The 57,671-nt window shown below is 36.1% G+C and carries 52 protein-coding genes, 2 pseudogenes and 1 riboswitch (1 of these 55 running past the window's edge); of the genes and pseudogenes, 26 read left to right on the top strand and 28 right to left on the bottom strand.

The genetic code is table 11. From position 1 onward, the window contains the following. From nrdD to ilvG, 8 genes are all read right to left on the bottom strand, one after another. A protein-coding gene (gene nrdD, locus ACE1OF_RS09685) for an anaerobic ribonucleoside-triphosphate reductase (protein ID WP_448894140.1) crosses the window boundary here: on the bottom strand, positions 1–940 show its 5' portion. The gene continues 869 nt to the left of window position 1, outside the view; only the first 940 of its 1,809 coding nucleotides appear in the window; it begins with the start codon at positions 938–940; its stop codon lies beyond the left edge, outside the window. Continuing rightward, positions 927–1,439, bottom strand: coding sequence for an anaerobic ribonucleoside-triphosphate reductase activating protein (gene nrdG, locus ACE1OF_RS09680; protein WP_448894139.1), 513 nt, complete (start codon positions 1,437–1,439; stop codon positions 927–929). Before nrdG ends, nrdD begins: the two co-directional genes overlap by 14 nt. A gap of 241 nt (positions 1,440–1,680) precedes the next feature. Continuing rightward, positions 1,681–2,448: a hypothetical protein gene (locus ACE1OF_RS09675; RefSeq protein WP_448894138.1), complete on the bottom strand. Its 768-nt coding sequence runs from the start codon at positions 2,446–2,448 to the stop codon at positions 1,681–1,683. Positions 2,449–2,577: 129 nt separating this feature from the next. Then, the gene (locus tag ACE1OF_RS09670; RefSeq protein ID WP_448894136.1) at positions 2,578–4,803 is read right to left on the bottom strand and encodes an adenosylcobalamin-dependent ribonucleoside-diphosphate reductase; all 2,226 of its coding nucleotides are present in this window, start codon (positions 4,801–4,803) and stop codon (positions 2,578–2,580) included. Positions 4,804–5,137: 334 nt separating this feature from the next. Continuing rightward, positions 5,138–6,694 (bottom strand): threonine ammonia-lyase, biosynthetic, encoded by a 1,557-nt coding sequence (ilvA, locus tag ACE1OF_RS09665; RefSeq protein WP_448894135.1) that lies wholly within the window; start codon positions 6,692–6,694, stop codon positions 5,138–5,140. Continuing rightward, entirely contained in the window at positions 6,694–8,556 is a 1,863-nt protein-coding gene (gene ilvD / locus ACE1OF_RS09660) for a dihydroxy-acid dehydratase (RefSeq protein ID WP_448894134.1), read from the bottom strand. Before ilvD ends, ilvA begins: the two co-directional genes overlap by 1 nt. 241 nt (positions 8,557–8,797) lie before the next feature. Further along, on the bottom strand, positions 8,798–9,085 hold the full coding sequence (gene ilvM, locus ACE1OF_RS09655; protein ID WP_448894132.1) for an acetolactate synthase 2 small subunit: 288 nt from the start codon (positions 9,083–9,085) through the stop codon (positions 8,798–8,800). 1 nt (position 9,086) lies between these two features. Then, positions 9,087–10,751, bottom strand: a complete 1,665-nt coding sequence (ilvG, locus tag ACE1OF_RS09650) for an acetolactate synthase 2 catalytic subunit (RefSeq protein ID WP_448894131.1) — start codon at positions 10,749–10,751, stop codon at positions 9,087–9,089. 482 nt (positions 10,752–11,233) lie between these two features. Between ilvG and ACE1OF_RS09645 the strand changes: the two genes are divergently transcribed. After that, positions 11,234–12,757, top strand: a complete 1,524-nt coding sequence (locus ACE1OF_RS09645) for a YifB family Mg chelatase-like AAA ATPase (protein ID WP_448894130.1) — start codon at positions 11,234–11,236, stop codon at positions 12,755–12,757. 24 nt (positions 12,758–12,781) lie between these two features. On the opposite strand, the gene ilvY is transcribed toward ACE1OF_RS09645, so the two are convergent. Beyond that, positions 12,782–13,675, bottom strand: coding sequence for an HTH-type transcriptional activator IlvY (gene ilvY, locus ACE1OF_RS09640; protein WP_448894129.1), 894 nt, complete (start codon positions 13,673–13,675; stop codon positions 12,782–12,784). Positions 13,676–13,864: 189 nt separating this feature from the next. Here ilvY and ilvC point away from each other — a divergent pair, with 189 nt between their 5' ends. From ilvC to ACE1OF_RS09625, 3 genes are all read left to right on the top strand, one after another. Further along, on the top strand, positions 13,865–15,346 hold the full coding sequence (gene ilvC / locus ACE1OF_RS09635) for a ketol-acid reductoisomerase (protein WP_448894128.1): 1,482 nt from the start codon (positions 13,865–13,867) through the stop codon (positions 15,344–15,346). Between the two features lie 104 nt (positions 15,347–15,450). Further along, positions 15,451–15,768, top strand: a complete 318-nt coding sequence (gene ppnP / locus ACE1OF_RS09630) for a pyrimidine/purine nucleoside phosphorylase (RefSeq protein WP_448894127.1) — start codon at positions 15,451–15,453, stop codon at positions 15,766–15,768. Positions 15,769–15,791: 23 nt separating this feature from the next. Continuing rightward, positions 15,792–16,559: a sulfite exporter TauE/SafE family protein gene (locus ACE1OF_RS09625; protein WP_448894126.1), complete on the top strand. Its 768-nt coding sequence runs from the start codon at positions 15,792–15,794 to the stop codon at positions 16,557–16,559. Between the two features lie 65 nt (positions 16,560–16,624). Here the strand turns inward: ACE1OF_RS09625 and ACE1OF_RS09620 are convergent, their stop codons facing one another. Both ACE1OF_RS09620 and yegD read right to left on the bottom strand, forming a co-directional pair. After that, positions 16,625–17,026 (bottom strand): CBS domain-containing protein, encoded by a 402-nt coding sequence (locus ACE1OF_RS09620; protein WP_448894124.1) that lies wholly within the window; start codon positions 17,024–17,026, stop codon positions 16,625–16,627. 248 nt (positions 17,027–17,274) lie between these two features. Continuing rightward, entirely contained in the window at positions 17,275–18,630 is a 1,356-nt protein-coding gene (yegD, locus tag ACE1OF_RS09615) for a molecular chaperone (protein ID WP_448894123.1), read from the bottom strand. 298 nt (positions 18,631–18,928) lie between these two features. Between yegD and ACE1OF_RS09610 the strand changes: the two genes are divergently transcribed. The 4 genes from ACE1OF_RS09610 (at position 18,929) to ACE1OF_RS09595 (ending at position 22,880) form a co-directional block, all read left to right on the top strand. After that, positions 18,929–20,350, top strand: coding sequence for a sigma-54 interaction domain-containing protein (locus ACE1OF_RS09610; protein WP_448894122.1), 1,422 nt, complete (start codon positions 18,929–18,931; stop codon positions 20,348–20,350). Between the two features lie 160 nt (positions 20,351–20,510). Continuing rightward, the gene (gene ccoG / locus ACE1OF_RS09605) at positions 20,511–21,899 is read left to right on the top strand and encodes a cytochrome c oxidase accessory protein CcoG (RefSeq protein WP_448894121.1); all 1,389 of its coding nucleotides are present in this window, start codon (positions 20,511–20,513) and stop codon (positions 21,897–21,899) included. A 63-nt stretch (positions 21,900–21,962) separates the two neighbouring features. Beyond that, positions 21,963–22,586: a cytochrome c oxidase subunit 3 family protein gene (locus tag ACE1OF_RS09600; protein ID WP_448894120.1), complete on the top strand. Its 624-nt coding sequence runs from the start codon at positions 21,963–21,965 to the stop codon at positions 22,584–22,586. A gap of 9 nt (positions 22,587–22,595) precedes the next feature. Continuing rightward, entirely contained in the window at positions 22,596–22,880 is a 285-nt protein-coding gene (locus ACE1OF_RS09595; protein ID WP_448894119.1) for a cytochrome C oxidase subunit IV family protein, read from the top strand. Positions 22,881–22,986: 106 nt separating this feature from the next. Here the strand turns inward: ACE1OF_RS09595 and ACE1OF_RS09590 are convergent, their stop codons facing one another. Both ACE1OF_RS09590 and proB read right to left on the bottom strand, forming a co-directional pair. Continuing rightward, positions 22,987–24,243 carry a glutamate-5-semialdehyde dehydrogenase gene (locus ACE1OF_RS09590; RefSeq protein WP_448894118.1) on the bottom strand — a complete coding sequence of 419 codons (1,257 nt, stop codon included), beginning with the start codon at positions 24,241–24,243 and terminating at the stop codon, positions 22,987–22,989. Position 24,244: 1 nt separating this feature from the next. Next, on the bottom strand, positions 24,245–25,408 hold the full coding sequence (gene proB, locus ACE1OF_RS09585; protein WP_448894117.1) for a glutamate 5-kinase: 1,164 nt from the start codon (positions 25,406–25,408) through the stop codon (positions 24,245–24,247). A 279-nt stretch (positions 25,409–25,687) separates the two neighbouring features. On the opposite strand from proB, the gene ACE1OF_RS09580 reads away from it, so the two are divergent. Then, positions 25,688–26,596 carry an acyltransferase gene (locus ACE1OF_RS09580; protein WP_448894116.1) on the top strand — a complete coding sequence of 303 codons (909 nt, stop codon included), beginning with the start codon at positions 25,688–25,690 and terminating at the stop codon, positions 26,594–26,596. A 12-nt stretch (positions 26,597–26,608) separates the two neighbouring features. Beyond that, on the top strand, positions 26,609–27,868 hold the full coding sequence (locus tag ACE1OF_RS09575; protein ID WP_448894115.1) for a mechanosensitive ion channel family protein: 1,260 nt from the start codon (positions 26,609–26,611) through the stop codon (positions 27,866–27,868). 162 nt (positions 27,869–28,030) lie between these two features. On the opposite strand, the gene tesB is transcribed toward ACE1OF_RS09575, so the two are convergent. Beyond that, entirely contained in the window at positions 28,031–28,888 is an 858-nt protein-coding gene (gene tesB / locus ACE1OF_RS09570) for an acyl-CoA thioesterase II (RefSeq protein ID WP_448894114.1), read from the bottom strand. 177 nt (positions 28,889–29,065) lie between these two features. Between tesB and ACE1OF_RS09565 the strand changes: the two genes are divergently transcribed. Then, positions 29,066–29,323, top strand: coding sequence for a hypothetical protein (locus ACE1OF_RS09565; protein WP_448894113.1), 258 nt, complete (start codon positions 29,066–29,068; stop codon positions 29,321–29,323). 194 nt (positions 29,324–29,517) lie between these two features. Here the strand turns inward: ACE1OF_RS09565 and ACE1OF_RS09560 are convergent, their stop codons facing one another. Together ACE1OF_RS09560 and ACE1OF_RS09555 are read right to left on the bottom strand one after the other, a co-directional pair. Next, complete coding sequence (locus ACE1OF_RS09560) at positions 29,518–31,401, bottom strand: tetratricopeptide repeat protein (protein ID WP_448894111.1); 1,884 nt, start codon at positions 31,399–31,401, stop codon at positions 29,518–29,520. A gap of 126 nt (positions 31,402–31,527) precedes the next feature. Continuing rightward, positions 31,528–31,610: riboswitch (cyclic di-GMP riboswitch) on the top strand. 82 nt (positions 31,611–31,692) lie between these two features. Continuing rightward, on the bottom strand, positions 31,693–33,477 hold the full coding sequence (locus ACE1OF_RS09555) for a DUF885 domain-containing protein (protein ID WP_448894110.1): 1,785 nt from the start codon (positions 33,475–33,477) through the stop codon (positions 31,693–31,695). A gap of 153 nt (positions 33,478–33,630) precedes the next feature. Between ACE1OF_RS09555 and ACE1OF_RS09550 the strand changes: the two genes are divergently transcribed. Further along, the gene (locus ACE1OF_RS09550; RefSeq protein ID WP_448894109.1) at positions 33,631–34,599 is read left to right on the top strand and encodes a GGDEF domain-containing protein; all 969 of its coding nucleotides are present in this window, start codon (positions 33,631–33,633) and stop codon (positions 34,597–34,599) included. Between the two features lie 18 nt (positions 34,600–34,617). Here the strand turns inward: ACE1OF_RS09550 and ACE1OF_RS09545 are convergent, their stop codons facing one another. Further along, complete coding sequence (locus tag ACE1OF_RS09545; RefSeq protein ID WP_448894107.1) at positions 34,618–35,085, bottom strand: DUF523 domain-containing protein; 468 nt, start codon at positions 35,083–35,085, stop codon at positions 34,618–34,620. Further along, on the bottom strand, positions 35,082–35,384 hold the full coding sequence (locus ACE1OF_RS09540) for a DUF3630 family protein (RefSeq protein WP_448894106.1): 303 nt from the start codon (positions 35,382–35,384) through the stop codon (positions 35,082–35,084). The genes ACE1OF_RS09545 and ACE1OF_RS09540 overlap by 4 nt, the downstream gene beginning before the upstream one ends. A gap of 211 nt (positions 35,385–35,595) precedes the next feature. Between ACE1OF_RS09540 and ACE1OF_RS09535 the strand changes: the two genes are divergently transcribed. Next, entirely contained in the window at positions 35,596–35,895 is a 300-nt protein-coding gene (locus ACE1OF_RS09535; protein WP_448894105.1) for a c-type cytochrome, read from the top strand. A 91-nt stretch (positions 35,896–35,986) separates the two neighbouring features. Here the strand turns inward: ACE1OF_RS09535 and recQ are convergent, their stop codons facing one another. Next, on the bottom strand, positions 35,987–37,807 hold the full coding sequence (gene recQ / locus ACE1OF_RS09530; RefSeq protein ID WP_448894163.1) for a DNA helicase RecQ: 1,821 nt from the start codon (positions 37,805–37,807) through the stop codon (positions 35,987–35,989). 136 nt (positions 37,808–37,943) lie between these two features. On the opposite strand from recQ, the gene ACE1OF_RS09525 reads away from it, so the two are divergent. The 4 genes from ACE1OF_RS09525 to ACE1OF_RS09510 all read left to right on the top strand — a co-directional run bounded on the left by ACE1OF_RS09525 (position 37,944) and on the right by ACE1OF_RS09510 (position 42,646). Further along, complete coding sequence (locus ACE1OF_RS09525) at positions 37,944–38,399, top strand: thioesterase family protein (protein ID WP_448894104.1); 456 nt, start codon at positions 37,944–37,946, stop codon at positions 38,397–38,399. A 123-nt stretch (positions 38,400–38,522) separates the two neighbouring features. Beyond that, entirely contained in the window at positions 38,523–39,443 is a 921-nt protein-coding gene (gene rarD, locus ACE1OF_RS09520; protein ID WP_448894102.1) for an EamA family transporter RarD, read from the top strand. Positions 39,444–39,642: 199 nt separating this feature from the next. Continuing rightward, the gene (locus tag ACE1OF_RS09515; protein WP_448894101.1) at positions 39,643–40,302 is read left to right on the top strand and encodes a single-stranded DNA-binding protein; all 660 of its coding nucleotides are present in this window, start codon (positions 39,643–39,645) and stop codon (positions 40,300–40,302) included. Positions 40,303–40,540: 238 nt separating this feature from the next. Next, positions 40,541–42,646, top strand: a complete 2,106-nt coding sequence (locus tag ACE1OF_RS09510) for a hypothetical protein (RefSeq protein ID WP_448894100.1) — start codon at positions 40,541–40,543, stop codon at positions 42,644–42,646. A 55-nt stretch (positions 42,647–42,701) separates the two neighbouring features. Here ACE1OF_RS09510 and ACE1OF_RS09505 read toward each other — a convergent pair whose 3' ends face one another. The 3 genes from ACE1OF_RS09505 to ccoG (ACE1OF_RS09495) all read right to left on the bottom strand — a co-directional run bounded on the left by ACE1OF_RS09505 (position 42,702) and on the right by ccoG (ACE1OF_RS09495) (position 45,888). Further along, a complete protein-coding gene (locus ACE1OF_RS09505; RefSeq protein WP_448894099.1) occupies positions 42,702–43,349 on the bottom strand; it encodes a thiol:disulfide interchange protein DsbA/DsbL in 648 nt (215 codons plus the stop codon). An 83-nt stretch (positions 43,350–43,432) separates the two neighbouring features. Continuing rightward, the gene (locus tag ACE1OF_RS09500) at positions 43,433–44,410 is read right to left on the bottom strand and encodes a serine/threonine protein kinase (RefSeq protein ID WP_448894098.1); all 978 of its coding nucleotides are present in this window, start codon (positions 44,408–44,410) and stop codon (positions 43,433–43,435) included. Positions 44,411–44,451: 41 nt separating this feature from the next. Next, positions 44,452–45,888: a cytochrome c oxidase accessory protein CcoG gene (gene ccoG / locus ACE1OF_RS09495; protein WP_448894097.1), complete on the bottom strand. Its 1,437-nt coding sequence runs from the start codon at positions 45,886–45,888 to the stop codon at positions 44,452–44,454. Between the two features lie 101 nt (positions 45,889–45,989). Between ccoG (ACE1OF_RS09495) and ACE1OF_RS09490 the strand changes: the two genes are divergently transcribed. Further along, positions 45,990–46,346, top strand: a complete 357-nt coding sequence (locus ACE1OF_RS09490; RefSeq protein WP_448894096.1) for a hypothetical protein — start codon at positions 45,990–45,992, stop codon at positions 46,344–46,346. Between the two features lie 13 nt (positions 46,347–46,359). Here the strand turns inward: ACE1OF_RS09490 and ACE1OF_RS09485 are convergent, their stop codons facing one another. Both ACE1OF_RS09485 and hutG read right to left on the bottom strand, forming a co-directional pair. Then, entirely contained in the window at positions 46,360–47,769 is a 1,410-nt protein-coding gene (locus ACE1OF_RS09485; protein WP_448894095.1) for a formimidoylglutamate deiminase, read from the bottom strand. Positions 47,770–47,878: 109 nt separating this feature from the next. Further along, the gene (hutG, locus tag ACE1OF_RS09480) at positions 47,879–48,664 is read right to left on the bottom strand and encodes an N-formylglutamate deformylase (RefSeq protein ID WP_448894094.1); all 786 of its coding nucleotides are present in this window, start codon (positions 48,662–48,664) and stop codon (positions 47,879–47,881) included. Positions 48,665–48,930: 266 nt separating this feature from the next. On the opposite strand from hutG, the gene ACE1OF_RS09475 reads away from it, so the two are divergent. From ACE1OF_RS09475 to hemN, 8 genes are all read left to right on the top strand, one after another. Next, on the top strand, positions 48,931–49,677 hold the full coding sequence (locus tag ACE1OF_RS09475) for a glutathione peroxidase (RefSeq protein ID WP_448894093.1): 747 nt from the start codon (positions 48,931–48,933) through the stop codon (positions 49,675–49,677). 151 nt (positions 49,678–49,828) lie between these two features. Continuing rightward, positions 49,829–50,059 (top strand): VF530 family protein, encoded by a 231-nt coding sequence (locus ACE1OF_RS09470; protein ID WP_448894092.1) that lies wholly within the window; start codon positions 49,829–49,831, stop codon positions 50,057–50,059. Between the two features lie 102 nt (positions 50,060–50,161). After that, positions 50,162–51,022: a formyltetrahydrofolate deformylase gene (gene purU, locus ACE1OF_RS09465; protein ID WP_448894091.1), complete on the top strand. Its 861-nt coding sequence runs from the start codon at positions 50,162–50,164 to the stop codon at positions 51,020–51,022. A 157-nt stretch (positions 51,023–51,179) separates the two neighbouring features. Next, positions 51,180–51,710, top strand: a complete 531-nt coding sequence (locus ACE1OF_RS09460; RefSeq protein ID WP_448894090.1) for a VOC family protein — start codon at positions 51,180–51,182, stop codon at positions 51,708–51,710. A 143-nt stretch (positions 51,711–51,853) separates the two neighbouring features. Further along, positions 51,854–52,450, top strand: coding sequence for a Der GTPase-activating protein YihI (yihI, locus tag ACE1OF_RS09455; RefSeq protein ID WP_448894089.1), 597 nt, complete (start codon positions 51,854–51,856; stop codon positions 52,448–52,450). A gap of 11 nt (positions 52,451–52,461) precedes the next feature. Next, positions 52,462–52,950 carry a DUF2489 domain-containing protein gene (locus ACE1OF_RS09450; protein WP_448894088.1) on the top strand — a complete coding sequence of 163 codons (489 nt, stop codon included), beginning with the start codon at positions 52,462–52,464 and terminating at the stop codon, positions 52,948–52,950. Between the two features lie 44 nt (positions 52,951–52,994). Beyond that, positions 52,995–53,306: a TraR/DksA family transcriptional regulator gene (locus ACE1OF_RS09445; RefSeq protein WP_448894087.1), complete on the top strand. Its 312-nt coding sequence runs from the start codon at positions 52,995–52,997 to the stop codon at positions 53,304–53,306. 219 nt (positions 53,307–53,525) lie between these two features. Beyond that, positions 53,526–54,896 (top strand): oxygen-independent coproporphyrinogen III oxidase, encoded by a 1,371-nt coding sequence (hemN, locus tag ACE1OF_RS09440; protein ID WP_448894086.1) that lies wholly within the window; start codon positions 53,526–53,528, stop codon positions 54,894–54,896. Between the two features lie 58 nt (positions 54,897–54,954). Here hemN and ACE1OF_RS09435 read toward each other — a convergent pair whose 3' ends face one another. The 4 genes and pseudogenes from ACE1OF_RS09435 to ACE1OF_RS09420 all read right to left on the bottom strand — a co-directional run bounded on the left by ACE1OF_RS09435 (position 54,955) and on the right by ACE1OF_RS09420 (position 57,319). Next, on the bottom strand, positions 54,955–55,485 hold the full coding sequence (locus tag ACE1OF_RS09435; protein WP_448894085.1) for a DUF1285 domain-containing protein: 531 nt from the start codon (positions 55,483–55,485) through the stop codon (positions 54,955–54,957). Between the two features lie 519 nt (positions 55,486–56,004). Next, a pseudogene (locus tag ACE1OF_RS09430) lies at positions 56,005–56,397 on the bottom strand (IS982 family transposase); the annotation flags it as partial. Positions 56,398–56,578: 181 nt separating this feature from the next. Next, positions 56,579–57,055: pseudogene (locus ACE1OF_RS09425) on the bottom strand (IS982 family transposase); the annotation flags it as partial. A 12-nt stretch (positions 57,056–57,067) separates the two neighbouring features. Continuing rightward, on the bottom strand, positions 57,068–57,319 hold the full coding sequence (locus tag ACE1OF_RS09420) for a hypothetical protein (RefSeq protein ID WP_448894084.1): 252 nt from the start codon (positions 57,317–57,319) through the stop codon (positions 57,068–57,070). Positions 57,320–57,671 lie beyond the last annotated feature (352 nt).

Genomic DNA, 57,671 nt, shown 5'->3' with positions numbered 1-57,671 from the left:
AGGAAAACGTATTGTCGGAAATTTCATTGCGTAACCGGCAGCAAGAGGCAAGAGAATCAGGACTGTCTGATAAGTAAATGAAAAAAGAATTCCCTTGTGCTTTTTGTTCAGCTAATTGGCGAGCAAAATCTAAGTCTTTACACTGCCCATTTTCAGTTAACATGGCGGCAGTCACAACGGGAAATGTTAATACTGATTTTTCGCGTTCCTTATTTAACCAACCAAGAAAGAATTGTTGTAGGCTTTCTACTGTTTGCCAGTTTGGTTTACTGAAATCAGGAAAAACAAAATCGTCAAACATGGCAGCGAAGTAATGTTGATCAAATAATGAAATATTCCAAAAAACACTTTGATAACCACGTGCTGCCGCTGGTTGGTTAATAGCATAAATCACATGCTGCAGGTGATTTTCAATGGCTTTAGTATGTGTGGTTAAATAATCATTACCGTATTCAATGCGAGCAAAATAATCAAAATAAGTAAGGAATTCAACGGTAGCCACAGCACCAGCAAATTGTGCTGAAATAGCAAAAATAAGATTAACAAAAGAGCCACAAAATGACTCTAAGTGTTTAGGCGCTTTTGACTCACCGCCTAGTTTTGTTAAACCGTCAAGTAAGAATGGATACATGCTTACTGAGGTACAGTAGGGTTTTAAACTGGTTTCATCATGTACGTATATTTCATGATTTTCAATTTGTCGTAAGTATTCGTTGGCTAGTTCGTCGTTGAAGGTTTCACGAATTTTGTCTTGCACTAAAGCACGGTTTATTTGCACAAAACAGTCTTTCAATAATTCTGCTTCTAACGTAGCAATATTTTTATGGCTAACATTAGCATTGGCATCCATTTTTGAACCATCAGCAGCATTTTTTGCTAAAAAGTAATGGAGGATGAAATCTTTTTTATTGTTTATTTGTTCTTCATTAAGCCGCAACATTGTTGGTTCCTTCTTTTGTTGAGTGATTGTTTGACTTGTTTAAATGATTCTTTATAAATAAATGATTAAGCGTTTCGCCAGTGTTGACGTTACGAAAAATTTGATTAGTAGTGCTGCTTTCTAAGCCACCAAGTTCGGCTTGCCACGGCCCTGTTTTTAAAAAATTTAAATGTTGAGAAATACTAATATCGATATATTTTTCACCTGAATAGAGGCATGTTTTCAACCCCAAATTTTTGGCAATAAGTAGTTTTTCTATTAATGCATGTCGCTGCCATTCCCCGCCAAAAAATACCACACAGCTGATTAAGCCTTGGTATTTTTTTAGCCATGTAATAAACGCTTTGTTGGTTAGCGCACTGCCATAATTTTCGTTCCATAATTCTGTGCTATGACAGCCCTTACAGCCAACTTTACAACCAGTAATGCTAAAGCATAAGCTGATTTCGTTAGGGACTTCTTGAAAAACGACAGAGGGAGGGAGGCAATTAAACTCCATATAAAAACCTATATATTGTGTTTTGTTTTATTGGTGTGCACAATATATAGTGTTTCTAGGATGTTCGTAGTTGATCCAGATCAAATTTTTTGTTAATGATTTTCTGTATGTTGTGTTTTTGTCCTGTATTTGACACAACATATAGTGTTTTAGTGATAAAGGTGATGCTCGTGTTTTATGTTAGTGTGGTATAAATGTATCATTATCGGTATCATTTAAATTGCTAGTGATATTGGTACCATTAACCACACTTTGAATCGCCACATGAGACACAAGTTAAACAACCATCAAGTTTGATTACCGCGTTGCGTACTTTACACTTAGGGCAGTCCATCGCATTTGGCATGCCAGCGTCTTCATTGTCTACCTGAGTTGAGGTAATTGTCGAGTTATGGTTTTTTAAGTATTCAGCCTTTTTTTCTTCAATAATGGCTTTGGCTTCGTTTGATAGTTCAATAGCTTCAACGGTAACGCCGCAAGTTTTCTCTACATGATAAGCAATAGTATCGGCAATAGCTGAAACCATTGACTCAATGTATCTTGGGTTGCCTCCCCGAGTATGTTGTCCGAACCAACCGGCATTAGGTGACGAGACTTCTCGTAGCTCATCAAGTAGAAACATGTATTCACCACCTTTACGAAAGACAGCCGACATCATAAAGGTGAGGGCATGTACCCATTGAACATTTATTTTGTCTTTGGTGTTAATGAATATTTCATAGGGACGAACTTCTTCTAGTTCTGTACCTTCGTTAAGCACAACGTTTGAAATACTCACGTAGTAGGCGTGATCATACCCTGCGGATGCTTTAATTTTGTAGGTTCTAGAATCTAGCTCTTTAGGTCGTGTGGTTTTTTCAATGACCTCGATAGGCTGAGTTGATTCTTCTGGAATTGCTTGCGTGTTATTTTCTTTGTTTAAAGCAATGTCTTGCTTATTTACTACGGATACGCCGATAATTTTTTTACTGATTTCAATCGGTTTTTGTGTTGAAGATGGTTGTGTCATGATGTATCTCTGTTAAATAATTGATAATGAATCCAGTTGAATAAGTTAAGTTTGCGAGTAAGCTAAAATATATTGATGCTTACTCGCTTTTGTATAAATAGGCATCTAGTTAATGTGCTAAATCAGGTGCTAAAAGCGCCCGTATTGCCCTTCTTTTATTGCGTCAAATAGGTTTGAAGCAATGTGCTCTTGCCCCTCATAAATTACAGTTTCATTGCCTTTAACTTTGATAACTTCGCCGCCTTCAACAGTGAACTGATATTCGGTGTTGGCTAGGTCGGTTTCATTGACAAGTACTCCTGAAAAGTTTTCAGGGTTGAACCTAAATGTAGTACAGCCCTTCAGCCCTTCTGTGTAAGCTTCTAGGTAGACATTTTCAAAATTTTCAAAAGGAAACTCTGTTGGAATATTAACAGTTTTAGAGATTGAGCTGTCGATCCATTTTTGAGCTGCGGCTTGTACTGCGACATGTTCTGATGGGGTTACCGTTGAGGTATCAACAAAACTTTCTGGTAGTTGGGATAAATCTAATGATGATACTGAGCCTATTTTGCTCATGGGCAATTCCCAGTCATTACCATGCGTGCTTTTCATTAAACGTTCGTACGCTAATACTTCGGCAGAACGCACATTAACTTGTTGCTTGGTGGATTTTCCAGGGACAATCACATTACGCTTATAATCATGGGCAAAACTTGGTTCTATCCCATTACTGGCGTTGTTTCCTAATGATAAGGCAATGGTTCCTGTTGGGGCAATAGAGCTGTGATGAGTAAATCGTAGCCCTGTTGCAAGTGCATCTTTTACCCATTTTTCACCTAATTCAGCCACAATATTTTTCATATAACGACTGTAATTAACGTGTAATTCAACCCCTTTAACTTGATCACCTAACTTGTATTTTTCTGCTAATTCAGGACGTTTATGTAATAAAGCACCGGTTATGGTATACATTTCGTTTAAGAATGGTGCACCGCCTTTTTCTTTTGCCAGCTTGGTTGCTTCTCGCCATCCTTCTAATGCAAGGTGTTTAGTCACTTCTCGGGTAAATTCTACCGAATTGTTTTTACCGTATTTCATACCAAGCATGGTCATGGCTGAGCCTAAACCTAAATAACCCATGCCGTGGCGGCGTTTGTTTTCTATTTCAGCTACTTGCTCAGGCAAAGGTAAACCGTTAATTTCTACTACGTTATCTAACATACGTGTGAAAATACGAACAACTTTTTTAAAGCGCTCCCAATCAAAACTCGCTTGTGCGGTGAATGGATTACTGACAAAAGCAGTTAAGTTAATAGACCCCAATAAGCAAGACCCGTTTGGTGGTAATGGCTGCTCTCCACAGGGATTGGTTGCCCGAATTAGCTCGGCAAACCAATTGTTATTATATTCATTCACTTTATCAATCAAAATAAAACCTGGCTCCGCATAGTCATAAGTTGCATTCATGATCATGTTCCACAAATTTTTTGCGCGGATTGTTTTATATACTTTACAGGCAGTTTCACCTGCATGGTTTACTATGTAACCGTCCATTGTTAATGGCCATTCACGCCAGATTACTTCATCAGTATTATTGTCAGGCTCATAGTTAAGTCCTAACAGATTAATTTCATTTTTATTGGTAGGGAAAACTAATTGCCAATCGGCATCAGCTTTGACCGCCTCCATAAATGGGTCGGTAATTAATATGGATAAGTTAAATTGGCGTAAACGGCCATCCTCACGTTTTGCTTTGATGAATTCCATGATGTCTGGATGTTGGCAATCAATTGTGCCCATTTGCGCACCGCGGCGTCCACCAGAAGAGGAAACGGTTTTACACATGGTGTCGAAAATATCCATGAAGGGTAAGGGGCCTGATGTGGTTGCACCTGCACCCGCAACAAAACCGCCGTCTGGGCGAATGGTTGAAAAATCATAACCTATACCACAACCTGCTTTTAGCGTTAAGCTTGCTTTACTAACGGCTTCACCCACGATACCTTGCATTGAATCTTCAATAGTTGCGGATACCGTACAATTAATGGTTGATGCCGTAGGTTTTTGTTCGTCAGCACCTGCATTTGAAATAATACGCCCTGCGGGTATTGCGCCATTCATTAATGCCCATAAAAATTCTTCACGGTATTTTTTTTGTTTTGCTGGAGTTGTTTCTACGTTTGCAATTGCCTCTGCAACACGCTCAAATGTATCGATAACGCTATGGTCAACAGGCGTACCTGATGAGGTTTTTAATTGATACTTTGAACGCCAAATATCTTGAGAAGCAAGTTGTAAATGATTGGGATCAAAAACGGCTGACGTTGTGAGAGCATCTTCCATAATATTTTCTTTAATTATCTCATTATTCATTATTTATCTTCTTATGATTTTTAGCATAGTGCGGTGAAATGACCGCTCTATAACAGACGGACACCCGTGATTTTTATAAATTGAATAGTTGATCGAAATCACATGTTTGTCAACGTAATTCTATATGTTGTGTTGTTTGTTTGATTTGGCACAATATATGGTGTTATTGTTTTTTTATTCTGAGCGTAATAATACCAAGTTGATTAAGTTCTTTCCCGCTCAGTGAGAATTAAAAGACTTAGAAGCAAGGCATTGATTTTAAGAAAGGGGCTAGAGTTAGAAAGGGGAAATAGCTCCCCTTTTAATAGAAAAATAAAGAAAAAGTTAGTTTAAGTTAGTTAAGAAAAGCCTGATAGGCAAGATTTTCTGTTGCTTCTTCGAACTGATAGCCTAAGGCATTTAAATGTTCAAAAAACTCACTTTCTTTATCCTTGCTGACTTCAAAACCAGCGAGTACTTGACCAAATGCTGCACCATGATTTCGGTAATGAAAGAGAGTGATGTTAAAAATGCCACCCATAGCATCAAGGAATTTTTCTAATGCACCTGGATGTTCAGGAAACTCAAAACTAAATAGGCGTTCATCCCTATTTGCGGTTTTGTTTTTTCCACCGATCATATATCTAACATGCAGTTTTGCTAATTCATTCTCGGTGAAATCATTAACCTGATAGTTAGCATTACTTAAAAGGTCAAGTATTTGATGACGCTCCTGCGTGTTGCCACTTAAACGAACACCCACAAAAACATTCGCATTTGCTTCGCCTGTATAGCGATAATTAAACTCGGTAATCGCTCTATTGCCAATGGTTTGGCAAAAACGTTTAAAGCTGCCTTTTTCTTCGGGGATTGTTACAGCAAGCACTGCTTCTTTTTTCTCGCCTAATTCACAACGTTCAGAAACATAACGTAAACTATGAAAGTTCATGTTAGCACCTGATAATATAGCAACTAATGACTGATCAGTTTTATCGTTTGTCGAACAGTATTTTTGTAGTCCCGCTAGTGATAATGCGCCTGCAGGTTCAGCGATAACGCGTGTTTGTTCAAAAATATCTTTAATTGAGGCACAAATTTCATCGGTGCTTACGGTAATTACATCATCACAGTAACGTTTAATTAAATTAAATGTATGCTCACCAATGCGTTTTACTGCAACACCGTCAGCAAATAATCCTACTTGAGGTAAATTTACAGGTTCACCAGCAGCTAAGGCGGCTTTCAAACATGCAGAATCTTCGGCTTCTACACCAATAATTTTAGTGTTTGGACTTAATTGCTTTAAATAAACAGCGATGCCAGCAAGTAAGCCACCACCACCCACAGGAACAAAAACGACATCAGTTTTAGCATGTTGCTGTAATAGTTCTTTGGCTACTGTGCCTTGACCCACAATAACGTCTACATCGTCAAAAGGGTGGATCAAGGTTTTGTTTTCCGCTTTTGCATATTCAATGGAAGCTTCTTGTGCTTCATTAAAACTATTACCCACTAAGCGAACTTCACCACCAAAACGCTTTACATTGTCAACTTTGATGTCTGGGGTTGTTTTAGGCATAACAATGGTTGCTTTTATGCCTAATTTACTAGCAGCAAGCGCTAAACCTTGAGCATGATTACCTGCCGAAGCAGCAATAACGCCATGAATACATTCAGCTTCGCTTAAATTAGAAAGCTTGTTGTAAGCACCTCGTAACTTAAATGAATGCACAGGTTGTTGATCTTCTCGTTTTAAATAAATTTGATTATTTAGACGGGTAGATAATTTTGTTAAGTGTGTCAGCTCTGTTTCAATAGCAATATCATAAACAGGTGCAAGTAATATGCGTCTTAAATAATCAAGTTGCTCGGCATGCTGTGCGAGCAACGCTTGGCTTTGCGTATTCGTCATTATTTACCTACAAGTCCGTCGAGTAAATCACGGTTTCTTACCGCGCCTTTATCAGCACTGGTTGCTAACATGGCATAGTTTTTTAACGCATAGCTAATTGGACGAACTCGGTCTTTAGGTTTCCATGCATTGCTCCCTTTAGCTTCCATTGCTGCTTTACGCTCAGCCATTATTTCACTGCTAACGTCTAAGTTAATGCTACGATTTGGAATATCAATATGAATAATATCTCCTTGTTCAACTAAGGCGATAGCGCCGCCATTAGCAGCTTCTGGAGAAACATGACCGATTGATAAGCCTGATGTACCACCCGAGAAACGCCCATCAGTAAGTAATGCACATTTTGCACCTAATCCCATTGATTTTAAGTAAGTGGTTGGGTATAACATTTCTTGCATGCCTGGGCCGCCTTTAGGGCCTTCATAGCGAATAACAACAACTTCGCCTGCAACCACTTTACCGTCAAGAATTCCTGCAACAGCATCATCTTGGCTTTCAAAAATATGAGCAGGGCCAGTGAATATTAGATTGTCGTCACTTACGCCTGCGGTTTTTACCACACAGCCGTCAATGGCTATGTTACCCGATAATACTGCTAACCCGCCTTCAGTTGAAAAAGCATTATCAATACTACGAATACAACCATTTGTTCTATCATCATCTAAGGTATCCCAACGACAATCTTGGCTAAAGGCTTTAGTAGTACGAATACCTGCAGGGCCAGCACGATAGAATTTTTTAATGTCTTCATCATCAGTTAAGGTAATATCGTATTTGGCAATGACATCAGCTAACGAGGTACCCAATATGTTATGTACATCTGTTTTTAATAAGTTAGCACGAGCTAATTCGCCTAAAATTGCAATGACACCACCCGCACGATGTACATCTTCCATATGATACTCTGGGGTAGATGGTGCGACTTTACATAGTTGCGGCACAAGACGTGATAATTTATCCATATCTTCCATGGTGTAATCTATTTCAGCTTCTTGGGCGATGGCAAGTAGATGTAAAATAGTATTTGTTGAACCGCCCATGGCAATATCTAAGCACATGGCATTGGCGAAAGCGCTTTTATTAGCGATATTACGCGGTAGGGCTGAATCATCGTTATCTTGATAATAACGTTTAGTTAACTTAACAATTTGTTTACCAGCATTCAAAAATAAATTTTCGCGATCGGCATGAGTCGCTAACATAGAGCCATTGCCTGGTAGGGCTAAACCGAGTGCTTCTGCTAAACAGTTCATTGAGTTGGCGGTAAACATACCAGAACATGAACCACAAGTAGGACAAGCTGAACGTTCTACTTGATCACTTTGATCGTTACTCACTTCAGGATCGGCACCTTGAAGCATAGCATCAACTAAATCTAGTTTAATGATTTGTTCGCTTAGTTTGGTTTTGCCTGCTTCCATGGGGCCGCCTGAAACAAAAATTACAGGAATATTAATGCGCATAGCTGCCATCATCATGCCTGGGGTAATCTTGTCACAGTTAGAAATACAAACCATGGCATCAGCACAATGAGCATTCACCATATACTCTACAGAATCGGCGATTAAATCACGAGAAGGTAAGCTATACAGCATACCGCTATGACCCATAGCAATACCGTCGTCTACAGCAATGGTATTAAATTCTTTAGCAACACCACCTGCTTCTTCAATAGCACCAGCAACAAGTTGTCCCATGTCTTTTAAATGTACATGGCCAGGCACAAATTGAGTAAAAGAGTTAACAACGGCAATGATTGGCTTACCAAAATCGCCATCAGTCATTCCTGTAGCACGCCAGAGAGCTCGAGCGCCAGCCATATTACGGCCTTGAGTTGAAGTTGCTGATCTTAATTTAGGCATGATATTGAGTCCCGTTTTGAATATAGAGTCGTAAATTTGATTTTGAATATGTGGTTGAGCTTGGTTATTAAGCAAAGTAAAAATGGCACTGGTTGAAGTTAGTGCCTTATTCAACGATGCTTCAATGTTAAAACTTACCTATTGCTATTTAACTCATTCTTTTAATGAAAATTAAGCCTATAACGATTTAATTAATAGGCCGTATAGTAGTTAAATATTTTATAGTGCTTTTAATAAGGTATTAAGCACTACATTCTTTTTTATTAGATAGCTGTGATGTCTTATTGTCTACTTTGACACTCTTGATGTCGACCAGTTTATTAATTTGGTCAATTAAAAGCGTAATAGGACGATCACTACTGACTAATAATTCAATGGTAGCGATATTGTTGGCGTTATTAACGCTGGCTGTAATGCCATCGATTAAAAAACCTCGATAACGCGTTACTTGTAAAATTCGTTCTAGTACAACCTGTTTATCATCAGTCATGATGATTAACGTATATTTATTGAAAGACAAGGTGTTCATGTTAAGCGCTCTCCATCATTTCGTTGTTGGCACTGTTAGGTGGTACTAATGGCCAAACATTTTCACAAGCATCAATTTTCACTTGTAGTAAGTATGGGCCGTCGTGATCTAACATTTCATTTATTGCGGCAGTGACTTCATTTTTCTTTGTTATTTGTTTTGCTTTGATATCAAAAGCGCGCGCTAACATACAAAAATCAGGATTGTCTGCTAAATCAGTTTCACTTAAGCGACCGTCGAAAAATAAGTCTTGCCATTGGCGTACCATGCCAAGTTTTGCGTTATCAATCAGCACTATTTTAACAGGAATTTGGTAGCGTTTAATAGTTGCTAATTCTTGTACATTCATCATAATTGAACCATCACCTGAAACAGCTATTACCGTGTCATGTGGTCGGCTAATTTGAGCACCAATTGCCGCAGGTAAACCAAAGCCCATGGTTCCCATGCTACCGCTGGTTAAAAAGTTACAAGGATCATCAAAAGTCATGTGTTGTGCTGCCCACATTTGATGTTGACCAACATCGGTAGTGACACAGGTATTTTTTGGCATTAAATCACTAACTTCTTTTAACACAGCAGGTGCAAAAATACTCTCACCAGGATGGTCGTAACGCCATGCACAGTTAGCTTTCATTTCTTGTACTTTTGTTTGCCAAACTTCAATATTTAAAGGCATGGTAAGCAAGGGTAAGTTGGCCTTTAAATCACCTAAAATTGGCGCGTCAGTTTTTCTACGCTTATTAATTTCGGCCGTGTCTATATCAAAATGTATTACTTTGGCATCTGGGGCAAATTGGTCTAGTTTACCTGTTACTCTGTCATCAAAGCGAGCGCCCACAGCAATCAATAAGTCACAGTCGTGCACAGCCAAATTAGCAGCTTTAGTACCATGCATACCTAACATGCCAATATAGTTTGCATTGGTATTATCTAAGGCACCTAAACCTTTTAATGTAGAAACAGATGGAATGCCTGTTGTTTTAGCAAATGCTCTTACTTCATCAATAGCGTTTGCCATACCAACGCCACCACCAACATAAAGAATGGGTTGTTTAGCATGAGTTAATAAATCAAGCGCTTTGGTAATGTCTGCCAATGGTAATTTAACTTTGTTTTTAAGTGGTGCTGCTGATTTGAAGTTTTGCACTACAGTGGCCATTTGTACGTCTTTGGGAATATCTACAAGTACAGGGCCTTGTCTACCTTCAAGCGCTATTTCAAAGGCTTGGTGTAAAACATCTTCTAATTCATCTACGTGGTGCACTTGAAAAGAATGTTTAGTACAAGCAAGCGATAAGCCAAAGATATCAGTTTCTTGAAAAGCATCACTACCCATAGCAGCAGTGGGCACTTGGCCTGTGATAGCAATAAGAGGAATAGAGTCAGCAAGGGCATCTGCAAGACCAGTAATTAAGTTAGTTGCACCGGGGCCTGATGTAGCCATACAAACACCAATTTTACCTGACGCTCGGGCATAACCGACTGCGGAAAATGCAGCGCCTTGCTCGTGTCGACAAAGAAAATGTTTTACATTACTGTCATACAATGCATCGTAGATAGGCATGATGGCGCCGCCAGGATAGCCAAAAATATGGTGTACGCCGTGTTGTTCGAGTACGTTAAATAGTAATCCGCCGCCAGTTAACGGTTTGCTGTCAGTCATGATAGTTCCAAAGTTGCTTAGTGTTTTAAATTATGCTCCAAAAAAACAAAACCCTCGGTTCTTTCGAAGCGAGGGTTAGTATTTCTGTTTTGCTTTTTTTAGCTCAATGAAATCCCTCGAGATGATTTTACCACCACGACGAGGACGTTAATAATAATTACGTTAATAATTGAGTTAAAGTTTTGCATTGTTATATGATTCGTCTTTTCTATGTTAAATACAAAGTTAAAATGAGTAAAACTGAAAATTTATAGTTATTTAATGAATTTTTATGCACAGTTCAATCTCTTTTTAAATTAGTACCATAGCTCTAATGTTTTGAGCAAGCTTTTTTTTTCAATTTTTCGCTCTATCTAAATAAGTAAACGTTATATGAGACGGTGGTTGTTAAATGCACTGTTATGAAAAGTTTAAGAAAAAGTTAGAATTATAAAGAATAGTTTCCTACACTAAACAAAAGGAATTAACTAAATGGAATTATTATGTCTCTCGCTTGTGTTTATAGCCGTGCTCGTGTTGGTTTAGAATCCCCTCTTGTGACAGTTGAAGTGCATTTAGCGAATGGCTTACCTGCTTTTCATATTGTTGGTTTACCTGAAACTTCTGTTAAAGAGTCTAAAGACCGTGTCCGCAGTGCTATTATCAATTGTGGTTATGAGTTTCCTGCAAAAAGAATAACCATTAATTTAGCGCCAGCCGACTTACCCAAGGAAGGTGGGCGTTTTGACTTACCTATTGCGGTTGGTATTTTGGCTGCGTCTGGGCAAATTCCTCAAGTTGATTTAGCCCAGTATGAATTTGCAGGTGAGCTGGCGCTATCAGGTGAATTAAGAGCGATTATAGGTGAGATTCCTATGGCAATGTCTTGTTGTGAAAATAATCGAACTTTAGTATTGCCTATGCAAAATAGTGAACAAGCAAGTTGGGTGAAAGAGGCTAAGATTCACGCTATTGATCATCTTAGTCAACTTTATCCGCATTTTTCAAGGCAAACATTGTTACCTTTCGTACAAGAAAAATCGTTAGAAGAATTTAGCGATATTAATACGTTAGATATTAGTGATGTAATTGGGCAGCCGTTAGCAAAACGTGCTTTAGAAATTGCAGCCAGTGGTAATCATAATTTACTCTTTATTGGTCCTCCAGGCACTGGGAAAACCATGCTCGCAAGTAGGTTAGCAGGTATTTTACCCAAAATGACGGAACAAGAGGCACTAGAAGTTGCGGCTATTCAATCTATAAGTAATCAAAGTATTAGTGAAAAATCGTGGTTAACTCGACCGTTTAGAGCACCACATCATACGGCTTCGTCAGCAGCATTAGTGGGGGGAGGTAGTCAACCAAAGCCGGGTGAAATTTCGTTAGCACACAATGGGGTGTTATTTTTAGATGAGTTGCCAGAATTTGAACGTAAGGTGTTAGATGTATTACGCGAACCGATGGAATCAGGCGAAGTGACTATTTCTCGAGCTATGCATAAGCAAAGTTTTCCTGCGCGTTTTCAACTGATTGCGGCGATGAACCCTAGTCCAACAGGGTTTTACAATGATAATCGTAGTACGCCTGAGCAGGTATTACGTTATTTGAACCGTTTATCTGGCCCCTTTTTAGATAGAATTGATATCCAAGTTGAAGTTGCTCGGTTACCTCGGGGTACTTGGGCTGGTGATACTGACGCAAATGAAACCAGTGAGGTTGTACAAGAACGAGTACAGGCGTGTCGATTAAAACAATTAGCGCGTCAAGGTAAAGCCAATGCTCATTTAGGAACGAGTGAATTAAAAAGTTTTTGCCATTTATCGTTTGATGACAATGAGTTCCTTGAACTTGCCGTTGAAAAATTAGGTCTTTCTACTCGGGCTCATCATAAAATTTTAAAAATAGCCCGAACGTTGGCTGATATGAATGGCTGTGATGAGATACTTCATGAGCACCTCGTTGAAGCATTGTCTTATCGAGCGATGGATCGCTTATTACGTCACTTAACTAGTTCAGTTGCGGTGTAGTTATTTTAAATGAGTCTTTTAAAATTAACTGATTGAGGAAAAAAATGCTTTGATAAGCGGTTGCGCTCTAGACTGATTTAAACAACAGATACCTAACTCAAACGGTTCTATTTCACCAACATCTGCCAAGTATTGCACTCGATCTTTCACCGGACTATTTTCAACAACTACTTGTGGCACTATACCCACACCACAGCCTAAAGCGACCATGCTCACTAAGGCCTCATGACCTGAAACGGTTGCGTAAATATTGGCTTTTCCTTGTTGTTTCTTGCGATACCAATATTCAAACCGTTTACGTGCAGTTCCGTGTTCTGGCAATATAATGGGTAACTCTGACCAAGGGATAGCTTTATTTTGTAGTTTATCAAGTTGCAAAAGGTGTAGCACTCGGCACTGCATGGTGGGAGCAATCACAGCTAAAGGAATGGTGGCAAGGTGATGAAAATAAACACTGCGAGGTAAATTTTCTGGGTAAGCAGAAATAGCCATATCAACTGATTTATTTTGCACTAGCTCTAAACCATCAGCAGCATCACCTGTGGTTAACATAATTTCAACCAAGGGATGTTGACTACGAAAGCGCTCAAGCAAAGGAGGCAGGTGACTATAGGCAGCAGTAACAGAACAATAAATATGAAGTTTACCCGTTAATAATTCTGTTTTTTCATCTAACGAATTTTTAAAGGATTGCCATTGTTCTAATTGTTGTTCTGCATACAGTTTAAATTTTTTACCTACGTCAGTTAACACCACACTACGATTATCTCGATGCAGTAAATCGCTGCAAACCTCTTGCTCTAAGCGTTGAATTACACGGCTTAAGGTAGAAGGACTGACATGAAAAGCTACTGCTGTTTTACCAAAATGTAGTGTTTGGCTTAAATGCACAAACATGGCTAGTGCTTTTTTATCCATAATTTACTCCGTTAGAATAATTATTTTACTAACATCATATGTATTATTGCATAATATGAAACATATAGATGCAAATATATCATTTTGTGCAATGTTTGTTTTGCGTTATGCTCTGTTCAACTTAAAAACTATTAGTTAGCATGCTAACGTTAGTTAACCATTATTTTAGAATACTGAATAGGAACTACCATGAGCAATTATTTTAATACCTTAAGCTTACGTGAAAAGCTTGGCCAATTAGGCAAATGTCGTTTTATGAAGCGTGAAGAGTTCAGCGATGGCTGTAACTTCATTAAAGATTGGAATATTGTTATTGTGGGTTGTGGTGCACAAGGTTTAAACCAAGGTTTAAACATGCGCGATTCTGGCTTAAATATTTCTTACGCTCTACGTGAAGCGGCGATCACGTCAAAACGTCAATCTTGGCAGTGGGCTACTGAAAACGGTTTTACTGTAGGTACTTATGCAGAATTAATTCCACAAGCAGATTTAGTTTTAAACTTAACGCCTGATAAACAACATACTTCAGCAGTAACGGCGGTTATGCCACACATGAAGCAAGGTTCAACTTTAGCTTACTCACATGGTTTCAATATTGTTGAAGAAGGCATGCAAATTCGCGATGATATTACCGTGGTAATGGTTGCGCCTAAGTGTCCAGGTACTGAAGTACGTGAAGAATATAAACGTGGTTTTGGTGTACCAACACTTATCGCTGTTCATCCTGAAAATGATCCACAAGGTAATGGTTTAGCGATTGCTAAAGCTTATGCAAGCGCAACGGGTGGTGACAGAGCAGGTGTTCTTGAGTCTTCGTTTATTGCTGAAGTTAAGTCTGACTTAATGGGTGAGCAAACAATTCTATGTGGTATGTTACAAACAGCAGCTGTATTAGGGCACAAGCAATTAGTTGAACAAGGTGTTGATGCGGGTTACGCTCGTAAATTGCTACAATATGGTTTAGAAACTACCACTGAAGGTTTAAAGCACGGCGGTATCACTAACATGATGGATCGTTTATCAAACCCAGCGAAAATTAAAGCGTTTGATATGTCTGAAGAACTAAAAGTTATTTTACGTCCGTTATTTGAAAAACATATGGATGACATCATTGAAGGTCGTTTTTCTGCAACTATGATGGAAGACTGGGCAAACGATGATGTTAATTTATTAACATGGCGTGCAGAAACTGCTGAAACTTCTTTTGAGTTAGCTCCTGATTGTGATACAGAGATCACCGAACAAGAATATTACGATAAAGGAATTTTTGTTGTTGCTATGATTAAAGCGGGTGTTGAGTTAGCGTTTGAAGCAATGGTTGCGGCAGGTATTATTGATGAGTCTGCATACTACGAGTCATTACATGAAACACCATTAATCGCTAACTGTATAGCGCGCAATAAATTATATGAAATGAATGTTGTTATTTCTGATACAGCAGAGTACGGTAACTATTTATTTACGCATGCAGCTGTACCTTTATTATCAGAATTTACTAGCAAATTAACGCTAGAAGAATTAGGTGGTGGTATTACCAATCCATCAAATGGCGTTGATAATGTGCGTTTAATTGAAGTGAATGAAGCTATTCGCAGCCATGGCGTTGAGTTAATTGGTAAAAAACTTCGTGGTTATATGACAGACATGAAAAGAATTGTTGAAGCTAACTAGTCCATACTAGCTTAGAAAAATAAACGTAAAACGGCATTAAATTTTCGTAAGTTAGTGCCGTTTTTTATTGTTAAAAATAGTTTGAAAATTGATAGGAAAATAAAATGACTGAATTTACTAACATAACAATCACTAAAGCAGCTAATGTTTATTTTGATGGCAAAGTAACTAGCCGTAAAATTACATTCACAGATGGCAGTTTTAAAACGTTAGGTATTATGATGCCTGGTGATTATAAATTTGGCACAGCAGAAAAGGAATTAATGGAAATAACAGCTGGCGAATGTGAGATATTATTGCCAGAAAGTAATGAATGGCAAACAATTAAAGGTGGTGAATCTTTTTATGTACCAGCTAATAGCGAATTTGAAATTAAAGCAAAAACTATTGTTGATTATTGTTGTAATTACATCAGCGAATAACTATATCAGTGAGTAATTAAGACGTGACTATTTTTGATAGTATTGATATATACCAAGCCCTGATTCTTATGGTGATAGGATTAATGGCGGGTGTTATTAATACGCTTGCTGGAGGTGGATCAAATTTATCATTGCCTGCGTTGATGATGTATGGTTTGCCTGCTGATGTTGCTAATGCAACCAATAGAGTGAGCGTATTTATGCAGTCGTTGACTGCTGCTCGTGGTTTTTATCAGCATGATAAACTTGATACAACGTCAATTAAAGACAGTTTTTTTCCTCTTTTCATTGGCGGATTAGTTGGGGCAATAATAGCCTCTTATCTTAATGTAGAATTACTCAAACCTTTACTCCTTGGCACTATGATAGTGGTGTCTTTATGGGTAATTTTCAAAAGTGATACTAATACAGTAGATATTGGTAAGAGAAAAAGCTGTTATGACAGTAAACTTGGGCTTTTAGCAACCTTTGCTGCTGGCTTTTATGGTGGTTTTATTCAAGCAGGTGTTGGTTTTGTGTTGATAGCGACTTTTGTTGGCATGTTAAATTATGATTTACTACGTGCTAATGCAATGAAAGTAGTTGCGACAGTAGTGTTTACTAGCATTGCGTTAGTGGTTTTTATTGTTAGAGATCAAATTGCTTGGTTACCTGGAATATTGTTAGGTGTTGGTAGTATTGTAGGTGCTCAAATTGCTGTTAAGTTTGCCGTTGAAGTCAAAGCAAAAACCTTGAAAATTATGGTACTAGTGATGACCCTTTTTGCAAGTGCTGCTGCTTACTTTCAATAGACAACAGTGTTAAATAAGGCAAAAATCACTTGTTTTAATGGGTATTCGTCAAAATAGAATAATTATTACTTATTAAATTTATTAACAGCAGTCAGTAATTGTCGACAAGAAACTTGACCCACTAGTTCGCCATTTTCAACGACAGGTCTACGACGATGCTTTTTGAGTAACATATCTTGAGCAACATCAATGATGTCATCATTAGGGTGGGCAACCACGATATTTTCTTTGGTCATATACTCACTAACTGTGCCAACACCAACATTATTATAAGTTGCTTGAAGTACAGCCGCTAAACAATCCATTTCTGAAAGCACTCCCACGAGGGCTTTATCTTTATTGATGACACAAACCCCTGATACTTTATTGTCTATGATGGCTTTCATTGCATCGAATAGATTAGCATCTTCTTTAACCTTGATTGGACTAGTAACCATATAATCACGTAGGTCAACTGACTGAAGCATAGTAAAATTCCTTATAACGTAACCAAAATTATCATCATGAAAATGACAAGCTGTATATTTTATTTGAGTCTGAGATACTAATACAAAACTAAATAACCTGAGCTCAGGTTAAATAGAATAAAAAATCACATCTAAAATAAGTTAAAGCCCTCTATCATTATCTATTAAAACCCTCTGTCTATTAAGTTATAGCACATGAATTTACAGATGAGTTAATTCAATTGATATTATTCAGTATAAAGAGTGCTTTATTGGTATATTTTTTCAGCCCAACGCGCTAAACCTGATGTAACACTACCAAAGTGATCACCAACAACAATAGGGATGTTAGGCATCTGTTGTTGTAAAAAATCACTTAACACGGGTGATTTAGCTGTGCCACCAGTAACAAAAATAACTTCTGGTTGGCATTGCGCCTGATTTACCGCTGATTGCATTAAATTTCCGATGCTTGAGAGTGTACGTGCATTGGCTGTACACAGTGTTTCTTTAGTTACGTCAGCACTGAGTTGTTCGCTAATGTTATCTAAATTAATGGTGTGCTTATCATGTTCTGATAAGGCTATTTTAGCTTGCTCAGCAGCGTTAACTAATTGATAACTAAGTTTGTGATCATGTACCGTTAATAATCGTTCGACCATTTCGGTGTTTTGGGCATCTCGAGACAGTTGTACTAGATCTCGTCTGTTCTTTGCGCTATAAAATGCTGTTTGCTCATTAATATTATTGATAGCTAAGGCTTGGTAAAAACTACTGGTAGGCATGGGTTTGCCAGTTTTCAATAAACTATTCATCCCTAAGCTTGGCATAATGCCTTGTAAGGCGAGTTGAATATCAAAATCGTTGCCTGCAATACGTACACCGCTATGGGCTAATAAATGTTGTGTACGGTCTTCACAACTACTTAACTTGGGCCCCATTAATAAGAGAGAACAATCACTTGTGCCACCGCCAATATCAACAACTAATACACGAGTTTCCTTTGTTAAACTTGCTTCAAACTCAAAACCAGCCGCGACAGGTTCAAATTGAAATTCAACGTTTTTAAAGCCAATGCGTTTAGCTGCGTTAGTCAATACCTCTATGGCTTGTCTGTTACTCTCTTCACCGTGTAACCCTTGAAAGTTTATTGGTCGTCCGATAACAGTTTGGGTTATTTCATAGCCTAGCGTTGTTTCAGTGAGTTTTTTAACATTACTCATCATTGCTGCGACAATATCTTCAAATAATTGAATTTGTAGTGGTGCTAAACCGCTAGCGCCAAGAAAAGATTTAGGCGATTTGATATAGTAGCCTTCTTCTGGATCTTCCAAATACTTATTCAAAGCTGATTTACCAAAGACCAACTCACTATCAATGCCATCTAAAGCAAGCTCACGTTGCGCTCTTTGTCCTTTTAAAAGTTGTATTTTACGTTCAGTTGCAAAATCAGCTTGTTGCTCACCTTTTAATTGTTGATGTAACCAGTGCGTGATGATGTCGCGATCAGGAGCATATAAGTTTGACGCAATTGTATTGTTATTTAATAGCGAGACTATTTTAGGTTGACCATTGTTCATCACTGCAACACTACAATTGGATGTACCATAATCAAAACCTATCATCTTTTACCTACTTAATATCGACTAAAAACGGCCGCATAGAATACTTAGTTAACGCCTCAGGTACAAGTACCATATGACAGTAAATATATTTTATGGTGAACAAAGCAGTAACAGGCTGCCGATTTAGATGAAGTTAAATAAAGCGTACTAAAACGTGGTAATCATCTTTGTATAAAATTGATTATCACTTGTGAAAGGATATTGTTTTAAATTAGTTTAATATTTTCAATTCTATCTAAAATCTATCATAATCCGTTTAAAGAAGGCACGGTATTTCGTGTTTATGCAAGAGGTGGTTATGTCTCATACAATCAAACAGTTTTTATCTGATCCAGAATTGCTATTAAATGCTGTAGGCGAGGGGGTTTATGGTTTTGATGCTCAAGGAAATGCTGTTTTTGTTAACCCAGCTGCGGAACATATGACTGGTTGGCCTGCACATGAATTATTAGGTAAAAATATTCACGAGTATCATCATCATAGTCATGAGAACGGTGATGAATATCCTGTAGAGCAATGTGAAATTTATAACACCATGCGTGATGGTGTAAAACGACGAGTAACGAATGAAGTATTTTGGCGAAAAGATGGTAGTTTTTTTCCCGTAGAATATACGTCAACACCTGTGTACAAAGCGGGAGAGCTTATTGGAGCCGTTGCTGTTTTTCGTGATGTAAGCCAACAAAAGTTGACCGATTTTAATTTGCGTGAGGCTTTAAAGAAAGTAAATGAACTAAGCGAAAAACTTCAAGAAGAAAATACTTATTTGCAAGATGAAATAAATAAAAGTTGGACAGGATCAGGGTTAGAAGGCATTAGTCCTCTATTCAAAGGATTATTAGATCAAATAAAAATTGTTAGCCAAACAGATAGTACTGTTTTAATTTTAGGTGAAAATGGAACCGGAAAGGAAGTAGTTGCTCGCAATTTGCATCAATTAAGCCATCGATGTAATTCTCCATTAGTTAAAGTTAACTGTTCGGCATTTAGTGCTAATTTATTAGAATCCGAATTGTTTGGTCATGAAAAAGGGGCTTTTACAGGGGCGAATGAAAGACGTAAAGGGCGTTTTGAGTTAGCAGATAAAGGCACGTTATTTTTAGATGAAATTGGTGAGCTGTCAGCAGAAGCTCAAACAAAATTATTGAGAGTACTACAAGAGCGTGAATTTGAACGAGTGGGTGGCAGTAAAACAATAAAAGTTGATATTAGGGTCATTGCTGCTACCAACAGAAATTTATTATCTATGGTTGAACAAGGTTTATTTAGAATGGACTTATACTACAGGTTAAATGTATTTCCAATAGAAGTGCCTGCATTAAGAGATAGAATTGATGATATTCCATTGCTGTGCAACAGTATTTTACATAAGTTAAATCAGAAGCTTAATAAGAATATAACAGGAATAAATAATCGTAGTTTAATTAAGTTATCTCACTATGATTGGCCAGGAAACATTAGAGAATTACAAAATATTCTTGAGCGCGAAGTTATTTTATCGAATTCAAAAATTCTAAATATTAAACAAAATTTTAATCATCATCCAAAGAATAGCATCTCAACTAAAAGCACTTTAGCTGAGGTTGAAAAGAATTATATTATTGAGGTATTAACTGCTTGTCAGTGGCGTATAGGCGGTAATGCTGGCGCGGCGAAAATTCTGGGCATGCCTGATAGCACGTTGAGATCAAAAATGAAAAAACTCAATATAGTTCGCTAATATTGAAAACTACACGATATATCGCTTATTCGCGATATATCGTGTAAATAATATATGTATAGATTTATTTAATATATTAAAATCAATGTGTTATTGTTTTTTATTGTTGGCCTGTTTTTTGTTATAGCTTGGTAAATTAATTATTAAGCTGTTGTTAGCAATGAACTTTGATCTTCAAGAAGAAAACCTAATTATTAAACCCTATAAATCTAATCAGTCAATTTATGTTCGAGAGCAGAAAGGGGATTATCAAAAAATTCGACGACTACTAAGCTGGATATTAATTTTTATATTCATTTTACTCCCATTTATTCAATACAACGGCCAGCAAGCTGTATTGCTTGATATTGCCAAGCAACAGTTTAGATTTTTTTCTGTAACCTTTTGGCCACAAGATTTTATTTTGTTAGCCAGTATTTTCATGGTTGGAGCTTTTTCGTTATTTTTTGTGACATCTTGGTTAGGGCGTGTGTGGTGTGGTTTCGTTTGTCCACAAACTGTATGGACATTAGCTTATGTGTGGGTAGAGCATCGAGTTGAAGGAACGAGAAATCAAAGAATTGCACTTGATAAACAGCCAATGACATTCAATAAATTTCATAAAAAAAGTATAAAACATTTTCTATGGTTATTAATGTCTTTTATTAGTGCTAGTACCTTTATTTCTTATTTTATTCCTGTTACCCAGTTATATAGTAATATTATCCAATTGGATTGCTCTGCTATAGTGACGTTTTGGTTATGTTTTTTTACGTTATGTACCTATGGTAATGCGGGTTGGTTAAGAGAAAAAGTTTGTACTGACATGTGTCCCTATGCAAGGTTTCAAGCGGCAATGTTTGATAAAAGTACCTTGCTTGTGGCCTATAATAAATCTCGTGGTGAAAAAAGATCACCACGTAAATTGAAAGATGACCCCAAGGCGCTTGGCTTGGGTGATTGTGTTGATTGTAATCTTTGTGTAGACGTTTGTCCTACAGGTATAGATATACGAAATGGCTTACAATATGAATGTATTAATTGTGCTTTGTGTATTGATGCGTGCGATGAAACTATGGCTCGATTCAATTACTCAAAAGGTTTAATTTCATTCACCAGTGAGCAAGCATTATCGAATGAAAAATCAAAAAGAACTAATTATAAAGTGATTGCCTATGGGCTTTTTACTATGATTATTTTTACATTAACAACCTATTGGATAAGCACTCGGATTCCATTAGAAGCCTCTATTTTACGAGATAGAAATATGCTTTACCGTACTAATTATTTAGGTATTGTAGAGAATACCTATACGCTGAAAATACTTAACAAAACCCAGCAAGACTCACATTATAAAATTTCAGTTGCGGGTCTTGAAAACGCTAATCTAACCTTACCTAAAAATTTAATGGTTAAAGCTGGCGTAATGAGAGAATTTCCTCTGACCTTATCTGTTGATAGTGAAAAAATGAATCAAGCAATAATTGATATTAGTTTTACCATTCAATCTATAGAACAACCACAGGTTTCTTTAGATAAATCAATGATTTTTTACAGTGGTATGAAATAATCTAATAATACCATAGATGGTATAACAACATACATTCGTGTAGTAATCTCTAATAGGTGATTTATGAATATTGTTACGGAAAATACTTTTTATTTAAACGGCTGTGGTGCAGTGAAAAATGAACCTGAAACGGTTAATAAAATACCAGGCAACAAAGCGGTTTGGGTGGGGATTTTTGCAGAATTAACTGAATTTGCTTTGTTTTTTATTATTTATTTTATTGCTAAGGCGCATTACCCCGAGCAGTTTAATCAAGGTCCATTACAGCTTAATACCTTAGCGGGAACGCTGAATACAGTTGCTTTAATTTCAAGCAGTTATTTTGTTGCTAAGGCTTTAGCTTCTATTCGTGTTAATAAACCAGATGAAAGTATTAAGTGGTTATGGCGTGCAATTTTATGTGGAGGCATCTATTTAGTTATAAAAGTGTGGGAATATCATTGGAATGTTGATCAAGGTATTCAAACTAATACAAATAAGTTTTACACCTTGTATTATTATATGACGTTTAACCATTTGCTTCATGTTGGTTGGGCTAGTGGTAGTTTAATTTGGGCTATTTTTCAGCTTAAATCTGGTCGTTATACACAGAGTAATCACCTTGGCTTAACGGCAATAGCGTCCTATTGGCATATGGTAGATCTTGCCTGGGTTATTATTTTTCCACTGTTATATGTACTTAGATAAGGAGCGATAATGTTTAAGTTAAATGTGTTAGATATATCTTGGATTATGCTAATGCTAGTTACATTGGCGAATGCGTTAGTAGCAGAAACCGCAGACAAAAGTTTAGTCATTACAGCCGTAATTTGTTTTTCTATTGCCTTTAAGGGGAGAAGAATAATGGATTATTTTATGGAGCTAAATCATGCAAATAGAACAATTCAGCTGTTTATGAGAGGGTATTTTTATGTTTTTCCACTTTTGATTTTTTTTGCTGATTTATTTTCTGAAGAATTAGCGATACTCACCACGCTTTGATGGAATTGCTCTGAGTTTTATAACGCCCTAATACTCATCTCCTGCTTCGCAGGGAATAAGTATTAGGGTTATTGTTTTAAATAGTGAAGTCGATCAGCTTGGCTTGCTACTCCCTGATTTGACCATCACCAAAAACAACAAATTTTTCTGTGGTTAATGACTCTAGCCCCATCGGACCATATGCATGCAGTTTGCTAGTTGATATACCAATTTCAGAACCGAGTCCTAATTGGTTACCATCAGAAAACCTAGATGAAGCATTTACCATCACAACGGATGAGTTGATCTGACGTATAAATTGTTGGGCGCGAGAAGTGTCTTGTGTGACAATAACTTCAGTGTGATCTGAAGTGTATGCATTAATATGAGCAACGGCATCATCATAGCTAGTGACAACTTTAACGGCAATTTCTTGAGCTAAATATTCCGCATGATAATCATCGTCCGTTGCCTGTTCAGCATTGTTAAAATACGGCAGACTTTTTTCACAGGCATGAATTTTAACATTTGCGGCATCCGCTAATGCTTTAGCTGCTAAGGGTAAAAATTCAGCTGCAATATCCTTGTGCACTAACAAGGTTTCGAGTGAGTTACATGCACTGGGTCGTTGGGTTTTTCCATTAACTAAAATATTAATGGCCTTGCTTAACTCAGCATATTTATCAATAAACAAGTGGCAAACACCTTTAAAATGCTGAATAACAGGAATACGACTATTCTCACTGACATAACGAATTAAGCCTTCTCCACCACGCGGGATCACTAAATCGATAGTATCACTTTGTTTTAGTAATTGCTCAATAACACTACGGCTAGTATCAGGAATAACACTGACAATATTTTTATCAATACCATGCTCAGTGAGTACTTGATGTAAACAATTAGCTAAGGCTAAATTAGAATGAATAGCTTCAGAGCCTCCGCGAAGAATAACGGCATTTCCCGATTTTATACAAAGTGCAGCTGCTTCCGCAGTAACATTAGGGCGTGCTTCATAAATCATGGCAATGACACCTAAAGGTATGCGCATTTTTCCTACCTGCATACCGTTAGGACGTAATGATAAATTTGCAATATCGCCAACAGGATCAGTTAAAGCAACTATTTCACGAATAGCGCCACTTATGTCTTTAATGCCTTGTTCAGTTAATAAAAGCCTATCAAGCATAGCTTCAGCTAAGCCTTTTTCTCTACCCGCTGCAATATCTTTACTGTTTTCTTTAATAATTTGATCACTACTGACCTCAATGGCATCAGCAATACTGTTTAATAGTGTATTTTTTTCAATTGTTGTTAGTTGGGCTGCAACCCTACTTGCTACTTTTGCATTCGTTGCCATTGTTGCCATATTAAATTGTTGCATCTTATTGTGCTCCTTTGATTTCAGTTTCTTTCGGCGCTACTTTGGCAGGTTTAACTTCAATATTTTGTTCAAGAACGACCATGTCATCACGATGGATGACTTCGTCACCAGCGTCATGCCCTAAAATGAGCTTGATTTCGTCGCTGTGTTTACCCTTTATACGTTTTAATTCTTTATTACTATATTGGGTAATACCCTTTGCTATGATGGTTTTAGTTTGCTGATCAATTATATCAACACAGTCACCGACATCGAATATTCTAGCAACAGACTTAATACCTACGGGTAATAGTGAAGCACCTTTGTTTAAAAGAGCATTTACAGCACCTTTATCTAAGGTTATTCTGCCGTGACTTTTTACCGTATGTTTTAGCCAGTGTTTTTTAGCTTTAATGGTGTTTTGCTCAGCCGAGAAAAGCGTTCCTGGATTCACTCCACGTATTAATGACTCAAATACTTCGCTTTTGGTGCCGTTGAGAATAAAAGTGTTAATACCATGTTCTGTGGCTTTTTCTGCCGCTTCTATTTTGGTTTTCATTCCCCCAGTAGATAAATGGTTACGGCTGGTGCCTGCCATGGCATATATTTCATCGGTAATTTCATCAATTTTAGGAATCAATACCGCATCATCATGAATGTTAGGATCTTTAGTAAATACACCGTCTATATCACTCAAAATAAATAGACAATCAGCTTCACAGGCTTGTGCAACTAGGGCTGAAAGGTTGTCATTATCCCCTACTTTTAGATCTTCAGTTGTTACCGTATCATTTTCATTAACGATGGGAAGAATGCCATTTTCTAATTGAATTTGGATGGTGTCTTTTATAGAGATATAGCGCTCACGATCTTCAAGATCGTCTTGAGTGATTAATATTTGACTGCAAGGTATATCAAAAAATCGTTGCCAGTTTGCCATCATTTTCATTTGGCCAACACTTGACATAGCTTTTTTCATTGAGACTGATAATTCTGGGCTACCATGACGGATAACACTACGGCCAGCAGCAACACCACCTGAAGAGACTAGAATAACTTCCTTATCTTGTTGATGACATTTAGTTATAAATTGAGCTATTGCTAAAATATACTTTCCGCTACAACCATTTTTGGCAGGAGCGACTAAAGCGCTACCCACTTTGATTACAGCTCTATTAAAATTCATTTTTCCTCCTGTTATTATTTGCTTGTTTTAGTATGCTAAAAACTGGGTAGTCATTCAACTTATATAGGTAAAAATTCACAGTTAAAGTTAGACATTATTGTGCGCCTAAATACTGATAAAGCATATCTCTTTTTTTATACCCAAACCACCTCAAGATGCTGAAACGAGCATCTTGAGGTGGTTTGGGTATATAAATTAATTAAAAATACAAATTCTTGACAAAGCGTGATTAAATATAGTTAATTTATTTTTTTGTAACTGACTTAAACGTTTTTAATCATGCTTAATTTTCTGCCTGCGCCACTTATTGCTATTTTGTCTTTTTGTTTTTACACCCTTAATACCGTGTTTTGGGTTATTCCTATTGTTGTTTTTTCTTTACTTAAAGCGATAATCCCTTTAAGTTTTTTTCAGAAGGTTTTAAGTTATTTGTTAGATTTAATGGCGAGTAATTGGGTTGCAATCAATACACTTAATCAAAAGCTCTTTACTAAAATGAATCTTCAAATCACAGGTTTGGAAGGGTTAAATAAAAGAGATTGGTATTTGGTGTTAGCGAATCACCAGAGTTGGGTGGATATTCTGGTGCTCCAAAGAATTTTGCATGGTGAAATTCCTTTTTTAAAATTCTTTTTAAAAAAGGAATTAATTTATGTTCCCATTTTAGGGTTAGCTTGGTGGGCGTTAGATTTTCCTTTTATGAAACGTTACTCTCAAGCTTTCTTAAAAAAGAATCCTCATTTGCGTGGTAAAGATTTAGAAACCACGCGTAAGGCTTGTGAAAAATTTAAACATAAGCCTGTAAGTGTTATGAGCTTTATCGAAGGCACTCGTTTTACACAAGTTAAACATGGTAAACAAAATTCACCTTATAATCATTTGTTAAAGCCTAAGGCTGGTGGCGTTGCTTTTGTACTTGATGCGATGGGCGAATATTTAACTACTATTGTCGATGTTACGATTTATTATCCTGACGGCATTCCAAGTTTTGGCGATTTTCTTTGTGGTCGTGTTAAAAATGTTCATATTGAAATACATACACAGAAAATTTCTCATGAATTAAGTGGTGATTATGCCAATGACCGCGCACATAAAATAGCCTTTCAAAAATGGTTAATGCAATTTTGGCATGATAAAGATGTTAGACTTGATAAAATGCAACAAACGGCTAAGTCAATTGAACGCTAGTAAGGGATTTATATGAATGATTTAATAACAACTTGGGTACTAAAGCTAGGGATTGGTGATGAATACCTTGAAATAAGTGTGTTGCTGATGAGCCTATTTGTTATTTTATTTATAGCAGTAATTAGTTACTACATTGCTAAAAATCAAATTCTTAAAATAACTTATAAATTGATTATTAAAACCAAAAACCAATGGGATGATACCTTAATTGAATATGGTGTATTAACGCGCCTTACATTGTTACTGCCTTTCATTTTTATTTTATTGATGACCCCCCTTATTTTTACTGAAGAGTCACTGGCCGCTAATTTACTTATATTATTTGCAAAGATATTTTTAACCTTTCAAGTTGCTCACAGTATAAGTGCAATGCTTAATGTAGGTAAAAGTTTATATGGTGAAACAGCCAAGCAAAAATATTTACCACTTAATGCTATCATTCAAGTAATTAAGTTAGTTGTTTATCTTGTTGCTGTCATTGTCATTATTGCGCTTATTCTAAATAGATCTCCAATATATTTACTGAGTGGTTTAGGCGCGTTAACTGCGGTGCTTATCTTGGTTTTTCAAGATACCATTAAGGGATTGGTTGCTAGTATTCAAATTTCGGCCAATAAAATGGTTGTAGCAGGAGATTGGATTGAGCTACCTAAATATGGTGCTGATGGTGATGTGATTGAAATTGGTTTAAACACGGTTAAAGTGCAAAATTTTGATAAAACAATCACGACAATACCGACATATGCTTTGATTAGTGATTCGTTTAAAAATTGGCGTAATATGTATCACACAGGGGCTAGACGTATTAAACGTAGCTTACTGATAGATATTGGTAGTATTAACTTTTACTCGTTGGAAAAAGTTGATTTTTTAGCAAGTACCAGCTTGTTGAAAACTTATTTAACAGATAAAAAAAATAAACTTGAAATTGAAAATAAAATGTTAAACCAAGGCGGACATTCGAGTGTTATTGATACGAGACAGTTAACGAATATCGGGACGTTTCGAGCTTATATAGAAATGTATCTACATGAGAATGTTAATATTCGTAATGACTTAACTTTAATGGTGCGGCAGTTACCTGCAACAGCAAGTGGTTTACCATTAGAGCTATATTGTTTTGCCAACACAACAGATTGGGTTCAATATGAAGCAATTCAAGCTGATGTTTTTGATCACTTATTAGCCATTGCTCCACATTTTGATTTGCGTGTCTTTCAAAATCCTACAGGGTTTGATTGGAAAAGTTCAGCAGTAAATAGCAAACTGTGATTAAGGAATTGCTATTCATCCGTGCTCATCTAAACTCGGTTGAGTTTTATACCATATATGGTATTACTAATAGAAATAGAAAATCGCTCAAGCTAGCGTATTAGTTGAAATAATATTGTTAAATATTTCAACTAATTAAAATTTCGGGTGCGCTAGATTAGGCTATCGTTGCCTAATAACACCTTCTTGCATCGTTGAAGCGACAAGCTCGCCTCGACGATTAAAAATTTGTCCACGAACTAAGCCTCGTCCGTTGCTAGCAGAAGGACTATCTATACAATACAACAGCCAGTCATCAAAGCGAAATGGACGATGAAACCACATGGCATGGTCGACCGTTGCTATTTGGAAGTTTGGCAGCAAATGGCTAACACCATGGGGTAATAATGACGCAGGTAAAAAATGAAAATCAGATGCATAGGCAAGCATACAACTATGGCTGCGTAGGTCATCAGATAAACTTCCATTGGTTTTAAACCAAATTTGGTATGTAGAGTCTGCCTTTTCTGGCTTTAGCCAATTATATTGTTGGATTGGGCGAATCTCTATTGGCTTTTCAGCTAAAAATTTATCGCGCATTGCTTTAGGTAGAGCATCTTGATTTTCTACAATAAAATCGCTGTACGAAGGAATACCATCAGGCCCCTGGACTGTGGGCATATTGTCTTGGTGATTAAAACCATCTTCGGGTTTTTGAAAAGAAGCGGTCATGTAAAAGATTGCTTTGCCATTCTGTATTGCTTGCACTCTTCTCGTGCTGAAACTCGCACCGTTTCGAATATCTTCCACTTCGTAAACTACAGGCTTGGACGCATCACCAGCACGTAAAAAGTAAGAGTGAAGAGAATGCACAAAACGGTCTGAACTAATGGTTTCTTGTGCGGCTGATAATGCTTGTCCCATTACTTGTCCGCCAAACAAAGCTCTAAAGCCTAAATCTTGGCTTTGTCCTCGGTATATTCCCTGTTCTATTATTTCTAATTTTAGTAAAGAAAGTAACTCATCTAAAACAATGCTCATTTAAATACTCTATATTTTATTTATATTTTCAGACATAATAACAGGTATTATTCATTTAATAAGTGTTGATGTCTAAAACAAATTAGGATATTTTAGCTCGATATTTTATTTAATTTTGTATATTTAACATATTTTTATTACCGTTGTTGGTATGATTTGTTAAATTTTGAGATTTATATGCAAGCTAACATTCAAAGAGAAGCCTTACTAGAAAGACGAGAGCAAAATAGTGATGTAACAAGCACATTATGGGCTAGGCTTTCGTTAGCTCAAAAATTTGCAGCAAGTAGTTTATCTCAATTTGGTTATGATCTTGCTTATATTCGCCATAGCCATCATGGTAATATTGCGATATTGCAATGTAATGGGAATACCGCCACTATTTCTATAGAAGGCGAAATTGATACTGCAGCCAATATTAAAATGAGAAGTTAACCTGAACGGTTTAATATATTCTAACTTGATAGTTTTTCTTAATTTAAGGCAAATTTCGCGTCAATAGGGAACTATTGCAAGTAAATTTAACGATGAAGTAAAGAAAATAGCTGCTAGAGAAACATTTATTAAGCTGAGCTCAGGTAAGTTAGCCTTTCAATTCCAACTCAATATAGCACTTTTAATGCGTTTAGTTACTGATTTATTTTTATTGAATTACTTAATTGTGAGAGATAAATATAAGGGTCTATATCTTGAAAATTCGGGCTTTCAGTTGAGTAGGCAATAACAACTGAAAAATCACCTAAATTAGCAAAGAATCTAAGCTTTAAGTCTAACACTAATTTTTCTATCACCATGGCTACTTCTTTTTTATGTTGGTGAGGAAAAATGAGTAAATATTCTCCTTCATGAACTAACCCTGCGCTTTCAAATTCATTGATGTGCTTGTTGATTACACTGGCTATTTCTCGCGCAACTTCCGCCACTATTTTTTTATTAAATTGAAAGGTCAATTCTTGCCAATTACTAATTGAAATATAGCTTAGTGTCAGAGGGTATGAGTATCTTCTGGCCATATTAAAGCTTTTTTCATAAAGCTCTTTGGTTTGTATTGGTGTGGCAATCATATGGCTTGGTTTTTCTATTGCCTCATGTGCATTTTTGAGTTTTTTAGCTCTATCTTGTAACCAACAAAATATAATAAAGCACAGTAATAAAAATATTAGACTTGATAATATTACAATGACGATTTGTTGCTGTTTATATTTGGTTGAATAAGAGGCGGCTGATGCACTTTGCTCAGCAAGTTTTACAGAAAGGTCGCGTGCTTTTGTACTAGCCACTATGTTTGCTGATTTAGCTGAACTGATTGTGTGTTTAGTTGCTAGTGGATTATTTGATATGGATGTTCTTTTCAATGTTAGTAGGGCTGAGCTATATTTTTTTTGCCAAAAATAGGCTTTGCTTATATGATTGTTATGTGCGTGCAAGTCAGCAAGTAATTGATATATAATTATATAATCATTGGTTAAGTCTATGTTTATTGCCAATTCCTCTGCTTCTTCTAGTAAAGCGAAAGAAGCCTGTTTCTCTTTAGTTAAATTATTGAGCTGAATTAATGAAATAATTGTTTCTAGATAAGGGGTTGTTAAATTGTGTTGATAGAATAATATTTTTGCTTGTTTAAGCTCTGCTTTTGCTTCAGTAAATTGTTTTTGCTGTAAGAGAGTTAATCCCAACCCTTGGCTAGCATATGCCATATGTATTTTGGCTGATTTTTTTTGAGCATATTTTTTAGATTCCCAGTAGGCATTATATGCATCATCTAATCGATTTAAACGGTAAAAAGTATTACCTAAATGGTAATAGGTTTTTTCAACATTCTCTAACCTTTTTAATTTAAATCGTAATTGTAATATTTTTAGATTCATTGTTAGGGCTGTTTGATAATCGGTTAAGTGGTAGTAAGCATTGGCTAAAATACTTAATAAGGCGATGTGTTCTGCAAAAGATGGATTTTCTTCGATGATAGATTCTATTTTTTGTAAATCATTTAATGCTGATTCATACTGGTTTAACATGGCATAGGCAACACTTCGATAACTTAATGCAAATAAAGAATAGGAAACCTTATTTTTATCTTGAGGCATATCGATAGCCTCTTGAGCAGTGATCAGCAGTTGTTTATATAATTTTTTGGCTGAAAGAATATCAGCTAACTTGATTTGTAAACATAGCTTTATTGGATCTTGTCCTGGAAGTGCAGTTAAACCATCTTGAATAAATTGATATGCGGTTTCTAGTTCACCCTTATTGCTTGTTACATAGGCAAGTAATAAATACGTTTTGGCGATGATTGCGTTTGGGTACTTTTCTCTTTGAATAATGATTTGATTACTTAATGTTAATACTTCGTTGTAATCGAGCTTTTCGTTGTTTTGAGTAATCAAAAACTCTACTTTTTTAATTAGTTGATCTTTTGGTGATTGTGTTTGTTCTGCAGGAAAAACACTGAAACTTATTGTTAATAGCAGGTATATTGGCATAAGTTTAAATAGAGTAAAAATTTTTTTCATTATTAACCTGAGTAAAAACACAACGTTAGAAGAGTAACAAAATCATTTTAACGTGATTAGCATTAGGATGTTAGTTATTTGTTTACAAATTAAATTGGAAGGTTATAATGAATTCGAGCTACTAAAGCTCGACAAGGGCAAATCTAGTGAAAACTAGAGACGCAAAGTAACCGGTCTAACGGGAAACCTATGACAGCGGTACTGCCAAATTTAGATGTAGTGGGGGCTCTTCTATTTTAAACAGTCTACTGTTTTTCCTCGGTTTTCTTTGCGTGGCTTCCTTGCCAATTCTTATTTCTTTATGGTTTTATTTTCCATCTTTTCAGCTATATATTGATTAATAATTTTTTCTAGCATGCTTAATGGCATAGAACCATTTTTTAATATTTGATCATGAAAATCACGTAAATCAAAATCTTCGCCTAGGGCTTTTTCTGTTTTCTTTCGTAAGCGCTTAATGGTTAATTCACCAATTTTGTATGATAATGCTTGTCCTGGCCATGAAATATATCGATCAATTTCTGTTTGCACATTATGCAGTGATAATGCGGTGTTGTTAGCTAGGTAATTTATTGCTTGTTCTCTTGACCAACCTTGATCATGTATGCCCGTGTCGACAACAAGTCGACAAGCGCGCCACATTTCATAGGTCAAGCGGCCAAAATTTTGGTATGCATTTTCATATATGCCTGCTTCTATACCAAGGTATTCGGAATATAAGCCCCATCCCTCACCAAAAGCAGAGATATAAACACGGTTTCTAAATTTTGGAACATTCAACATTTCTTTAGCAATTGACCCTTGCAGGTGATGTCCTGGCACCGCTTCATGCAAAGTTAATGCTGGAAGCACATATAATGGTCGTCTATCTAATCGGTAGGTATTCACCCAATAGTTACCTGCTTGGTCATCACGAGCAGGACCCGAATAACGACCCGTTGTATATTTGGGGGCTATGCTAGCAGGTACTTCAATTACCCCATAAGGTGTTCTCGGTAGTGTTTTGAAGAGCGAGGGCAGCTTCGCGTCCATTTTTTTGGCAATGTAAGATGCTTCTTTAAGTAATTCAATAGGCGTTTTTGCGTAAAACTGTTCATCATTGCGTAAAAAATTAATGAAGGCGGCAAAGTCACCATCAAACTGAACTGATTTTATAATATCGTTCATTTCAGCGCGGATACGTTTAACTTCTTCTAGGCCTATTTGGTGCACTTCAGCAGCGGTGATATCTATGGTGGTATAATGCTCAACGCGGTTTTGATAATAACGGTTACCGTTTGGTAATGATGTGGCAGCAATATTATTTCTTGCATTGGGTTTATATCTATTCACCATAAAATCATAATACTTTTGATAAGCAGGTATGACTTGTTCCGTAATAATTTTTTTAGCGTCTGCTTTTATTTCAGCTTGAGTTTCTTTGGGGATATAGTTTGACATTTTTTTAAAAGGACGATAGTAATCACTATCAGTGACTTCTTTATCAATAAAGGCAATGATGGATTGTTCAAAACCGTTCAATACTACTTTGGGTTGAGTAATTCCAGCTTCTATCCCCAGATTCATCCAAGCCATTTGTTGATCAAAGTAATGGGGAAGGGCACGTAATTTTGATAAGTAATCTCGATAATCTTGTATGCTTTTTAAGTTAACTTGCTGGCTAATTTTAGCAATCCAAACATGAAAGCCCGCTTCAGCAGTTAAGGGCATGTAGTGTTCTTTATTTTGATAATTATCTAATTGGTTTTTTAGTGTATAGGTTAATATTGCATGATTAATTTTATTATCAACGCTTAGTTTTTCAGTTTTAATATTCGTTAAAGCTCGATAAATTTTCTGTCGCTTTGAATTTTGTTCTGCCAGAAATTCTGGAGACAAATCAGGTAATTTAGCATTATTCCCACCCTCTTTAGGATCGTTAAAAGGACTATTGTTTTGATAAAAAACTTGATATACATTAATTAGTTGTTGTAATTTATGATCAGCTGTTGTGACAACTTCTTTTGGAGTGGAATGATTTGTGTGGCTACAGCTTGATAATAAAAGCAGATAAAAAAAGGGTAAAAAATATTTCATTAAAATTATTTCATTTAAATAAGTCGCGTCTATTTTACCAGTATTTTCAATAAAATTTACAATGAATTAGTAGATATTTAGATTCAAATACTAGAGAATCTAACTAGTAGGTGCCAAAGAGCACTAGAGTGATAATACCATAGAGGCAAAAAGGTGAAATATCACGACTCCATAACGCAAGCAAATAAAACCATGAAACTGGCAGTTACCCAACTGAATCAGTGGAATTTACCTGTTAGTCCTATAAATTATGCCGTGAGTTATGAGTATTGTAAAAATACTAAACCACTATTAACTGCTAATATTAAGCACTTATTATTGTCAGGTAAGCCCTTAGATAGCTTCTTTATGGAGCAATTGTATAAAGATTATTTACTTAAACAAAGCCAATTTAGAACAGAAATCATTTCCGACCTTTCATTGTTATTCGCAGAAATTCAAAACAATTGTCAACAATCAAGTTCAAACGCACAAGATCTTATTGAGCAGCTCGATAATAATATTCCAGCATTAATGTCGAATAATCCAAATGAAATGAAGCAGGCTATTGCTATGCTGTATAAGGCGTCAATTTCATTTAAGAAGCAACAGCAAAAATTAGTTGAAAAAATTGAGCATTCTAAAACACAGGCGCATAATTTATCTATAGAGCTTGAGGAAGCACGTAAAGAAATATATTTAGATCCTATTACGGGCTTACATAATCGAAAATCTATGTCTAAACATGTAGAGGCTTGGCTTCATGATGACGCTGATAGGGGGATTGCTACTATTGTGATCAGTGTTGATGAGTTTAGTTCTTTTAATGAACGCTTTGGCGCGTTAATTGGAGATGTTATTTTATCAAAAATAGCCAAAAAAGTAACCAGCTATGTTGATGGTAGTGGCTTACCTGTTCGCTTTGCTAGTGATGAGTTTGTTATTTTGCTTCCTGATGTTGATGGTAGTATTGCTAGTGAAATAGCTAAAAAAATAAAACAAGGAGTTGGAAAACTCCGTTTTGTTAGTGTGCAGTCAGGGGTTAGGTTGCCAAAAGTGAGTATTTCATGCGGTATTAGTGAGATGCAAAATAAAGAGCCATTAAATCAGCTGATTAATCGAAGCCGTAAAAATATTATATAGGTAAAGGGCGCTTTTATCTTACTTATCCAATAGGGCTGCCAATTCATTTAAATTGTTTTCAGAAAACACTTTAATTCCCGCTTTTGTGAGTAGTTTACTTGTAACGCCTTGACCTGCTATTTTTTTATTGGAAAATGAGCCATCATAAATTAGTGTGCTGCCACATGACGGGCTTGATTCTTTGAGAACCGCAAAGCGAATATTATGTTGTTGGCATAATGCGAGTGCTTGGTTTGCCCCCTTATTAAACTGTTTACTTACATTGCTACCAGAGACTGTTATGACTTGATCATTATGGGCTTGTTGTTCAGCTGGTTCTCTAGGTACAGCTAAACCACCTGCGACTTCAGGGCAAATAGCGATAATTCGTTTTTGCTGTTGCCATAGTTTTATTAAGGGGGAGTTAAACGTAATTATTTCACTATTGTAGCGAACATTTTCACCTAAAAAACAACGACTCAATAGAATTTTATCAAATATAATCATGATGACTTTTCAGTTAAAAGCTTGAATAAAGACTGAATTTTTGAGGTGCTTATTTCATCATGAGCACTAAACCAGCAAGATTGACTATAATAATCAAAATGTAAAGAAAACTCTGCGTTTAACCAAATAAAACGACAGCTTTCTCTGTCTGCTCCTTGTGTTATCTCTTTTATATCATAACTTTGTATTTTATTGAGTAGTTGCAGGCTGAGTTCGCGAATATCTTCTTGAAACCAATGTGTGTCAAAAATAATAGATATTTTTTCATCAATAAGGTTGATTGATTTTATGGGTGTCATTAACCGCTCCATCAGTACTTTAATTGGGTGACTTGAATAAAACTACCTATTTGTACATAATAAAATAATTCACGTGTCGTTACGTGTCGTTAATATTACAGTTAATAATGATTTGAATCACTGTATGTTTAAAAAAAGAGGGACAGAATAGGTTAATTTACTTATAATCCGTTCAGGAATTATACTTATACAATAAAGAGAGACTATTATTATGAAAAAACTTACTCTTGCACTTTCTGCAACCGTAATGATGGCATCACCTGTATTTGCTGGCGATGCGGCTGCTGGTAAAGGTAAATCAATGATGTGTAGTGCATGTCATGGTGTTGCTGGTATATCAGCTGTGCCTACTTACCCTAACCTTGCTGGTCAAAAGGAAGCTTATCTTACTAAGCAGCTTCAAGATTTCAAATCAGGCAAGCGTAATGATCCTACCATGAAAGGTATGGTTGCCTCTTTAAGCGAAACAGATATGGCTGATTTAGCTGCTTATTATGCAAGCTTAAAGTAAAAGAATAATAGTTCGGTTATTTGAAAAGTAACATAAAGAAAATAAAAAGCGCTGATTTTGGCGCTTTTTTGGTTTTAGAGTATGAGATATATTATTGATTATGTTCTTTTATTACATCCATAAATGCTTTGCCATAGCGAGATAGTTTTACATCACCAATACCTGCAATGGCTAACATTTGTGAAGAGGTTGTGGGCTGTATTTGTGCTAATTCTGATAAGGTTGCATCATTAAATACTATAAAAGGGGCAATATCTTCACTGTCAGCAATTCGCTTTCTTAGTTCGCGTAATTTACTAAATAAAGCACGGTCATATGATTTATATTGTTTTTTGTTCTGCCAGTAGCTAGCTTTTTGTAGACGAGGGCTGGCTAACATCAGCGGTTCTGTTGCCTTGAGTACGGTCCTTGATGCTTCAGTTAAACAAAGGGTGGATTGTTGCTCAATATCTTGTTGCAAGTAGCCTAAATGAATAAGTTGGCCAATAATTGCAAACCAATACCCAGGCGATTTTGTGCTACCAATACCAAAAGTTGATACATTATCGTGTTCTAAACTCGCCACTTTATTTGTATTTTCACCGCGTAAAACATCAACTACGTGACTTATATCTCCTTGTTGCTTTATACGAAAAACACAAGACAATACTTTTTGAGCAGCCTCCGTTGCATCAAACTGACTAGGTGGATCTAAGCAAATATCGCAGTTACCACACCTTTGTTGAGTATATTCGGCAAAATAATTTAATACCACTTGTCTACGACAAGTTTGTGCATCAATAAAGGCACTCATGGCCGCAAAACGATGCATTTCTACATTTACTCGTTGTGGATTGTCACCTTCACTAATGCGTTTTTTAATACGACTGATGTCTTTATCAGCAACTAAAAATAAAGCTTCTGCAGGTAAGCCATCACGACCTGCTCGGCCCACTTCTTGGTAGTAAGACTCTAAAGTACGAGGTGGCTCGAAATGAATAACATAACGAACATTGGGCTTGTTAATTCCTAGCCCAAAAGCAACCGTGGCAACGACTATTTGAATGTTGTCTTTGGTAAATCCTTCTTGCACCAGAGCGCGAATATCACTTTCTAACCCTGCATGGTAGGCTGCGCAATTAATGCCACAAGCGGCTAGGTATTTTGCTAATTTCTCCACTTGCCAGCGACTATTACAATAAATGATGCCTGAATCATCTCCTTGCTTTCGCACATAACCAAGCACTTGTTTTTCACCGTCATATTTAGGTGCTAGGGTAAAGCGGATATTTGATCTGTCGAAACTGTCTAAGTGAATATAAGGATTGTTTAACGCTAATTGCGTGAGAATATCTTTACGTGTTGTTACGTCTGCTGTGGCGGTTAAGGCCATAACTGGTACGTTTGGAAAATAACTTTTTAACGTATGTAGCTGTGTGTAGGCAGGGCGAAAGTCATGTCCCCACTGAGAGATACAGTGCGCTTCATCTATGGCGAACAAACTTAGCGGTAAGTCATTCAATCCTTGTAAAAAATATCGATTTGTTAAGCGTTCAGGAGCAACGTAGAGTAATTTTATTGCCCCTTGTGATAATTTTGAGAAAATATCATTGATCGTTTGTTGCTCTAACGAAGAATTAATAAAAGCTGCAGGAATTCCCTGATGTGTGAGGTTGTCTACTTGATCTTTCATTAACGCGATTAACGGCGATACTACAATAGTTATACCAGGTAATAGTATTGCAGGTAGCTGATAACATAGAGATTTTCCTCCACCTGTAGGCATAAGTACTAAAGAATCTCGTCCTTGCATAAGGTTGTTGATTATCTCAGCTTGACCTGAACGAAAACTATCATAACCAAAGTAATGCTTTAATGTCGTAAGCAATATTGTTTGTTTATCGGGCTGTATAGCAGGAGATAGTGTGGCAATATTCAACAGATATTCTTTTATTGGCTTTCGTGAGCTTTATTTTACCTGAGAGATGTTATCGTGACATCATTATTTTCCAATTTTATAAAAATGATGCTACTCTATTTTTACACTAGTCCGACCAGGTCAAATTAAAATGAATCGTGAAGAAATTTATCAACAACTTGCAGACTTTTGGAATAGCAATATGCCGTTTAATAAATTACTCGGACTTGAAATTACACGGTTTAGCGCACAAACGTCAGAAGTACGTTTTGTTTGGAACGATAAACTTATTGGCAATCCAACACAAAAAATTCTTCATGGGGGAGTAACTGCCTCTGCTTTAGATTTAGCAGGAGGTGCGGTAGCTGCTGCCAATATCATAGAACAATTGCCCGAAATTTCCTCTTCAACAATCGAACAAAGTTTACGAAAAATTGGCACGATAGATCTACGAACAGATTTTTTAAGACCTGGGCGAGGTGAAGAGTTTATAGTGACCGCGCATATTATTCGTAGTGGTAGTAAGGTTGCTGTGGCACGCATGGAAATGCACAATGAGCTTGGTGAGCACATTGCCTTTGGAACGGGGACTTATATGGTAGGTTAACTTTACATTCTCTATTAAAAGTTAATCTCTGCAAATGAATTGTGAGCTCAGTTCTCGCCTTCAATTGTTTTATGTTGTGTTACTATGCTGCTCTGAACAGTTCATATAACCCAAAACACATTTATGTTATTCCCAAAACAACAATTATCCGCACACAGCGGTATTTTTAATGCATTAGGTGCCTATGTAATGTGGGGCATTGCCCCGCTTTATTTTAAATTATTAATTGATATTGGTTCTGGCGAAATTTTAATGCATCGAATTATTTGGTCTAGCATATTTTTGCTGTTGTTAGTTTTGCTGACTAAAAAGTGGCCTGTGTTCGTTCAATTATGCCAACAGCCTAAGATTGTTTTAAAGTTAACTTTGTCGGCTGCAGTACTAGCGGCAAATTGGTTAATATTTATTTGGGCGATTAATAATAATCATTTGCTTGATGCAAGTTTAGGTTATTTTATTAATCCCTTATTCAATGTTGCACTTGGCATGTTGATTTTTAGTGAACGTTTACGTAGAAACCAAAAAATAGCGGTAATGTTGGCCGCTTTGGGCGTTTTTATACAGCTTTTTACCGTGGGATCCCTACCTATTGTTTCATTGGCATTAGCAAGTTCTTTTGCAGTTTATGGTGTTTTAAGAAAAAAAATGCAGATAGATTCTTTTGTTGGTTTGCTAACCGAGTCTCTAATAATGCTGCCTGTTGCACTGATCTATTGGCTATATTTTCTTGAGAGTCCTACAGCTAATTTAACTTTAAATAGTCAAACTCTTAACATTACACTGGTGATGGCAGGTATAGTTACAACGGCTCCATTATTATGTTTTACCGCCGCGGCTAAACGTTTAGCGCTATCAAGTTTAGGTTTTTTCCAGTATATAGGGCCAAGTATTATGTTTTTATTGGCAACACTATATTATAAGGAATCTATACAGGCTGCTGAATTTGTAACGTTTATTTTCATTTGGTTAGCTTTGTTGTTATATAGTCTTGATGCCTATAAAACCATGAAAAAAAACAAGTTGATTCAACCTGTAATAACATAGTTAAGAACGTTTTGTATTGTATCGTTTTTGCTTAATCTGAATATATTTAACCGTTTACTTCATGAGTGAATTTGTTATCATTTTTATGATTTATAGAAGTTTTTAATTAATTTGACTGTGCTGTGCTATAACGCACAAAATGTAAACTTATTTTACAATCACTCGTTTTATATAGAACGGCCATGAGGGCTATTTTAGTATGCATAAAATAAATACACCTGTGCAAAATCAACATTTATGCTCAGTTACATTATTAGGCAATTTAGTCGCTAAACCTGATATTCGTTATCGCGCGAACCCTGTTTCAGCTATCACTGAAATTACCGTCGCAACGAGTTCAAAGTGGTTAGATAAAAAAAGTAATACTTATAAAGAATGGACAAGTTACCATCATATTAAAGTAGAGGGTGATTTGGTTGAGCAAGCATTGTTGACTGCTGATAAAGGCGACGTTATTTTAGTACAAGGCTATTTAAGTAATATCAAAGTAAAAAATCATTTATCAATTGTTCATGCTACTTTTATTAAAAAGTTTAGTAAAAGTTATACACAATCAATAAATCAAATTATATGTAGTGGGCAACTTACATCATTAGCCCAAGTTGTTACAACACCAAATAATAAAACACTGGCACAAATGACTGTTACAATTAATCACCAAGACTATTCGGTTGATAAGCAGTGTTGGCAAAATCATAGTATAGAACGTGAATTGCATGTTTGGGGTAAACAAGCATTGTATTTGGTTGAGAAAGCACAGGTGGGCGATAATGTAATGATTGAAGGGAAATTGAGTTATTTATCCACAGCAGATAAAGCACAGTTTATTGAGGCAAAAACGGTGCAAATACTACTATAAATTAGCACAGTTTGTTAAACAGAACCTTTTTACTTCCCCCGTATTAATGAAATATGTATTTTTTAATTGTCGTGTTTTAAGCTTCATTTAACATATATCTATGCATGTAACTATTCTCTTGCTATTCTTTTATGAAAACATTAATTCTCTGTACGTATTGAAAATTATGAATAACAAGCGGAATGTCTTTAATTTAACTCAATTTATAATACGAACTATTACACTATTTGTTAGTTTTGTGAGCTTATTCTTTTTAGCTGCCGCTGTAAAAGCTAATAATCATCAAATTGATGAACTGGTGCAAATAAATAGTCCTCAAGCTGATTTTACCCAATGGCAGCAGCTAGTCGTTAATCCGCGAAATAGTCAGCAATTCTTTACCATTAAAACGACAGGGCAAATGTTTATTGTTGATGGTATGAAAAGCACTGAGCAAGTCTTGGATATGAGTGTTAATCAGCAGAAAGGTAAACTGCCTATTAAATTAACAGCCATAGCACTACATCCAAATTTTGCGTTTCGAGAGCAACCTGGTTATGGCACTTTTTACACAGCTCATCTTGAATTATTAGATAAGCGAAGTAAAACTAAACGTATTCAAGACAATACAGAATTAGTACTTAAGTTTGACACTGTCATTACTGAGTGGCAATTTAGCACAATCAACCATCAAACGGTTGATATAAATACCAAACGAGAAGTGTTACGTATAGCTGTGCCTGATGTCACGATGGCAATTCAACAAATGTCTTTTAATCCCTCTAGAAAGTCATGGAATGATGGTTTTGGATTGCTCTATATTGCGTTGAATGGTTCTGAGAATAGACAAGAGCCACTTTATTCAGGCGTTATTTTACGTATAAATCCAGCTAAGTTTGGTTTACGTAGTTTTACTGTACCTAGCAGTAATCCTTTTTTAAAGACTCTTGAAATTAGAGATGAGATATATTCCCTTGGTGCGCAAAATATTCAGAAATTCTTTTGGTCTAATAAAACTACTGAAAAGCTTTTGTTATTGCATAAATATAGTGGTAAATATTTGTTATCATTAGTTAATGTTAAAGATGATTGGCGTAAAACCTTACCAAAAAGTGTTATTTATCAAGATGAAAATTCGATCAAAGATACTTTGTTATATCGCGGACGTGACTTGATTCATTTACGAAATAAATTGCTTATATTGACGCAAACAAGCGAAACTTGGTTAGTTCAATCTTTAAATTTAATGCCTAAGGCCAGTTCTATTACGCTTATTGAAAATATGCCTAAGGAAGAATGGCACTTTAGTTATCAACAACTACTCAGTAAGAGTGATGTTGTTTTTGGTTATGATATGAATGGCGAGGTGTTGGTTTTAGATAAAACCACAGGAAAAATATTTCAACTACCTCATGAAAATACAACAACTTTAAAAATACCTGTAAAGGCCAGTATTAAGCTTGCGGAAACTCAGGAAGAGTCGAAAAATTATATTTATATTCTATTGATTATTATCATGACAGTAGCGGGTATTTTATTTTTTATTAAACGTAATAAAATTTCGGCGAAAGCTATTGTTCGAACGCAATTTGCTCAATTAGAATTAAGCGAGTCACAACATCAAATTGGTTTATATCATCGTCACAAAAGTAGCCCAGACACAATTATTGATATTATTGATATTACAACATGTCAGGTGAAGTTAAATGAAACTCCTATCTGTGTTATTAATAAATACGCTGGGCATGGTTTTAATGATGAAAAAGACCAAGATTTACGGGGTGTTTTTGCGAAAGAAAAAGTAGATAAAATGGTTGATGGTAAGATTCGACAAGTCTCTTTGTCATTTACTGATATGCATAATAAAAAATATGATATTTGTTTATATATGCGTAAAGGCAGCGATCGTGTAACGAAGAAGAAGTATTCTGTTGTTGTTAATGATGTAGTAGATTGGTGTTGGTTGATTGCTTCAAAGATTAATCCCAATGAGACTAAAAAACGTAAGGAAAAAGCAATAGTATTGTCTAACCATCCAACAAACAAGACTAAACAAGCGACTGAACAAATGCCATTGCATGAGCAAGCTGCTATGAATCGCCAACATACACCTTTACAAAAAGAATTCCAGCAGGTTGCTGAAATAAAGTCAGTAGTAGAAACACCAGAAGTAGTTGATGTTGAAGCAAGCAATGAAGTTGTTATGGGCAATGAGCAACAAGGCACTAATCAAAATACTACTATAGATACCGAGTTAGTGAATGCATTAGAGAAATTAGTTGACTTGAAACAACAAGGATTTTTAACCCACGAAGAATTTACTAAGGCAAAAGAAAACTTGTTGAGTCGTTTATTTGATAAGTGAGCTGAACAACGATAATTGTTGCCCAGCATTATTTCTGTTTAGAAGGTAAATGTAATTATTTCAGCGTTAATAGGTAATTGATTAGATCTTTATAATCTTGTTCAAAATTAGTTTTATCTAATGCTTGTGTATTAATACGATACTTATTATTAACAATAACCGTGGGTACCGATTTTAAAGCACCACTTTTAGACATAGTGTCTTGGTGCTTTTTCATTGATTTAGCATGAGAATTAACGCTAAAGCTCTTCATTAATTTATCAAATTTTTCGCCATCAGCACCGTTTAGTACAAAAATATTTCTAATATCTTTTTCTGAAGTAATGACTGCTCGTTGTATTTGAAGGTAATTAAATATTGCGCCAACCAGTTTTGACTCCATACCTAATTGTTCTGCAGCAACAACCGCTTTACTCAACATGCTTTGAACTTCGGGTGAAGCTGCGCGTAGAAAATCTACATGGTTTCGTTCAAACTTTACACCTTCAGGTAAGTTCTTTTTAACAGATTCCATAAAGGGCTCAAAACGTAAGCAATGCGGACAATAAAAAGAAAAATATTCGCGGACTTCAGCATTTTTTGACGCTGTTTCGCTAACCTTAGTATAGTGTTCTCCTTCTGTATATTTTTCAGCACATGCTGTGATTGAAAAAGCTAAAAGTGGCATTAAAAACACCATAAATAAGCGATGCATTTTTTTCATAGTTTGTTGTCCTAATTTTATGTTGAACCTTTGTACCATCAATAGAAAGCATGGGCAAATTGGTATTAATTTTTATTACGCTATTAATTGGGTAATAAGCTTAAAGGAGGTTGCTGTAGTGCAGACATTTGTTCTTTAAGCATTAGGATTTGCTGTTCCCAATATTTTTCTGTATTAAACCAAGGGAAATTTCTTGGAAAAGCAGGATCTTGCCAGCGTTTACATAACCATGCCATATAATTCACTACACGCATAGTTCGTAATGATTCTATCAAACTAAGTTGTGAAGATTCAAATGAAAAGAACTCCTCATAGCCCATTAATAGCGTGTCAATTTGTAACAATTGTTGTTGTCGGTCACCTGAAAGCATCATCCACAAGTCTTGAATCGCTGGGCCAGTACGACAATCGTCTAAGTCGACAAAATGAGGCCCTTCATCACGCCATAAAATATTGCCTGCATGACAATCACCGTGCAGGCGTATTTGCTGCTTTACTTGATATTGCTGAGCAGCAACATCAATCACTTGCTCTAAAATAGTGAAAAAAGGTTTAAGTAATACTTTAGGAACAAAGTTACTTTGTTCAATAATATTACTTGCTTGGTACAGCATTTCATCTACGGTAAAGCTCGGCCTATACACAAAGGGTTTTTGTGAGGCAACAGCATGAATACGGCCAACAAAACGCCCCATCCATTCAAGTTGATCTAAATTATCTACTTCAAATATCCGCCCACCACGGCAGGGAAACACAGCAAAATGATACCCTTGATGTTCAAATAAACTTGCACCATCTTTTTTTAAGGGCGCGACAATTGGCAATTCACGCTCATCAAGTTCAAAAGAAAAATCATGTTCCTCTTGAATCTGAGCCAATTGCCAGCGCTGAGGTCGATAAAACTTAGTTACATATTTTGTTAAGTTTTCGTCATGAAACTGATATACACGATTTTCATAACTGTTCAGCGCTAATAAACCACTGTCTACGGTAAAACCTGCACTTTCTAATCCATCAATAATAGTATCAGGAGAGAGTGATTTAAAATCAAATTGTGCCATTAATGCTCATTATTTAGTTGATAATTTATTTAAAAAAGCGATTAACGTTTATTAAAAAATCGACTTTCGTGTTCAATACGTACATCACTTTCGGGAGATATCTGTTCAACAGTAAAGGTAATATCTGTCATATAACTTTGTAAGTTGTATGGATCAGCCGAAATACTAATAGGCAAGGTATATACTGTGGCTGCTTGCACCATTATTTCTTGTTTACCGTGCCATTGCGCATCCTCAATACCTTTTACACTTAATTTATATGTATTGTCTGTTTGTGACATGTTAAGAATTTTTAATGTAAACACATTCTCTATTTCGCCATTAAAGTTTTCTTTAGCAAGCTCTGTTCTATCTCTAATAATCTCAAGAGATAATGGCACACGGTTGACTATTTCTAAAATTAACATGGTACTCATGATGAGTAACACCACGGCATAGCCAATTAATTTAGAACGAATAAAGTGTACTTTTTTCCCTTGGAGTTCATGTTCTGTTGTGTAACGAATTAATCCCTGATCATATTTCATTCGAGTCATCACATCAGAACAGGCGTCTACACAGGCACCGCAGTTTATACATTCGTATTGTAAACCATCACGAATATCTATACCTGTAGGACATACTTCAACACATAGATTACAATCAATACAATCGCCTAGTCCTAATGCTTTGGGATCTTGTTTTCTTCCACGAGCACCACGACTTTCCCCTCTGTTTTTATCATAAGAAACAGTTAGCGTATCTTTGTCAAACATTGCTGACTGAAAACGTGCATAGGGACACATATGCAAACACACCATTTCACGCATCCAACCAGCATTGCCATAGGTTGCAAAAGTGAAAAAAGCTAAAATTACCGCCATAGTTATGGACGTGTTTAATGTGAGCACATTAATGAATAATTCATTCATGGGGGAGAAGTAACCAGCAAAGGTCATGGCGGTAAATAAAGAAAATGAAAGCCAGCAGATGTGTTTTAGGAGTTTCTTCTTAAATTTACTCAGGTGCATTTTTTGTTGGTCTAGTTTTTTACGCTGGTTTGCGCTACCTTCTATTTTTTCTTCAAACCACATAAAAATAAAGGTCCATACGGTTTGTGGGCATGTATAACCGCACCAAACCCGACCTAAAAATGTGGTAACAAAAAAGAGTAAAAAAGCGCCAAAAATAAAAATCCAAGCCAATAAGGTTAAATCTTGAGGCCAGAGGGTTAGGCCCCATATAGTAAATCGTTGTTCACTTATATCAAACAGAATTGCTTGATGACCGTTATATTGTAGCCAGGGTAACACGGCAAATAAAGCAAAGAACATAAAGTTCATTTTTCGCCTTAGCTTTTGAAAAAAGCCACCGATTTTACGAACGTAAATATCATCTCCAGGTTTGTAGCGTGCTTTAGTATTCTTGGCAGGATGAATTTTTACATTTTTTACAGGTATTTGAGCCGAATTTGATGATGGTTTTTCGTCTGTACTCACGATAAATCCTTAGAAGATGGTAATTAGTCTAAAAATAATTATTATGTTATTGTCACTTCTTAGGATAACATAAATTAGAGCATACTAATATACGGAGTGTTATGAAAAATATATTGATCTTGATCGTCGCAGCGGCGGTTTTTTTGCATTTTTATCCTCAACCTGAGGTAACTAGTTTCTATAATAAAACTAAAGAATCTTTGCAAGATAATTTTTCCGAATTTAGCGATACGAGCGTGCGCTTAAAACCAGATAAAATCTTAATTGATTTGAAGCCTGAATTGAAACATTTTTCTAATGAAGAAGTTGAGTCATTAAAAGAAATGACTTCATCAAGAGCCAATGTAAATAGCTTTTACCAAGATTTTTGTCGAAATAAAAAGCGCAGCACAATTTTCCACCCTAATAATCAAAGTAAAGTTTGCACTACTATCAGCCATTATGAAAGTATGCTTTAATATTTTACAATAGCTAAGCGGACAACTTTGTTAATAAATTTGCAAAGTTATCCGCGCTGCTTTGCTCGTTAGCGTGCGCACCATTTTGAATAACCCATCGGCCATTAACCATGACATCTTTTACCATATTTTGTTGGCTAGCAAAGATAAAACTATCAAGTAGATGCTTATTGTTATTAGCAAATAAGGAGGTTTGTTTTTGATTTAGTATCAATAAATCTGCCTGTTTTCCGACTGAAATAGACCCCGTATTTGAGTTAGTGCTTTGCGCACCACCTAGCGCTGCTTTATGCCATAGGTTTTTGCCAACTGAGGCTATTTTAGGGGAGCCAAGTAATACTCTTTGTTGTTTTATTAAGCGTTGCATATATTCTAGCCAGCGTAACTCTTCTATTGGGTTGATAGATATATGGCTGTCAGAACCAATGGCAAAAGTGCCGTTTAAGGCTAAAAAGTCTGTAGTAGGAAAAATACCATCGCCTAAATTAGCCTCGGTTGTTGGGCAAATACCTGCAATTGCTTTACTGGCAACTATGCCTTGTTGTTCTTGTTTATTAATATGTGTAGCATGAATTAAGCACCAGTGTTGGTCTAAGTTGATATTATCTAATAACCATTCGACTGGACGCTTAGCGTAATGTGCTAAGCAATCATTAACTTCTTGTTGTTGTTCAGCGATATGAATATGAATGGGCGCTTTATCATCGAGTGAACGCACATGATTAACCGCATTAATAATTGACTCTTTATCAACAGCGCGTAATGAATGAGGCGCTATTCCAAGGTTTGTGTTCGGATATTGCTTGGTAAATGTAAAACATTCACTGACTAATTGATTAAATTGTTCAACTGAGTTGATAAAGCGCTTTTGTCCCTTGTGTGGTGCTTGTTGACCAAAGCCAGAATATTGGTATAAAACGGGCAGCATCGTTAAACCGATGCCCGAAGTCGCAGCAGCGTTAAAAATAGCTTGCGCCATGGTTGCTAGTTTATTTTCTGATTTATCCTTAGCGGTATTTTCTACACTGGTTTGTGAGTATGGTTTTCCATTAATGTCATGATGTAAATAGTGAAACTCAGCAACACGAGTATAACCAGCCTTCAACATTTCTATGTAGGCTTGTTGTGCAATAGTTTGTGCATCATTTTGTGTTATTTGCGCTAGAAATTTGTACATTATTTCACGCCATGTCCAAAAACTATCCTTTGCTTGACTGCTATGCTCGCTAAAACCTGCAAATGCGCGCTGAAAAGCATGAGAGTGACAGTTAATCATGCCTGGAATGACGGTACCTTCGAAAATGCTAGCATCTGATTTTTTACCTGAACTAATGTCAGTAATAATGCCATGTTCAATAGTAATGGTTTTATCTGTTGCCCAACCATCGTTCAATAAAATATTTTCGGCGTAGTACATGTTCATGTTATTTCTCATTTATTACTTAATAAGCTATGTGTTTATTTATTGAAAGCAAAAGGTATTATGATGGCTCTTTTGTCACGCATTCGCTGAACTAAAGCCCAAGGTAAAATTACTGTTGACTAAAGTTTACTAAACATTCCACCACGTTTCTTAGGTGTTTTTTTACTTGCGCAGCTTTAATTTCATTATAGTGGCCATTGGTTTCATCCATATAGGTATCTTGCGATAGTTCAAGTTGAATAGCATGAATGTTATTTTTTGGATCGCCGTAGGCTCTAGTGATATAGCCACCTTTGAACCGTTCGTTATAAACGCAGTTATATGGATTAAAATTGATACGCTGAATAGACTTTAGTAGTGCATTATCACAGCTAGTACCATCGGCACTACCAAAATTGAAATCGGGTAATTTACCGTTAAAAAAACGCGGTACATGTGACAATATTGAGTGTGCGTCAAGTAAAACAACTTTGCCGTGTTTTTGCTTTAATTCAGCTAGCGTATTTTTCAAAGCATTATGATAAGGATGCCAATAGTGCTTAATTCTGTAAGTTATTTCTTTGGCCGTTGGCTCTTTATTGTCGAGATAAAGTGGTGAAGAATCAAATGCTGTTGTTGGGCATAGTTCTGTATTATTTTCACCAGCATATAAGGCTTCACCACTTGGGTTTCTATTTAAGTCAATAACATAGCGGCTATATTTTGGCGCAAGAATATAAATACCCATTGCTTTTGCAAAGTCATATAATTGGTTTATATACCAATCGGTGTCAGCAACCTTTAGGCCTTTGTTAGTCATGGTCTCTGCAATATTTTTAGGTATCTGTTCACCATTGTGGGGCATACTGATCAACATACTTATATTACCTGGCGATAGAGAATATGTAGAATTCATTATTAACTCTTTTAGGTTGATTTTAGTTGTATATACAAGTTGTATGTTAACTTATCATGTTGAGTTAGTGATAAGCAAATATTTTGGCTATATTAGTTTCTTACAATATTGTGATAATGTAGTCGTAATACAGTGTATTGTTTTTTTAGATTGATAGTATCTGTTTAAATCACTTTAATTGGTTGCATGTTTACTTGATAATGGTTTAATCAAGTTTGAATTATTAAATCCAAGCTCAATTTATATAGATAAATTAAGGAAATATTATGTCTACTCAAAATGTAAATTTCGAAAATAAAGAAGGTCAAAAAGTTCCCTCAGTAACGTTTCCTATGCGTATTAATGACGATTGGGCCAAACGTGATACCCAAGAAATTTTTGCAGGAAAAACAGTGGTTGTTTTTTCATTACCTGGTGCTTTTACACCAACGTGTTCTTCAACGCACTTACCGCGATATAATGAGCTAGCGAGTAAATTTGCTGAAAACGGTGTTGATGAAATTATTTGTATTTCAGTGAATGACACCTTTGTTATGAATGCTTGGGCTGCTGATCAAGGTGCTGAAAATGTCAGTTTTATTCCTGATGGTAACGGTGAGTTTACTGAAGGCATGGGATTGTTAGTAGCCAAAAATGAAATTGGTTTTGGTAAACGTAGCTGGCGCTATTCAATGTTGGTTAAAGATGGGGTTATTGAAAAAATGTTTATTGAACCTGATTTACCTGGCGACCCGTTTGAAGTGTCTGATGCTGATACAATGCTTGCCTATATTAATCCTGAAGCGGTTCAAACAGTAAAAGTCAGCTTATTTACAAAACCAGGCTGCCCACATTGTGCGAGAGCAAAAGATATACTTACCAAACAGGGTTTAGCCTATGAAGAGCTAACTTTAGGTGATGAAATCAGTATTTCAGCAATGAGAGCAATTACCAATGCTGACACTGTGCCACAGATTTTTATTGATGGAAAACATATTGGTGGTGCTGACGATTTAGCGAATTATTTCGCATAATCATTAACTAGTATCCTATTTACATACACCATAAGTGCATTGTCTTCTTAATCGTTTGAAGATAATGCGCTTTTTTTTGTGCGGTTTTGAATAGTTTTGATATAATAAAACTCCTTTAAGTAAGTCTGTTTTTAGTGAGTAAGCGCATTCCATGAACAATCAACCTTATAATCCATTACATGGTGTGACCTTAAAAACGATAGTTACTGAACTTGAAGCCTATTTTGGTTTTGAAGCATTAGGAAAACAGATCAACATCAATTGTTTTACTAAAGACCCTAGTATTAAATCAAGTTTAAAGTTTTTACGTAAAACCCCTTGGGCAAGAGAAAAGGTTGAGCAGCTTTATATTCAAAACAAGCATCGTTTATCGAATAATTAAACGGAAAATATAAAGATATAGCCAAAAATGCTATTAAAATACTGGAAAAATTTGCCAAAATAACCAATGATACCGCTTCTTTTTCATCATTAACAAAATATCATGACTACACCTAACCACTATATTCTTACTTGGCAATGCCCTGACAACACTGGCGTTTTGGCTAAAGTTTCACAAAGCTTATTTGAGCATGGCGCGTTTATTACTGAAACATCGCAATATAGTGATCCTTACACAGAAACTTTTTTCTCACGTATTGCCTTTGATGATCGCAATTTAACCGTGTCTGCGAATGAATTTATTGACGCCATAGATAAGTTAGCCAAACCATTAAACATGGAGTATAAGCTTCGTAATAAAGTTGATGTGCCCAATGTAGTGATTGCTGTTTCAAAAGATGATCATTGTTTAGTGTCATTATTAACAAAATGGAAATCAGGTGTATTGCCAATTAATATTGTAGCGGTATTGTCTAATCATAAAGATTGTCAGTCATTAGCGGATTGGCATGGTGTTCCTTTTCATTATTTACCTCTTAGTAAAGACACTAAGACAGAGCAGGAAGCACAAATACTCAATTTGATGAAAACATGCGGTGCTGACTTATTAGTGCTTGCACGTTATATGCAAATATTGTCTGATGATTTATGCCAAAAATTAGCAGGTCGCGCTATTAATATTCATCATTCATTTTTACCTAGTTTTAAAGGAGCTCGTCCTTACCATCAAGCGCATGCTCGTGGCGTAAAAGTTATTGGTGCGACGGCTCATTATGTTACAGCTAATTTAGATGAAGGCCCTATTATTGCACAGGAAGTGAAACCAATTAACCATACTTTTACCATTGAACAAATGGTACATATGGGGCACGATTTAGAGGCAACAGCCTTGAGCCATGCCGTACGAATTCATGCAGAACAACGAGTTTGTTTAAATGGTGATAAAACGGTAATACTTGCTTAACAGAATAAAAAATCCTCTTGTACAAGTATCTATACAAATAGGCGTAGTGATTTGCTGACATTTGCTAAGTGGTTAATTAAAGCCAACTACTAGTGAACTGAGAATAGGTGTGCTTAAAATTAGGATATATTTTAGAACACCCCTAAAAAGTCCTCATATGATTAAAATTGAAAAAATACACCACGTGGCCTATCGTTGTAAAGACGCTAAAGAAACAACAGATTGGTACAAAGATAAGTTAAACATGGACTTAGTGTTAGCTATTGCCGAAAACGAAGTACCATCAACAAAGGCGCCTGATCCTTACATGCATATTTTTTTGGATGCTGGTAATGAAAATGTGCTCGCCTTTTTTGAAATTCCTAATTCGCCTGAAATGGGGAGAGATGAAAATACCCCTGCTTGGGTACAACATTTAGCACTACGAGTGGAAAGCGTTGAAGCACTCGTATTAGCGAAAACATCATTAGAACAAAAAGGTGTTGATGTTTTAGGTCCTGTTAATCATGGAGTGTTTAAGTCTATTTATTTTTTTGATCCAAACGGACATCGTTTAGAATTGGCTGCCAACACAGGAACTCCAGAACAATATCAACAGTTAAACAATGTGGGTTATCAAATGGTTGAAGAGTGGTCGAAAACTAAACGAGCGCCACGGCATGCTGCTTGGTTGCATGAAAAAAGTTAACCTATTAGTTTTTAGTAATAAGTAACTAAAAAATATTTCAGCGTTATGGATAACTAATCACGCGTTACTCAAAACTAGCAATTACTTTTTAACCGTTAATGGCGTAAAATAGCGTAATTAACCGTTAGAAAAGTAATAAGTCCATGTCTCGTACAAAAAAATCTAGAAAACCTGGTGGTGCTCCAACAGCTAAACCTAAGCTAAGCAAGGTTGAGTTAGCAAGCGTTGAAAAAAGAGTGCGCAAAAAAACGGGTAAAAAGCCAGGCAATCGCCAGCAAGAAGCCCAATTAGATAACCACACAGACCAAAATACGAATCAAAAAAAAGATCCCCGTATTGGTAGCAAAAAACCTATTGATTTAGGTGGCGCGGTTAAAGTTGCTCAAAAAACTATAGCTAATAAAACTAAAAAATCGTCTAAAGATCCTATTGCTGCTATTCGCACAGTACATAAAGGTGATGAAGAACTTAGTTTGGCTCAAGAACTCGAAAACATTGAAGCGGATGACAGATTACAAGTTATTTTGGCAAAACAAGAAGACGAACTTGAATTAACTAAAGAAGAAGTTAATTACTTCAATGAGTTAATGGAGTGTCATCAGGAGATAAGTGCACAGTTAGACAATGAAGAAGAGCCAACTGTTAGCTCTAAGGTGAAATCAGAAGATGATTTGTGGGATAAACTAGATAACTCTTCTTTATCTGATTCTTTATATGGTAATGACAAAGAACTCGATTAAGGGCAGTTAATATGAATGATTATTGGCTGATTGCCCTAGTTTTAGCCGTTATTATTGTCGTTAGTTTAGCTTTTTATGCGGGCAAATTATTAAAACAAGTGAGTGCACAAAAATTAGCCCAACAGCAAGCCCAATTAGCACATCAACAAGCTTTGGCAAGGCATGATCATAAAGTGCTTGCCAGTGTAAAAATAATTGTTCGTGCGATGAAAGAAGAGCAATGTGACTTTAGTGAGGGGTGTTGGCGATTATCGGTACTACTCGATTCATTAAAACTAAGCCCTGAATTGGCTCAACAATTTCCTGCCATATTTAAGTTATATAATGAGATAAAACATCTTTCAATTCTAGACGAGCGCAAACAGCTAGAAAAAAAACAGCGAATGAAAGAAGATTATCAACGTATGTCCATTGAAGCACAATTACATAGTGAAATAGTGGCAGATCTTGATCTACTTCAACAATACGTTACTGAAAGAATGAGTATACTGAAAATATAAGTTATAACGACATTGAGTTGTTATGCATTTTCGAGGTAATCATTATGACAGAACAATTAAAAGCACAATTTACTAGGCGTATTGTTGAACTACAAGATCGTATTAGCGCTATCCATCGTGACTTTGCTGGCGGAAGAGATGCAGATTGGTCTGAGCAGGCCGGCGAGCGCGAAAATGATGAAGTGCTCAATGCGCTTGAGTCTGAAGCTAAAATTGAAATCCAACATTTATCAAACGTGATTAATCGTATCGAAAATGGAAGTTATGGTATTTGCCAAGGCTGTGGTGACACGATTAGCACACAACGTTTAGCTGTACAGCCTGCAGCCGAAAAGTGCATTAAATGTGCGGATTAACCGCTAATTGAAGATGAATTTTGTAAACCACTTCACTTTGTTTCATTATCGATATTTGAAGTGGTTTTACTTTCCCTATAACTCAACTTGACATACCCTCTTACAAACATTGCCTGCGCCTGAAAGAAATAGGTTGTGTTTGATCAATACATACAAAGCCAACTAATGTATAATTAGTGTTATTAACATCTCAAGCTCTGATAAGTTACTGGTAATATCATGAAAGTAAGTCAATTTTTCGATCCTCAATTACTTAGCAAATACAATACAAGCGGTCCGAGGTATACCTCATATCCTACTGCATTAGAATTTCATGATGATTTTAAACATGATGATTTTATTCATGCTGTAGAATCTTCACCTAATCGTGAATTGTCTTTGTATGTTCATATTCCTTTTTGCCATACCCTTTGTTATTACTGCGGTTGTAATAAAGTTATTACGCGTCACCGTGACAAAGCTGATATTTACCTTGACTATTTGGCGCAAGAAATTGCCTTACAAGCACCACTGTTTACTGAATATAAAGTTAAACAATTACACTGGGGTGGTGGTACACCAAGCTTTTTAACCCATAAGCAAATAAGCACGTTAGTGGCGTTATTAAAAGAAAAATTTGATTTTTCAGACGACTTAGAAATGAGTATTGAGATTGACCCGCGTGAAATTGAAATGGATCTTGCAGAACATTTATTTTCTCTGGGCTTCAATCGGTTAAGTTTAGGGGTTCAAGACTTAGATTTAAAAGTTCAAGAAGCAATAAACCGGGTGCAATCAACACAATTTATTGGTGATTTTATTGGTCATGCAAAATCGGTTGGTTTTCAGTCTATTAATATTGATTTGATATATGGATTACCGCACCAAACCCTTGAGAACTTCAAGAAAACGTTAGATAAAGCGCACGAATGGGATGTAGACCGTATCTCGTTGTTTAGTTATGCCCATTTACCAAGCCGATTTGCTTCGCAACGAAAATTGCGTGACGAATGGTTGCCAGACGTAAAACTTAAGTTTGCTTTAATGAAATTATCAATTGAAACGCTATGTGATTATGGCTACGACTTCATTGGTATGGATCATTTTGCTAAACCGAATGATGAACTTTCTATTGCGCAGGGTAATGGCACATTACACCGTAACTTCCAAGGTTATACCACCAAAGGCGGTTGTGATTTACTTGGGCTTGGTGTGTCATCAATTAGTAGTATTGGGCGTTCATTTGGTCAAAATATTAAAGATTTACAAAGTTATTATAAAGCAATCGATAGTCAGCAACACGCACTTGAGCGTGGTGTTAGTTTAAGTGATGATGATCTGTTACGTGGCGAAGTGATTCGCGAACTTATGTGTAATCTTTATTTAGATAAAGAAAAAATTAGTAAGAAATATAACATCTGTTTTAATGAGTATTTTGCCCAAGACTTACCTTTGTTAGATACTTTTATTGAAGATGGTTTAGTTGAAAACTCACCTACGTTTATTAAAATTGACCAGAAAGCACGCTTACTCATACGTATTATTTGCATGAGTTTTGATGCTTATATGAAAAAACACATAAATCAACAACGTTTTTCACGTGTGATTTAACCAATATTAATTTATAAATGGCAGTAGCAATAACTAAGAAGGGCGAGCTACTGTCACGTTAAAGAACACCTAAACTAACGTTATAATTATCACTGGTAAACACTAATTCAGTGCCTTTGCTCGTTTTAACCTCTTTAGCCAAATCTACCCATTGGTAATACACATTCCGATGAACCTTTGCTAGTAGATCACGACGAACATTGACATAAAGCTCACCCCTATCATTTTGTGTGACTGGGTGCTGGGCATTTAAGATAAACTCGTTACCAACATTATTACTAACTACCATGATTGTTTTGTTTTCATCTTGCCAATGCCATTGAGTTAAAACAAATGGGGCATCTTCAACGGTAATTTTTATTTTTTCAACAGGGGTTACCAAATAATAATCCCCTTGCTCTTTCTTGAGCACAGAAGATAAAAGTTTAACAAGAGCAGGGCGTTTGAAAATAGTTCCAGCATAAAACCAATCTCCATTTGCTTTTATTTGAAGATCTATCTCACCACAATATTCAGGATCCCATAATTCAACAGGAGGGATTTTATCACCGTGATTTTTTATTTGAGCTGAAATCTTATCTAAAGACATAACATAACCTACTTAGAGTCAATATGATTGATGAAAGAAAATACATTCAGGTGTTGTGGTATATCTTCACTATACTACTGAATAGTAAGTATCTTTAAGGACTAATATATAGTATTTACGTTACTTAAACCAAAAGCTAATATTTTTCTTGTCAATCACTGCATAAATGCAATATATTCCTCGCGCTTTTCCTATCATTGTTAAATTAAGGCAAGGCATTTGAAGTTGTTCAGTGATGGCTATAGCTCAGTTGGTAGAGCCCCGGATTGTGATTCCGGTTGTCGAGGGTTCAAGTCCCTTTAGCCACCCCATCTTTAATACTCCCTCGAAAAATTATTAAGCACTCCATCAGTTCAGTAACCATGCGGTATTTAGTTGTTTTATCCTTTATTTAATACAACTTTTCTGTTTGCTAATTTTTAGATGGAACATCAAAACCATAAACTATTCCTGTGCGTATCCTGTGCGGACAAAAAGTAAATAAAAACCAAGAAAAATCATAAATAACCTCAGATCGGGTTAAGCACTAACCATTACATTCATTTCAACGTCATTGATATTAAGGGTTGGCTTTTTTTCTTTAAGGCAATGAGCCACTAGCCCTGCAAGTAAGTTCAACATAAAACCATTAGGACTGCGATGACGAGAATGCTCTATTTGAGATATATTCTTTAATTGATCATTTATCGTTTCGATAATAAACCGCCTAGATAGCATTGCTCTATCCCATAATGACATAGCTTTGGCTTTCATATTACTGCGAACCGTTGTTATCAAATCGACACCTTTTGCTTTTAAGTTGGCTGTTAACTTTTTACTAATGTAGCCTTTATCAGCGTACAATTTTCCTTTGAGATTTTTTGCTAATTCTAATACAGGTTTTGTGTCGTGCACATTGCCAGTAGTTAACCTGAACTCGGTTTAAGAGATAGTTAACAAATTGAAATACCAGTAAAAATTATTTTGATATATCTCTAGCTTGATAGTTTTTCTTAATTCAAGGAAAATTTCGCGTCAATAGCTGGCCTATTGCAAGTAAATTTAACGCACAAGTAAGGAAAAATAGCTGCTAGAGAAGCATTTGTTAAGCCGAGTTCAGGTTAGTTAATTTAGCATCAACTATTTCACCTTTAAAGTTAGTGACTAAGTGCAGTTTGAATCCATAAAACCAATCCATTGTTCCTTTGCCGCGTTCGGCTATACTGTCAAATGTTTTGTGTCTAGGTATTCTCAAGTTATGACATACTTTTATACTTGTAGAGTCAATGAACTCAATACCTGTAGATTCACCTTTAAGTATTGAAAAGTAGCTAGAAAGCGGAACAATAGCTTTAGGCATCACTTCTAAAAATCGAGTGTAACTCAATAAGTTCGGAAAATGTGAACGATAAAATTTAGCAATATAACCTTTATAATAATTTTTAAAGTCGCGATGATTTGATGTATGAAAAGCGATAAGGACAGTCATTATTTCGCTCATAGTCATACGACATGATCGTTTTCGCTTGATATTACCATCAGCAATTAACTGTTTTTTCTTGGTCGAAAGATCGGATCGTGGAACAGGCAATTAGTTCAATTTTTATCCCGAGCTGAGGTTAACTAAGTTGACAGTATCAATGCTGCCTTGAACGCTTCTCGCATCCGTTAGTTGATATCCAGCTGGTGCAAACAACATCGAAGCACAAAAGGTGATCAGCATTGAGTAAGTGTTGTTACTGCCATCATTAAGTCTAAAAGGCATATCATCAACATGTTTTTTGAATTTTTTACCTAAATTAACACCGTAGCCGTCACGTAAACTCGCTACTGTTTTATGTACAGAATTAACCAAAGTTTTAATATTTTTGAATGCGTTGCTGAAAGTAAATAAGTCTGCCTTTAAATAATGAGCAACTATAATTATGTGTTAAGGCCACTTGGTGAGAACTTTGTCTTGTAGGGCTGTTTGAATGACTCGGGCTAAAAAGTCTTCAAATGATAGCCTATGCTTTTTGTGAGTCGATTCTGGAAAAATAGTTCCATTGCACTTTCTACCTTCAAAGCTAACCACCAATTGATACGATAATATGTATTAGTTCCGACTTAATCTGACACATCGACTTGAAAAGTTGAGAGTTACCCGTTTTTATTAAAGGTGTCGAATCTTTAATTTAAACAAAAAAAGGTAACTCTCATGTTGCATA

The sequence above is a fragment of the Colwellia sp. E150_009 genome, from assembly GCF_053543955.1.
The sequence above is the reverse complement of the archived record's forward strand: the minus strand, read 5'-3'. Positions and strand labels throughout refer to the sequence as shown.

Coding starts and splice junctions, on each gene's coding strand:
- yegD (WP_448894123.1), bottom strand. CDS start 18,630: ATGATAGGTTTTGATTATGGTACATCCAATTGTAGTGTTGCAGTGATG.
- ACE1OF_RS09525 (WP_448894104.1), top strand. CDS start 37,944: ATGAATCGTGAAGAAATTTATCAACAACTTGCAGACTTTTGGAATAGC.
- ACE1OF_RS09450 (WP_448894088.1), top strand. CDS start 52,462: ATGAATGATTATTGGCTGATTGCCCTAGTTTTAGCCGTTATTATTGTC.
- ilvM (WP_448894132.1), bottom strand. CDS start 9,085: ATGAACACCTTGTCTTTCAATAAATATACGTTAATCATCATGACTGAT.
- ACE1OF_RS09505 (WP_448894099.1), bottom strand. CDS start 43,349: ATGAAAAAAATGCATCGCTTATTTATGGTGTTTTTAATGCCACTTTTA.
- ACE1OF_RS09475 (WP_448894093.1), top strand. CDS start 48,931: ATGTCTACTCAAAATGTAAATTTCGAAAATAAAGAAGGTCAAAAAGTT.
- ACE1OF_RS09500 (WP_448894098.1), bottom strand. CDS start 44,410: ATGGCACAATTTGATTTTAAATCACTCTCTCCTGATACTATTATTGAT.
- ilvY (WP_448894129.1), bottom strand. CDS start 13,675: ATGGATAAAAAAGCACTAGCCATGTTTGTGCATTTAAGCCAAACACTA.
- ilvC (WP_448894128.1), top strand. CDS start 13,865: ATGAGCAATTATTTTAATACCTTAAGCTTACGTGAAAAGCTTGGCCAA.
- ACE1OF_RS09590 (WP_448894118.1), bottom strand. CDS start 24,243: ATGCAACAATTTAATATGGCAACAATGGCAACGAATGCAAAAGTAGCA.
- ppnP (WP_448894127.1), top strand. CDS start 15,451: ATGACTGAATTTACTAACATAACAATCACTAAAGCAGCTAATGTTTAT.
- yihI (WP_448894089.1), top strand. CDS start 51,854: ATGTCTCGTACAAAAAAATCTAGAAAACCTGGTGGTGCTCCAACAGCT.
- ACE1OF_RS09435 (WP_448894085.1), bottom strand. CDS start 55,485: ATGTCTTTAGATAAGATTTCAGCTCAAATAAAAAATCACGGTGATAAA.
- ACE1OF_RS09610 (WP_448894122.1), top strand. CDS start 18,929: ATGTCTCATACAATCAAACAGTTTTTATCTGATCCAGAATTGCTATTA.
- ACE1OF_RS09535 (WP_448894105.1), top strand. CDS start 35,596: ATGAAAAAACTTACTCTTGCACTTTCTGCAACCGTAATGATGGCATCA.
- ACE1OF_RS09580 (WP_448894116.1), top strand. CDS start 25,688: ATGCTTAATTTTCTGCCTGCGCCACTTATTGCTATTTTGTCTTTTTGT.
- ilvG (WP_448894131.1), bottom strand. CDS start 10,751: ATGACTGACAGCAAACCGTTAACTGGCGGCGGATTACTATTTAACGTA.
- ACE1OF_RS09470 (WP_448894092.1), top strand. CDS start 49,829: ATGAACAATCAACCTTATAATCCATTACATGGTGTGACCTTAAAAACG.
- hutG (WP_448894094.1), bottom strand. CDS start 48,664: ATGAATTCTACATATTCTCTATCGCCAGGTAATATAAGTATGTTGATC.
- ACE1OF_RS09620 (WP_448894124.1), bottom strand. CDS start 17,026: ATGCTTCAGTCAGTTGACCTACGTGATTATATGGTTACTAGTCCAATC.
- ACE1OF_RS09670 (WP_448894136.1), bottom strand. CDS start 4,803: ATGAATAATGAGATAATTAAAGAAAATATTATGGAAGATGCTCTCACA.
- tesB (WP_448894114.1), bottom strand. CDS start 28,888: ATGAGCATTGTTTTAGATGAGTTACTTTCTTTACTAAAATTAGAAATA.
- ACE1OF_RS09675 (WP_448894138.1), bottom strand. CDS start 2,448: ATGACACAACCATCTTCAACACAAAAACCGATTGAAATCAGTAAAAAA.
- ACE1OF_RS09645 (WP_448894130.1), top strand. CDS start 11,234: ATGTCTCTCGCTTGTGTTTATAGCCGTGCTCGTGTTGGTTTAGAATCC.
- ACE1OF_RS09545 (WP_448894107.1), bottom strand. CDS start 35,085: ATGATTATATTTGATAAAATTCTATTGAGTCGTTGTTTTTTAGGTGAA.
- ACE1OF_RS09485 (WP_448894095.1), bottom strand. CDS start 47,769: ATGAACATGTACTACGCCGAAAATATTTTATTGAACGATGGTTGGGCA.
- ccoG (WP_448894121.1), top strand. CDS start 20,511: ATGAACTTTGATCTTCAAGAAGAAAACCTAATTATTAAACCCTATAAA.
- ACE1OF_RS09515 (WP_448894101.1), top strand. CDS start 39,643: ATGCATAAAATAAATACACCTGTGCAAAATCAACATTTATGCTCAGTT.
- ACE1OF_RS09595 (WP_448894119.1), top strand. CDS start 22,596: ATGTTTAAGTTAAATGTGTTAGATATATCTTGGATTATGCTAATGCTA.
- ACE1OF_RS09560 (WP_448894111.1), bottom strand. CDS start 31,401: ATGAAAAAAATTTTTACTCTATTTAAACTTATGCCAATATACCTGCTA.
- ACE1OF_RS09555 (WP_448894110.1), bottom strand. CDS start 33,477: ATGAAATATTTTTTACCCTTTTTTTATCTGCTTTTATTATCAAGCTGT.
- ACE1OF_RS09540 (WP_448894106.1), bottom strand. CDS start 35,384: ATGACACCCATAAAATCAATCAACCTTATTGATGAAAAAATATCTATT.
- rarD (WP_448894102.1), top strand. CDS start 38,523: ATGTTATTCCCAAAACAACAATTATCCGCACACAGCGGTATTTTTAAT.
- ACE1OF_RS09575 (WP_448894115.1), top strand. CDS start 26,609: ATGAATGATTTAATAACAACTTGGGTACTAAAGCTAGGGATTGGTGAT.
- purU (WP_448894091.1), top strand. CDS start 50,162: ATGACTACACCTAACCACTATATTCTTACTTGGCAATGCCCTGACAAC.
- ACE1OF_RS09600 (WP_448894120.1), top strand. CDS start 21,963: ATGAATATTGTTACGGAAAATACTTTTTATTTAAACGGCTGTGGTGCA.
- ACE1OF_RS09490 (WP_448894096.1), top strand. CDS start 45,990: ATGAAAAATATATTGATCTTGATCGTCGCAGCGGCGGTTTTTTTGCAT.
- ilvD (WP_448894134.1), bottom strand. CDS start 8,556: ATGCCTAAATTAAGATCAGCAACTTCAACTCAAGGCCGTAATATGGCT.
- ilvA (WP_448894135.1), bottom strand. CDS start 6,694: ATGACGAATACGCAAAGCCAAGCGTTGCTCGCACAGCATGCCGAGCAA.
- ACE1OF_RS09460 (WP_448894090.1), top strand. CDS start 51,180: ATGATTAAAATTGAAAAAATACACCACGTGGCCTATCGTTGTAAAGAC.
- ACE1OF_RS09445 (WP_448894087.1), top strand. CDS start 52,995: ATGACAGAACAATTAAAAGCACAATTTACTAGGCGTATTGTTGAACTA.
- proB (WP_448894117.1), bottom strand. CDS start 25,408: ATGAATTTTAATAGAGCTGTAATCAAAGTGGGTAGCGCTTTAGTCGCT.
- nrdG (WP_448894139.1), bottom strand. CDS start 1,439: ATGGAGTTTAATTGCCTCCCTCCCTCTGTCGTTTTTCAAGAAGTCCCT.
- hemN (WP_448894086.1), top strand. CDS start 53,526: ATGAAAGTAAGTCAATTTTTCGATCCTCAATTACTTAGCAAATACAAT.
- ACE1OF_RS09565 (WP_448894113.1), top strand. CDS start 29,066: ATGCAAGCTAACATTCAAAGAGAAGCCTTACTAGAAAGACGAGAGCAA.